General features: G+C 54.2%; 51 protein-coding genes (1 of these 51 running past the window's edge). 44 read left to right on the forward strand and 7 right to left on the reverse strand.

Features of this window, described 5'->3' with window-relative positions:
- Positions 1 to 383: 383 nt before the first annotated feature.
- From N6L25_RS16480 to N6L25_RS16655, 36 genes are all read left to right on the forward strand, one after another.
- Positions 384 to 1,334 carry a sulfotransferase family protein gene (locus N6L25_RS16480; RefSeq protein ID WP_271982525.1) on the forward strand — a complete coding sequence of 317 codons (951 nt, stop codon included), beginning with the start codon at positions 384 to 386 and terminating at the stop codon, positions 1,332 to 1,334.
- A 446-nt stretch (positions 1,335 to 1,780) separates the two neighbouring features.
- On the forward strand, positions 1,781 to 2,983 hold the full coding sequence (locus N6L25_RS16485; protein ID WP_271982528.1) for an O-antigen ligase family protein: 1,203 nt from the start codon (positions 1,781 to 1,783) through the stop codon (positions 2,981 to 2,983).
- Positions 2,983 to 3,906, forward strand: a complete 924-nt coding sequence (locus N6L25_RS16490; protein WP_271982531.1) for a glycosyltransferase family 2 protein — start codon at positions 2,983 to 2,985, stop codon at positions 3,904 to 3,906. Before N6L25_RS16485 ends, N6L25_RS16490 begins: the two co-directional genes overlap by 1 nt.
- A gap of 500 nt (positions 3,907 to 4,406) precedes the next feature.
- Positions 4,407 to 5,285 carry a sulfotransferase family protein gene (locus N6L25_RS16495; RefSeq protein WP_271982534.1) on the forward strand — a complete coding sequence of 293 codons (879 nt, stop codon included), beginning with the start codon at positions 4,407 to 4,409 and terminating at the stop codon, positions 5,283 to 5,285.
- Positions 5,282 to 6,415 carry a glycosyltransferase family 4 protein gene (locus tag N6L25_RS16500; RefSeq protein WP_271982537.1) on the forward strand — a complete coding sequence of 378 codons (1,134 nt, stop codon included), beginning with the start codon at positions 5,282 to 5,284 and terminating at the stop codon, positions 6,413 to 6,415. The genes N6L25_RS16495 and N6L25_RS16500 overlap by 4 nt, the downstream gene beginning before the upstream one ends.
- A gap of 275 nt (positions 6,416 to 6,690) precedes the next feature.
- Positions 6,691 to 7,806 carry a DUF1972 domain-containing protein gene (locus N6L25_RS16505; RefSeq protein ID WP_271982540.1) on the forward strand — a complete coding sequence of 372 codons (1,116 nt, stop codon included), beginning with the start codon at positions 6,691 to 6,693 and terminating at the stop codon, positions 7,804 to 7,806.
- Complete coding sequence (gene rfbB / locus N6L25_RS16510; protein ID WP_271982543.1) at positions 7,803 to 8,864, forward strand: dTDP-glucose 4,6-dehydratase; 1,062 nt, start codon at positions 7,803 to 7,805, stop codon at positions 8,862 to 8,864. The genes N6L25_RS16505 and rfbB overlap by 4 nt, the downstream gene beginning before the upstream one ends.
- Before the next feature lie 19 nt (positions 8,865 to 8,883).
- Entirely contained in the window at positions 8,884 to 9,765 is an 882-nt protein-coding gene (rfbA, locus tag N6L25_RS16515; protein ID WP_271982546.1) for a glucose-1-phosphate thymidylyltransferase RfbA, read from the forward strand.
- Positions 9,762 to 10,304 (forward strand): dTDP-4-dehydrorhamnose 3,5-epimerase, encoded by a 543-nt coding sequence (rfbC, locus tag N6L25_RS16520; RefSeq protein ID WP_271982549.1) that lies wholly within the window; start codon positions 9,762 to 9,764, stop codon positions 10,302 to 10,304. Before rfbA ends, rfbC begins: the two co-directional genes overlap by 4 nt.
- Positions 10,301 to 11,167: a dTDP-4-dehydrorhamnose reductase gene (rfbD, locus tag N6L25_RS16525; RefSeq protein WP_271982552.1), complete on the forward strand. Its 867-nt coding sequence runs from the start codon at positions 10,301 to 10,303 to the stop codon at positions 11,165 to 11,167. Before rfbC ends, rfbD begins: the two co-directional genes overlap by 4 nt.
- Positions 11,168 to 11,201: 34 nt before the next feature.
- Positions 11,202 to 12,497 carry an oligosaccharide flippase family protein gene (locus tag N6L25_RS16530; protein WP_271982555.1) on the forward strand — a complete coding sequence of 432 codons (1,296 nt, stop codon included), beginning with the start codon at positions 11,202 to 11,204 and terminating at the stop codon, positions 12,495 to 12,497.
- Between the two features lie 238 nt (positions 12,498 to 12,735).
- On the forward strand, positions 12,736 to 13,350 hold the full coding sequence (gene cysC, locus N6L25_RS16535) for an adenylyl-sulfate kinase (protein ID WP_271982558.1): 615 nt from the start codon (positions 12,736 to 12,738) through the stop codon (positions 13,348 to 13,350).
- Positions 13,351 to 13,354: 4 nt separating this feature from the next.
- Positions 13,355 to 15,121: an SLC13 family permease gene (locus tag N6L25_RS16540; RefSeq protein ID WP_271982560.1), complete on the forward strand. Its 1,767-nt coding sequence runs from the start codon at positions 13,355 to 13,357 to the stop codon at positions 15,119 to 15,121.
- Between the two features lie 87 nt (positions 15,122 to 15,208).
- Entirely contained in the window at positions 15,209 to 16,021 is an 813-nt protein-coding gene (locus tag N6L25_RS16545) for a hypothetical protein (RefSeq protein WP_271982563.1), read from the forward strand.
- Complete coding sequence (locus N6L25_RS16550) at positions 16,018 to 17,346, forward strand: hypothetical protein (RefSeq protein WP_271982566.1); 1,329 nt, start codon at positions 16,018 to 16,020, stop codon at positions 17,344 to 17,346. The genes N6L25_RS16545 and N6L25_RS16550 overlap by 4 nt, the downstream gene beginning before the upstream one ends.
- Entirely contained in the window at positions 17,339 to 18,319 is a 981-nt protein-coding gene (locus tag N6L25_RS16555) for a hypothetical protein (protein ID WP_271982569.1), read from the forward strand. The genes N6L25_RS16550 and N6L25_RS16555 overlap by 8 nt, the downstream gene beginning before the upstream one ends.
- Positions 18,312 to 19,778, forward strand: coding sequence for a hypothetical protein (locus N6L25_RS16560; RefSeq protein ID WP_271982571.1), 1,467 nt, complete (start codon positions 18,312 to 18,314; stop codon positions 19,776 to 19,778). The genes N6L25_RS16555 and N6L25_RS16560 overlap by 8 nt, the downstream gene beginning before the upstream one ends.
- The gene (locus N6L25_RS16565) at positions 19,759 to 20,874 is read left to right on the forward strand and encodes a glycosyltransferase family 4 protein (RefSeq protein WP_271982574.1); all 1,116 of its coding nucleotides are present in this window, start codon (positions 19,759 to 19,761) and stop codon (positions 20,872 to 20,874) included. Before N6L25_RS16560 ends, N6L25_RS16565 begins: the two co-directional genes overlap by 20 nt.
- Positions 20,871 to 22,094 carry a glycosyltransferase family 4 protein gene (locus N6L25_RS16570; RefSeq protein ID WP_271982576.1) on the forward strand — a complete coding sequence of 408 codons (1,224 nt, stop codon included), beginning with the start codon at positions 20,871 to 20,873 and terminating at the stop codon, positions 22,092 to 22,094. Before N6L25_RS16565 ends, N6L25_RS16570 begins: the two co-directional genes overlap by 4 nt.
- Complete coding sequence (locus N6L25_RS16575; RefSeq protein WP_271982578.1) at positions 22,087 to 22,683, forward strand: sugar transferase; 597 nt, start codon at positions 22,087 to 22,089, stop codon at positions 22,681 to 22,683. Before N6L25_RS16570 ends, N6L25_RS16575 begins: the two co-directional genes overlap by 8 nt.
- On the forward strand, positions 22,680 to 23,306 hold the full coding sequence (locus N6L25_RS16580; protein WP_271982581.1) for an acetyltransferase: 627 nt from the start codon (positions 22,680 to 22,682) through the stop codon (positions 23,304 to 23,306). The genes N6L25_RS16575 and N6L25_RS16580 overlap by 4 nt, the downstream gene beginning before the upstream one ends.
- 15 nt (positions 23,307 to 23,321) lie before the next feature.
- Positions 23,322 to 24,497 (forward strand): DegT/DnrJ/EryC1/StrS family aminotransferase, encoded by a 1,176-nt coding sequence (locus tag N6L25_RS16585; protein WP_271982584.1) that lies wholly within the window; start codon positions 23,322 to 23,324, stop codon positions 24,495 to 24,497.
- Between the two features lie 101 nt (positions 24,498 to 24,598).
- Entirely contained in the window at positions 24,599 to 26,497 is a 1,899-nt protein-coding gene (locus N6L25_RS16590) for a nucleoside-diphosphate sugar epimerase/dehydratase (RefSeq protein WP_271982588.1), read from the forward strand.
- A 77-nt stretch (positions 26,498 to 26,574) separates the two neighbouring features.
- Positions 26,575 to 27,837 carry a Vi polysaccharide biosynthesis UDP-N-acetylglucosamine C-6 dehydrogenase TviB gene (gene tviB, locus N6L25_RS16595; RefSeq protein ID WP_271982590.1) on the forward strand — a complete coding sequence of 421 codons (1,263 nt, stop codon included), beginning with the start codon at positions 26,575 to 26,577 and terminating at the stop codon, positions 27,835 to 27,837.
- Between the two features lie 179 nt (positions 27,838 to 28,016).
- Entirely contained in the window at positions 28,017 to 28,385 is a 369-nt protein-coding gene (locus N6L25_RS16600; RefSeq protein ID WP_271982592.1) for a histone-like nucleoid-structuring protein, MvaT/MvaU family, read from the forward strand.
- 302 nt (positions 28,386 to 28,687) lie between these two features.
- A complete protein-coding gene (locus N6L25_RS16605) occupies positions 28,688 to 30,892 on the forward strand; it encodes a type VI secretion system Vgr family protein (RefSeq protein ID WP_271982594.1) in 2,205 nt (734 codons plus the stop codon).
- Complete coding sequence (locus N6L25_RS16610; protein WP_271982597.1) at positions 30,889 to 31,491, forward strand: DUF4123 domain-containing protein; 603 nt, start codon at positions 30,889 to 30,891, stop codon at positions 31,489 to 31,491. The genes N6L25_RS16605 and N6L25_RS16610 overlap by 4 nt, the downstream gene beginning before the upstream one ends.
- Positions 31,488 to 35,216 (forward strand): hypothetical protein, encoded by a 3,729-nt coding sequence (locus N6L25_RS16615; protein WP_271982599.1) that lies wholly within the window; start codon positions 31,488 to 31,490, stop codon positions 35,214 to 35,216. Before N6L25_RS16610 ends, N6L25_RS16615 begins: the two co-directional genes overlap by 4 nt.
- A gap of 6 nt (positions 35,217 to 35,222) precedes the next feature.
- Positions 35,223 to 36,221, forward strand: coding sequence for a hypothetical protein (locus tag N6L25_RS16620; protein WP_271982602.1), 999 nt, complete (start codon positions 35,223 to 35,225; stop codon positions 36,219 to 36,221).
- A gap of 89 nt (positions 36,222 to 36,310) precedes the next feature.
- Positions 36,311 to 36,658 (forward strand): hypothetical protein, encoded by a 348-nt coding sequence (locus tag N6L25_RS16625; protein WP_271982605.1) that lies wholly within the window; start codon positions 36,311 to 36,313, stop codon positions 36,656 to 36,658.
- 6 nt (positions 36,659 to 36,664) lie between these two features.
- Positions 36,665 to 37,663: a hypothetical protein gene (locus N6L25_RS16630; RefSeq protein ID WP_271982608.1), complete on the forward strand. Its 999-nt coding sequence runs from the start codon at positions 36,665 to 36,667 to the stop codon at positions 37,661 to 37,663.
- A 163-nt stretch (positions 37,664 to 37,826) separates the two neighbouring features.
- Complete coding sequence (locus N6L25_RS16635) at positions 37,827 to 38,357, forward strand: REP-associated tyrosine transposase (RefSeq protein WP_271982611.1); 531 nt, start codon at positions 37,827 to 37,829, stop codon at positions 38,355 to 38,357.
- A 505-nt stretch (positions 38,358 to 38,862) separates the two neighbouring features.
- Complete coding sequence (gene gloA, locus N6L25_RS16640) at positions 38,863 to 39,303, forward strand: lactoylglutathione lyase (protein ID WP_271982614.1); 441 nt, start codon at positions 38,863 to 38,865, stop codon at positions 39,301 to 39,303.
- Positions 39,304 to 39,385: 82 nt separating this feature from the next.
- On the forward strand, positions 39,386 to 40,789 hold the full coding sequence (locus tag N6L25_RS16645) for a mannose-1-phosphate guanylyltransferase/mannose-6-phosphate isomerase (RefSeq protein WP_271982617.1): 1,404 nt from the start codon (positions 39,386 to 39,388) through the stop codon (positions 40,787 to 40,789).
- A gap of 35 nt (positions 40,790 to 40,824) precedes the next feature.
- Positions 40,825 to 42,219, forward strand: coding sequence for a hypothetical protein (locus N6L25_RS16650; RefSeq protein ID WP_271982620.1), 1,395 nt, complete (start codon positions 40,825 to 40,827; stop codon positions 42,217 to 42,219).
- Positions 42,220 to 42,296: 77 nt separating this feature from the next.
- Positions 42,297 to 42,674 carry a hypothetical protein gene (locus tag N6L25_RS16655; protein ID WP_271982623.1) on the forward strand — a complete coding sequence of 126 codons (378 nt, stop codon included), beginning with the start codon at positions 42,297 to 42,299 and terminating at the stop codon, positions 42,672 to 42,674.
- A 210-nt stretch (positions 42,675 to 42,884) separates the two neighbouring features.
- On the opposite strand, the gene N6L25_RS16660 is transcribed toward N6L25_RS16655, so the two are convergent.
- Positions 42,885 to 43,418 carry a cold-shock protein gene (locus tag N6L25_RS16660; protein WP_271982626.1) on the reverse strand — a complete coding sequence of 178 codons (534 nt, stop codon included), beginning with the start codon at positions 43,416 to 43,418 and terminating at the stop codon, positions 42,885 to 42,887.
- Between the two features lie 208 nt (positions 43,419 to 43,626).
- Between N6L25_RS16660 and N6L25_RS16665 the strand changes: the two genes are divergently transcribed.
- Entirely contained in the window at positions 43,627 to 43,845 is a 219-nt protein-coding gene (locus tag N6L25_RS16665; protein ID WP_271982631.1) for a SlyX family protein, read from the forward strand.
- Positions 43,846 to 43,864: 19 nt separating this feature from the next.
- Here N6L25_RS16665 and dapE read toward each other — a convergent pair whose 3' ends face one another.
- From dapE to map, 6 genes are all read right to left on the reverse strand, one after another.
- Positions 43,865 to 44,995 carry a succinyl-diaminopimelate desuccinylase gene (dapE, locus tag N6L25_RS16670; RefSeq protein ID WP_271982633.1) on the reverse strand — a complete coding sequence of 377 codons (1,131 nt, stop codon included), beginning with the start codon at positions 44,993 to 44,995 and terminating at the stop codon, positions 43,865 to 43,867.
- Positions 44,996 to 45,175: 180 nt separating this feature from the next.
- Positions 45,176 to 46,204: a 2,3,4,5-tetrahydropyridine-2,6-dicarboxylate N-succinyltransferase gene (dapD, locus tag N6L25_RS16675; RefSeq protein ID WP_271982635.1), complete on the reverse strand. Its 1,029-nt coding sequence runs from the start codon at positions 46,202 to 46,204 to the stop codon at positions 45,176 to 45,178.
- A 113-nt stretch (positions 46,205 to 46,317) separates the two neighbouring features.
- Entirely contained in the window at positions 46,318 to 46,662 is a 345-nt protein-coding gene (locus N6L25_RS16680) for an ArsC family reductase (RefSeq protein ID WP_271982686.1), read from the reverse strand.
- A 115-nt stretch (positions 46,663 to 46,777) separates the two neighbouring features.
- Entirely contained in the window at positions 46,778 to 47,977 is a 1,200-nt protein-coding gene (gene dapC, locus N6L25_RS16685; protein ID WP_271982638.1) for a succinyldiaminopimelate transaminase, read from the reverse strand.
- A gap of 136 nt (positions 47,978 to 48,113) precedes the next feature.
- Positions 48,114 to 50,759, reverse strand: a complete 2,646-nt coding sequence (locus N6L25_RS16690; protein ID WP_271982641.1) for a [protein-PII] uridylyltransferase — start codon at positions 50,757 to 50,759, stop codon at positions 48,114 to 48,116.
- On the reverse strand, positions 50,760 to 51,530 hold the full coding sequence (gene map, locus N6L25_RS16695; RefSeq protein WP_271982644.1) for a type I methionyl aminopeptidase: 771 nt from the start codon (positions 51,528 to 51,530) through the stop codon (positions 50,760 to 50,762).
- A gap of 313 nt (positions 51,531 to 51,843) precedes the next feature.
- On the opposite strand from map, the gene rpsB reads away from it, so the two are divergent.
- The 7 genes from rpsB to ispC all read left to right on the forward strand — a co-directional run.
- Entirely contained in the window at positions 51,844 to 52,593 is a 750-nt protein-coding gene (gene rpsB, locus N6L25_RS16700; RefSeq protein WP_271982647.1) for a 30S ribosomal protein S2, read from the forward strand.
- Positions 52,594 to 52,755: 162 nt separating this feature from the next.
- Complete coding sequence (gene tsf / locus N6L25_RS16705) at positions 52,756 to 53,625, forward strand: translation elongation factor Ts (RefSeq protein WP_271982649.1); 870 nt, start codon at positions 52,756 to 52,758, stop codon at positions 53,623 to 53,625.
- 250 nt (positions 53,626 to 53,875) lie between these two features.
- Positions 53,876 to 54,604 (forward strand): UMP kinase, encoded by a 729-nt coding sequence (gene pyrH / locus N6L25_RS16710; protein ID WP_271982651.1) that lies wholly within the window; start codon positions 53,876 to 53,878, stop codon positions 54,602 to 54,604.
- 113 nt (positions 54,605 to 54,717) lie between these two features.
- On the forward strand, positions 54,718 to 55,275 hold the full coding sequence (frr, locus tag N6L25_RS16715) for a ribosome recycling factor (protein ID WP_271982653.1): 558 nt from the start codon (positions 54,718 to 54,720) through the stop codon (positions 55,273 to 55,275).
- Between the two features lie 69 nt (positions 55,276 to 55,344).
- Positions 55,345 to 56,127, forward strand: a complete 783-nt coding sequence (gene uppS / locus N6L25_RS16720) for a polyprenyl diphosphate synthase (RefSeq protein WP_271982655.1) — start codon at positions 55,345 to 55,347, stop codon at positions 56,125 to 56,127.
- A 12-nt stretch (positions 56,128 to 56,139) separates the two neighbouring features.
- Positions 56,140 to 56,976, forward strand: a complete 837-nt coding sequence (locus tag N6L25_RS16725; protein ID WP_271982658.1) for a phosphatidate cytidylyltransferase — start codon at positions 56,140 to 56,142, stop codon at positions 56,974 to 56,976.
- On the forward strand, positions 56,976 to 57,671 hold the 5' portion of the coding sequence (gene ispC / locus N6L25_RS16730; protein ID WP_271982660.1) for a 1-deoxy-D-xylulose-5-phosphate reductoisomerase. Its footprint extends 483 nt past the window's final position; 696 of the gene's 1,179 nt are visible here — the first part of the coding sequence; the start codon lies at positions 56,976 to 56,978; its stop codon lies beyond the right edge, outside the window. The genes N6L25_RS16725 and ispC overlap by 1 nt, the downstream gene beginning before the upstream one ends.

The raw sequence follows: 57,671 nt of genomic DNA on the forward strand, positions 1-57,671 counted from the left end.
TCCGTCAAGATGGCGGGAGAGGGGCAAAAAAACACACAAATAACGGGAGAATAGCGTCTGAATCTTCGATTTTTGCCGGCTAAAACCAAGATCGGCAAAAATCAGCGGTTATTCAGAGCTTCCATAAGTTAAACGTGTTTTCCTTGATTGGTCGAAGTAGGGTAACTCGAAATGGGCATCACGCTAAAGTATGGAATATCCCTTTAGCTTTATTTCTTTTGTCCGGCTAAACACTACTAGTGGTGTTTAGCGAATGGCGAGAGACGACGGAAAAAATCTCGCTCATGTTTTTAAAGGGTGTTACTGAATGCCCATGGGTATATGTTGGATATAAGCTCAAGTTGGTTGAATTGAAATTATTAGCAAGATGATTGGTAATAAACATGGAAAAAAGCCTTTCTTTAGATTTTCTAGTACTTGGCTCCCAGAAGGCAGGGACGACTTCCCTACATGAATGGTTAGTGCAACATTCTGATGTTCTCCTCCCTAAAATTAAGGAAACACATTTTTTTAGTCATGACAATCGCTTCGAAAAGGGTGCCGATTGGTATTTGGCGCAGTTTCCGAAGACCCAAGAGGTAAAAAAGTTAAAAGGAGAGATTGATCCTGAATATTTGTACTCGTCATTAGCCCCTGCAAGAATAAAACAAAAAACCAATGTTAAAACGTTCGTGATCATACTGCGCAACCCACTTGAGCGTGCCTATTCTCAATATCTAATGACCGTCCGGAGAGGTTTCGAAGATCTCAGTTTCGACGAAGCGTTGCAAGCCGAAAGTGCACGACTCTCCAGTCATGACCAGTTCGCACATGACCATTTCTCTTACATACAGCGAAGTTTGTATTCTAACCAGATACAGCGTTATCTTGATTTGTTTCCCGATGCAAGGTTTCTATTTGTCAAGTTTGATGATCTTGTAGATCCTGACAATGGTAAGGAAACTTATAAATCAATATGTGATTTTATTGGTACGGAAGATGATGTAGAAAAAGTAAATACCTCGAACTCTAGCAACAAAGCATCAACTCCAAGGTGGGAATGGTTGCGCGATTTTATTTACCTGAGGGAAAATAAATCAATAACCCGAAAGGTTATTTCGGCTGTTATTAGTGATAATCTAAAGTTAAAAATATTTCTTTTTATTGATCGAATTAATCGGAAGAATATCCAAAAAAACAGTATTCCTCCTGTTACAAGCTTCGAAGTTGACAAAAAAATTATTTCAGAAATTGAGAATGATTTGGATCAAACTATGATGATTACAGGTCTTTCTTTGAATGATTGGAAGTGTAAAATGAGTGGTTATAATGTAGATAGTGACGCTGTTATTTGATTTCGCTTCTATAGTTGTACCCAATCTGCTTTCGCTCTTTTGACCCACTTTTCCTTTTTTAGATTGGCAACCATCTATTTGTGCAAGCATAGTTTTAATTGGAAATACTCCCTCTCTCAACTCTAGTGTGAACCTGAAAGAAAGATGAAGTCTACAAAAGGGTTCTCCTGAAGTGCGTTTTAAATTTTAGGCTACAATAGAACGGACAAAGATCTGTTGGTTATTAGGATCTTAAGTAGTATTGCAGCAGAAATAGGATGCTGAATGGTAGCGAATTTTAAGATTAATAGTTAAGGATATTAAATAGCATCTTGATTTTTGTTCTTGGTTAATAGAGTGGAATATTTGTGAGTTTTAGATTAATTAAGCCAGTTCGCTACTTTAAGTGCAGCATTTTTGCGATATTTGTAATATTGAGCTTTCGGACTTTACAATATGTGCCTGGCATGACAATGGTGACCGAGGCTTGGATAGGGGTTTTGTTATTATTCGCTTTTCTTGTATATATCCCATTTAAAGCTTCTAGTCATCGAATTACATATTATGAAGTTTATATTTTGGCAATATTATTATTTGTTCCTTTGCTAGGTAGCTTGACTGCTTGGGTTGAGTTTGGACAACCAATACTATATGGGTTATTGGCTCAGAGAAATACTTTTCTAAGTATTAGTTCGCTAATGTTGCTATTGATGGTTTATAGGGAATACATCACCTTAGATGTTGTTGAGCGAACGTTTGTGTTTCTATCGTGGTTGTTACTGGTGACATTCACTGCTCTTCAAATTTTTGTAGACCCAACGTTGTTTGTAGATGCAGGGAAAGGATTTGTTAGTGGAAGCGAGAATGCTGGTTACGAGTTTAGGTTAAAAGCCGATTTCATAATTTTTGGTCTTCTTTATTACGCGTTTGTTGGGTTCCGGAAGAGGAATGCTAGGGCTTGGTTCTTTGCCTCGTTATTCATGTTGTACTTGGTTATATTAGATGAGGGTCGAACTCTTATTGTTTCATCTATTCTAGCTTCGGCCTTTTTTATATTTAAGTGGAGTAAAGCGGAAAGGTTTTTAGCATTTTTCCCGAAGATTATAATTGCACTGTCTATTATACTAGCTAGCTTATACTATGTTAATGGTAATAATGTCTTAAATCTCGGTGATAGGTTTTCCAGTGCATTTACTGTGCTTTTTAGCCAGGAGATGACGAGTGACTTCTCCGCTAATGCACGAATTATTGAAACCCGGGTAGCTATCCCGTATATAGAGAAGAATCCTTTGTTCGGCAACGGTATTGTAAGCCATAAATGGAAAGGCGGTTATGAAGGTGTGATGGGGGAATACTTCTACCCCTCTGACATAGGTGTTATAGGAGTTGTTTTTATTTATGGCATTATTGGGCTATTTGCTTACTTGCTGCAGTTTTATTTTGCGTGGTATTTTTCTTCGAGAGTATCGGAACGGACTCATATGCCGTTTCTGGACGCAATTAAAGGCTATATTTTATTCTTTTTGATTCACTCCTTAATTACAGGTCATTTCGTTCATCATTTGGAGATTGGCTTATTCTTTGTAATGCTGCTAGCTCTAATCTATAAAGAAATAAAGCTGTTTCAGCCAAATTCAAAGGCTAATTCAATAACTATCGGGCGCTCATAATGAAACCTAGAACTTGTGTTATAACCGTTAATTTTAATAACGCAAGAGATACTTCGGATTGCTTAGAGTCTTTACGTGCCTCTAACACACCAGTCCAAGTCATTGTTGTGGACAATACCCCTGATGATCCTAACTTAGTTAAGCTCATGGGTTCATTTTCTGAAGTTCATATGATTAGAGCACCAAAGAATCTAGGTTTCGGGCGCGGTAATAATGTAGGGATTGAATGGGCTGTCAGGAATTTGGATTTTGAGTTTATCTTAATTCTGAATAATGATGCGAAAATCAGATCAGACACTATAGAAACGCTTGAATCGGCAATGGATGCGCATCCCGAAGCCGGTATTGCGACATCACGTATTTTGCTAGCCGAAGATGAGGCCAAACTTTGGTATGGAGGTGGCGAAGTCGATTGGCGGCGAGGAGCAGGTAGAGTGCCGGGTATGCTAGGCCCCGCTGATTCCCCTTTAGCAATGAAAGCACGGCATGTTTCGTTTGCCAGTGGTTGTGCGATGATGCTTAGAAAAAAGATCCTTTGCGATGTTAGAGGATTTGATGAGCGTTTCTTTATGTACGAAGAAGACCTTGAGCTTTCCCTAAGAGTTCAGGAAAAAGGTTGGAAAATTTGGTATGAGCCTGACGCTGTGATATCGCACATTGGACAGGGTAGCCAGAAAGGAAGAAATGAATTTGTTTCAAGATATGATTCAAATAATCCGAATTTAACATTTTTTGTTTACCATGGCTTTAAGAACTGCCTACTTAACATGAATATGCATGCCATTGGTTTGAATAGATTCAAATTTTTTATGTTCTTTCCGTTTTTTCTTGGGGTGAAATGCACTCAATGGATAGCTCGAGGTCGATTAGATGCGATCAAAAGTGCCTTTAATGCTGTTAGGGATTATAGGCAGGAGAGGTAATGGTTCGAAAGATAGGCCAAAATTATACCAAGGTACGGCCGAACGAATAATTATCGCTGTGGAAAAGATTTGCTTTGGCCAAAAGGTGACAATTAACTGTATTCTTACCATATATCAACTCCCAGATTTCGATCGCTTTGGTTTAATAAAGAACGGCTGACAGAAGTTAAGGTTATGAAATGGGAAATTTCACTTCTCGGGATAGCGAGCATCGAAAAAACATTCCACTCAAATGGTTAAAATTTCAACGTTTGGAAGTGGTTCTAGAATATTTGCCTTACCCGTCAGCGCACAAATAAGGCGTGTTTGTCTCAGCTAGGCCTTGGTATAGCTTGGGTTAGTAATAATAATTATCTTCGGTCATGGCTTTGCTCGCTTTATATTATTTAGGGTTCAAGGTGTATCTTTATTAATAAAATGATTTTAATGTGCTTGGTTAAAAGTAGTAACTTTGTCTTTCTTTTAAAAACTATTTGGTCATAATAAGAGGTTGCTGATTTGTGAAGAGTTTTTCTAAAGTTAACTTCTTTATAGTCGGTGCCCCTAAGTGCGCAACGACTTCGCTCCATCGTTATCTTGATAAGCATCCTGATATTTTTATGAGCTTTCCCAAGGAGACAAACTTTTTCTCTTCAGAGGAAATACTCTCACAAAATTTATTTTATGATGAGAAGATAATTAAAACTAAATCGGAATATGAAAAGGTTTTCGCAGGTGCGTATTCTAGTCAGTTACTCGGAGAGGCAAGTGTTTCTTATCTTTTTTATTCCGAAACAGCCCGAAGGATTAAGGCGCATAATCCAGATGCAAAAATAATAATAATGATTCGAGACCCTGCAGAAAGGGCGTTTTCGCACTTCCTGATGGATCAAAGACTCGGTTACTGTAATTATTCACTAGAATCTATCTTGGAAAATCGAGATGGGCTTGGCCTCTACTATCAACAATATGTGTTGGTTGGTTTGTATCATGACCAGATAAAACGCTACATTGACCTGTTTGGAAGTGAGAATGTGTTTGTCGCCCTGGACGAAGACTTAGCCGTTGATGGAGAGAAGCTTCTTAGCTCACTCTGTGATTTTCTTGGCTTAGAATTTTTGCCAGAGCTTCATAGTTACAAACAGCATAATTCGTACAAAGAACCGAGCTCCTTCATTGTTGCTCAACTCTATAAAATTGGAGTCTTGAGGCGGGCTTTCCAAAAATTAATGCCTAAGAGCGTATCTGACCTTATAAAGAAACGAATTTTCTCTAATGCTGATAAGCCCGAGATGTCGGATTTTCTTCAGGATGAACTTTACAGTATTTTTAATGACGATATATTAAAAACTGGTGAGCTTATTGGTAGGGATCTTTCGCATTGGAGAGCCGATACATGAAGGTCTTTATTATTGAGCCGGTTGGCGGTCATGGAGGTATGAATTACTATAATAATGGCCTTGCATATGGACTAAAGGCCTGTGGTGCTGAAATTACTTTGTTTACTTGCGATGAGACGAAAGACACCTCAGTGCCAGGGATTACGATTGTTAAACCCTTTAGGGAAATTTATGGACAGGAGCATAAACTAGTTCGCGCAGCTCGATACGTTAAGGGGTTGGTTAAGAGTGTAAGTCACATACGTCGTAATGGCGGACGACTTTGTCATTTGCATTTTTTTCAATATAGTCTCCTGGAGCTTTTTACTTGTTTAGTGATTCGAGCCTCAAAAATAAAAATTGTTTCTACTGTTCATGACGTAGAAGCATTTAGTTCGGAGGCTATGAGTATATGGCAGAGAACTATTTTTAAGCTTTGCTCGGAACTTATTGTCCATAATAATTACTCTAGGGCTGAGCTCGATAGGATATTTCGAAAAGAGAATATTGAAAAACGGATTACTAAAATTCCACATGGTAATTATCTCGACGTTGTGAACAGTAAGAATAGAGCGGAGTCCGCGAATAATCTTGGGCTATCTGAAGAATCCCAATTTATCCTTTTTTTTGGACAGATTAAAAAAGTAAAGGGTTTGGATATACTAATCCGTGCGATGGGTGCGGTGCTTGAGAAATATCCAAATGCGATTCTTTTAATTGCGGGAAAGGAATGGAAAGATTCGTTTAAAAGTTATCAAAAGTTGATAGTTGAAGAGGGAATCGACGCCTCAGTAGTTAAGCATATTAGGTATATACCCGACAACTTAGTTGATGACTATTATAACGTAGCGAGTTGTGTTGTCCTACCTTACCGGAAGATTTATCAAAGTGGTGTCTTATTGATGGCTATGTCTTATGGTTGTGTTCCTGTAGCGTCGGCATTAGAGCCCATGAAGGAAGTAATCAAGGACGGATTAAATGGGTATCTTTTTGAGCCCGGTTCACATAGCTCCCTTTCTGGAAAAATAATAGAAGCGTTAGAAAATGATAGAGAGTCGATATCTAGTTCGGCAGTTAGAACTATGGCGGTTGCGCACGACTGGAATGACATTGGTAAACAACATCTTAGCGTTTATAATCGGAATGGATAACTAATAGGGCTCAACTTTTGAATTCTGATGCATTTCTCTAAGGCCCAATATAATTCGTATAACCATTGTCCTGCACTAGTATTCCTATTTTTAATTATGGTTTCAATGATAATAGTATTTAATAAAAGGTTTAGGTAGCTTGCGTGTGTTACAAAGACGAGAACACTCCTTTTTATGTGGCGGTAGGTTTTATCCTCCGCATAAGCTCAGGCCGAGGCTTGGAGCGCGAACAGAGATCGAACCAAAATTTTCGCACTATATGAGTCAACAAAGCTATGTACTATAAGAGCTTGACTATCCTGGGTATAAGGGGCGTACCCGCTTCCCATGGCGGTTTTGAAACCTTCGCTGAGTACCTTTGCCGCTATCTCAAAGACAAGGGCTGGAATATTACCGTTTATTGTCAAGAAGATGGTATCGGTCCTATTTATGAGTCTCAATGGGAGGGGATAAATAGGGTACACATCCCCGTAAAGAACACTGGGCCATTAGGCACAATTATTTTCGACCTCAAAGCCACTTTACATTCTTTACGGAATCGTGGCGTTTTCCTGACGCTCGGGTATAACACCGCTATCTTCAATCTGCTGCACCGTTTGTGGGGTAAACGAAACGTCATCAACATGGATGGCATAGAGTGGAAGCGTCAAAAGTGGGGTGCCATCGCCAAGGCCTGGTTCTGGCTGAATGAACGTTTCGGTTGCTGGTTTGGAAACCACCTAGTGGCGGACCATCCTCGCATTGAGGATCATTTGGCCACGCGGGTCAACCGCGGAAAAATCACTATGATTCCATACGGCGGCTTAGAAGTTGGCGATGCCGATGTAAGTTATCTCGAAGAATATGATTTGCAGCCCGATGGCTATGCAGTTGTAATCGCCAGGCCGGAGCCGGAGAACTCCATACTTGAAATTGTCAGTGGGTTCTCAGAAAAACAACGGGGAAAAAAACTCGTGGTTTTAGGGAACTACGAAACCGGTAACCCTTACCACCAACAGATCAAAGACCTTGCCTCTGATGAAGTGGTATTTACGGGGGGCATTTACGATGTCGCCAAGGTGAGTGCCATTCGTTTTTTTGCCCGGTGCTATGTACACGGCCATCAGGTTGGTGGCACCAACCCTTCTTTGGTGGAGGCCATAGGCGCCGGCAATGCGATTCTGGCCCATGACAATCCGTTTAATCGTTGGGTAGCGAAAGATGGAGCACTTTACTTCTCAAGTGTTAACGATGTCAGCAAGGCATTTGATCATTTTTTTCAGGAAGATGAGCTTGTTGAAGACTTGAAAAATGCAACACAGGGCAATTTCAGTTCGAACTTTCAATGGGATGAAATCCTGGCTCAGTATGAGAATCTGCTGCTTGAGCACTATCCGAGGGAGGCAACATGAAGTTTTTAATAACCGGAGGCGCAGGCTTTATTGGCAGCGCGGTGGTTCGCCATATCATTGGCAATGAACTTGGCGAAGTGGTGAATGTTGACGCGTTAACTTACGCCGGAAATTTGGACTCGCTGTCGCCTGTTAGCAATGATTCAGGGTATGCCTTTGAACGGGTCGATATTTGCGATCCCAAGGCATTGGTAGCTGTTTTTTCAAAACACCAACCGGACGTTGTCATGCACCTTGCGGCGGAGAGCCATGTAGACCGTTCCATTGACGGTCCGGACGATTTCGTTAAAACCAATGTGCTCGGGACATTCAATCTGCTGCAGGCATCACTTTCCTATTGGAAGCAGTTGGAAGGGACGCGTCGGCACGATTTCCGCTTCCACCACGTTTCAACGGATGAGGTGTATGGTGATTTGCACGGCACCGACGACCTCTTTACCGAGGAAACGCCCTATGCGCCCAGTTCCCCGTACTCGGCAAGTAAGGCGGCGTCTGATCACTTTGTCAGGGCATGGGGACGGACCTATGGCCTGCCCGTTGTGGTCACCAACTGCTCCAACAACTATGGGCCCTATCATTTCCCAGAGAAGTTGATCCCGCACATGATTCTGAATGCACTGCACGGTAAACCTTTGCCAGTGTATGGTGACGGCAGTCAGATCCGGGATTGGCTGTATGTAGAAGACCATGCCAGAGCGCTGGTGGAGGTGGCCACCCGCGGCAAGCTGGGGGAAACCTACAACATCGGTGGCCACAACGAGAAAAAGAATCTGGAGGTAGTGGAAACGCTATGTCAGCTGCTCGAAGAGCTGGCACCGCAAAAACCAGAGGGCGTGGCCCGGTACCGGGACTTGATCACCTTTGTGGACGACCGCCCGGGTCACGATGTGCGCTATGCCATAGATGCCGCAAAGATCAAAGATGACCTGGATTGGGTTCCCGAGGAAACTTTCGAGTCAGGACTTCGCAAAACGGTGCAATGGTACCTGAGCAATGAAACCTGGTGGAGCCGGGTGCTCTCTGGTGATTATCAATTGAATCGGTTGGGCAAGCAGTAAACGAAAGGAAGCAAAGACTATGAGTAAGTACAAAGGAATCATTCTGGCTGGCGGCTCTGGAACGCGTTTGCATCCCATCACCATGGGGGTTTCCAAACAGTTACTCCCTATTTATGACAAGCCAATGATCTACTACCCCTTGTCGGTGTTGATGTTGTCCGGCATTCGCGACGTCTTGGTGATTTCCACGCCTGATGACATGCCCTCGTTCCAGCGCATGTTGGGGGATGGGGCGCAGTTTGGCATCAACATCGAATATGCGGTTCAGCCAAGCCCCGATGGGCTGGCTCAGGCTTTCATTATTGGTGCGGAATTCATTGGCAATGATAACGTGTGCTTGGTGCTTGGAGACAACATTTTCTACGGCCAACACTTTTCGGAAAAACTCTTGCAAGCGACCAGCCTTGATAAAGGCGCCACGGTGTTTGGTTACCATGTTACTGACCCGGAACGTTTTGGTGTGGTTGAGTTCAACGGGGAAGGGCAGGTTCTGAGTATCGAAGAGAAGCCTAAACAGCCGAAATCTAACTACGCGGTCACCGGCCTTTATTTTTACGATAACGATGTGATCGACATTGCACGTTCGGTTAAACCATCCGCCCGAGGTGAGCTCGAGATTACGGATGTGAATTTAGCGTATCTGGAACGGGGTGATTTGAACGTCTCACTTCTGGGGCGAGGGTTTGCCTGGCTGGATACCGGGACGCATGATTCCTTGATTGAGGCCGGCCACTTTGTTCAGACAGTAGAGCATCGACAAGGGCTGAAAGTTGCCTGTTTGGAGGAAATTGCGTTTAACAAGGGCTGGCTGAGTGTCGATGAGATGGCAGCGCGGGGCGATGCGTTGGCTAAAACGGGATACGGTCAGTACCTTTTACGGCTGGTTGGAGAGCTCGCATGAAGGTGATACCAACTGGCTTGAACGACTGCGTTATCATCGAGCCGAAGGTGTATGGGGATCATCGAGGCTTTTTTTTGGAAACCTTTCAAGCCGCCCGCTATGCAGAGTTGGCCGGTATAGAGTTTCCGTTTGTTCAGGATAATCACTCCCGCTCGGCCAAAGGGGTACTTCGGGGCTTGCATTTTCAGGTAACGAAACCCCAGGGCAAGCTGGTTAGGGTGGTGAGTGGTGAAGTTTTTGATGTTGCCTTGGACTTGCGTCGGGATTCTCCCACCTTTGGCCAGTGGGAAGGCGTATACCTGAGTGAAGAAAATAAACGTCAGTTCTGGGTGCCGCCCGGTTTCGCTCACGGTTTTGTGGTAGTTAGCGAAGTGGCGGACTTTGAATACAAGTGCACGGACTATTATGACCCAACCGATGAGGGCGCTATCCGCTGGAACGATCCTGAGCTGGCAATCGAATGGCCAGAGGGCTTGGATGTGAAGCTCTCTGAGAAAGATGCAAGCGCACCGTCGTTTCGGGAGTTTCTCGAATCATGAAGGTCGTGATCACTGGAGCCGAAGGGCAGCTGGGCCGTTGCTTAAAGGACCAATTGTTTTGCACCTCTCATTCTGTGTTCTCCCTGAGCCGAAATGATCTCGACATTACAGACTCTGAAACTGTAATGAAGCGAATCGTTAAGCTGCAGCCCGATGTGATTATTAATGCCGCTGCTTACACAGCAGTGGACAAAGCTGAAGCTGATGCTGACACAGCTTGGGCGGTCAACGCGCTTGCCGTGGAAAACCTGGCGAGTGCAGCGAACAAGGTGGAAGCCTTGCTGGTGCATGTGTCTACGGACTATGTTTTTGATGGCCTTTCAAATCGGCCCTATAGAGAGACCGATCCTGTGAACCCTTCGGGGGTTTATGGAGCCAGTAAGCTAGCAGGTGAGCGAGCAGCACAGTTGGCTGTACAACATGCGATTGTTCGTACGGCCTGGGTATTCAGCGAGTATGGCCATAACTTTCTTAAGACGATGATGAGGCTTGCCGGGGAGCGAGAGAGTCTTTCCATTGTGAATGACCAGACAGGGACGCCAACTTACGCTGGAGATCTTGCGGTCGCGCTGATCCAATTATCCGAGACATTTCCGGGAAATGGGGTTTACCATTTTTCAGGTGGCGAAGCGTGCACCTGGTTTGATTTCGCTTGTGCGATCTTTGAAACTTGCACGGAACTCTCCGATGAGTTTGCGGCACCGCAGCTCACTCCTATTCCATCTACAGAATTTCCTACCCCAGCGAGCCGGCCGGCCTATTCGGTACTTGATGGCCAACGACTTATGAGCAAAGCGTCGGTTTCTTCCGGGAATTGGCGTAATGCGCTCTTGCCTGTGTGCAGAAAGGTGCTGTCCCAGTGACTTTCTGTGAATTTGGTACTGGCAAGTGAAGCGCATGCATTTCAAGACTAACGGCGTACTGTTCCAAAGTTTATTGGCTTTCTCGGTGAAAGGGCTAGGCGCCGTTGCCGCTTTTGTCATGAGCCTGGTTCTAGCCCGAACTTTGGGGCCGGAGCAAAGCGGTTATTTTTTCTTGGGATTCACGGTAATTATATTTATCAGTGCGGTCACTCGTTGCGGTTTTGATAATGTGGTACTTCGTCACACGGCAGCCGCAAATTCCAATGGTGATCTGAGAGCGGTTCGATTTGTGTTTATGCGAGGGGCAGCAGTGACGCTTGGTGCCTCAGCGGGTGCTGCCGCTTGCTTGGGTTTCGGGGCTGAATTTCTGGCGACTGCGTTGTTCAACAAACCGGAATTCGGCCCTGTTCTTTTGGCAATCTCGCCGTCGGTAGTCTCCCTTGCCTTGCTTTGGCTGATTGCCCAAAGCTTGCAAGGATTCGGGCGGGTTTCTTCTGCCATCATTGCCATGAACGTGGCTGCCAACATTGCCTTGATTGTAGCGGTTTGGTTTTTCGGTTTCTCATTGGGATCTCAGGCTGCGTTGGCTTACACCATAGGTTCTTATTTTGTCTTGGGGGGCTTCCTAGTTTACTGGCATATCAGAACGAGGGGGCAGGCCGATCGTAGCAGTTATGACATTTCCTTGCGCTCGATGTTTGAATCCGCGTGGCCCCTGTGGATCGTGCTGGTCATGAGCCAGCTCATCCAATGGACAGGCCAGTTCGTCGGCGGCGCCTATCTCCCGCCCGACCAAATAGCTCAGTTAGCCGTTGCCCAGCGCACCGCCATGCTGGTCAGTTTTATCCTGATGGCAGTGAACATGGTGGTCGCTCCCCGTTTTGCGGCACTCCATGCGGGGGGGGATCTGGACGGGGTGCGCAACATGGCGTTAACGGCGGTGCGCTTGATGGTCTTGGGGGCAACCCCCGTATTGGCGGTGATGCTGATTTTTCCCGAGGTCCTGATGGGCCTGTTTGGGGAAGGCTTTGCCGGCGGTAGCCACTTGCTGCAGGTGTTGGCGGTGGGGCAGTTTGTAAATGTGGTGACCGGGTCTGTTGGTTACCTGCTCACCATGTCCGGCCACGAGAAAGACCTCCGAAACACGCTGTTGATCGTCGCGCCGGTGAGTGTGGCCATTACCTTTATCCTCGTGCCCCTCTATGGCGCGGTGGGAGCTGCGCTCTCAACCGCCCTGGCGGTTGGTGCACAGAATTTGTTAGCCGTGTATTGGGTTAAGCGGCGGCTTGGTTTTAATACTTTGGCGGTTTGGCGGTTCAAATCAGCATAATGGCGACGGCTACCAGTGGGTTCCTACCTTTAGCAGGCCGATTGGCATTAGTTCGGAATGGACGTTTTAGCGCGGGCAGGAGCTCTTTAGAGTCGCAGTCTAAATTCGCTAATGGCAGCTCTTAAAGGACGTTGTTGGGACTCTGAGAGATCAGAAGGGTTGATAATTCACACAATCCCGATTAAATGAATGGATAATTCAAGCAGGGTTTTAGGCTCAGCATTAAGGAAGAGGCATTTTGGATAAGAACGTAGTTTGGCATACCCACAAAGTAACCCGGGCTGAACGGGCGACATGTAAGAAGCAGAAGCCTTGCTTGCTGTGGTTCACTGGTTTGAGCGGCTCGGGCAAATCCACCATTGCCAACGCAGTGGATGTGGCGCTGTACGAGCGCGGTTACCACACCTTTTTGCTAGACGGTGATAACGTTCGCCATGGCTTGAACCAGGATCTTGGGTTCTCCGATGAGGATCGGGTCGAAAACATTCGACGGATCGGTGAGGTGAGCAAGCTGTTCACCGACGCGGGCCTGATTGTTGTAAGTGCCTTTATCTCACCGTTCAGCAGTGACCGCCGGATGGTTCGCAACCTGTTTCCGGCGGGTGAATTCATCGAAGTGTTTTTGGATACGCCCCTGGAGGCCTGTGAGGAACGGGATCCCAAAGGGCTCTATGCAAAGGCCCGGTCCGGTGAGATCAAGGAGTTTACTGGCCTCACGTCCCCCTATGAGAAGCCGGAGCGTCCTGAGATACGGTTAGATACGTCCTCAATGTCGGTGATGGACTGTGTGGAGATTATTGTCGGTTACCTGCAGGAGCGCGGCTTGATCTCCGAGCCCACCGGTCAGAGCTAGCGTTATGGCCTGGGAAGCTTTAGTAACGCTGTGTACGCTGTTTTTGGTTCTCGGCAGCCTGGTACTGACCAAGGTCTCTGCCGATTTGGTGCTCATGGCGGCGTTGGCCTTTCTACTGGTGATTGGTGTGCTCACGCCAGGGGAGGCGCTAGCGGGGTTCGCCAACCCCGGTGTCATCACGATTGCCACGTTGTACGTGGTCGCCGCTGGATTAAAAGAGACGGGAGCCGTGCAGTGGATCGCCCGTCTTCTGCTGGGCCACCCCAGATCTGAGAAGGGCGCCCAGCTACGCATGCTGGCACCCACCGGCATACTCAGCGGTTTTATGAATAACACCGCCGTGGTCGCCATGTTTATCCCCGCCATCCAGGACTGGGCTCAGCGCCTGGGTATTCCCTCCTCAAAACTGCTGCTTCCCCTGAGTTACGCGGCCATTCTTGGCGGCACCTGCACTTTGATCGGTACCAGCACTAATCTGGTGGTCGACGGCATGCTGCAGACCCGGCTTGGCATCAGCCTCGGGCTGTTCGAGCTGGCGTGGGTTGGCGTACCCCTGTTGATTGTGGGTGGTTGTTATCTGGTGATGTTTGCGTCCCGCCTGCTCCCGGACCGAGGCGGGGTGAATGAGGAGCTGAACCTTGTTCGCGAATACGGCGTGGAAGTGGAGGTGGTCAGCCCCGGCCCGCTGGTGGGGAAGACGGTGGCGCAAGCGGGCCTGCGGGCCTTGAATTACGGCTATCTCACCGAGATTGACCGCGGAGGGCGGCTGATCACCGCAGTGGAACCGGACCGGATGCTTCAACCCGGCGATAAGCTGTATTTTGTGGGCGCGCCGGAGTGCGCCACTGAGCTGCGCCGTATTCACGGGCTCAAGCCTGTGGATGCCAACGTCCACAAGCTGGACATCGCCAATCATCAGCGTTGTTTGGTGGAAGTGGTGTTGGGGCAGGAGTTTCCCGCTCTGGGCAAGTCCATACGGGACAGCCGGTTTCGTACGCGGTTCAATGCAGTGATCCTGTCCGTTTCCCGGGAAGGGAAGCGGGTGCCGGGTAAGCTGGGCGATATTTGCTTCAAAATGGGCGACACGCTTTTATTGGAGGCGAGCCATCAGTTTGTGGAGCAGTACCGGTTCCGGCGAGACTTCCTTCTGGTGAGCGCACTGAACGATTCCACGCCTCCGGATTTTAGTAAGGCACCCATTGCCTTGGGCGTACTGGGGTTGATGGTGGTGCTTAGTGCCTCCGGACTGTTGCAAATCATGGAGGCGGCCTTTGTGGCTGCCGGGTTGATGATCGCCACTGGGTGTATTACCGCCAGTCGTGCCCGACGCAGTGTCGATTTGCCGATATTGGTGGTGATTGCCGCGTCTTTTGCCCTTGGCAATGCGATGACGGTGACCGGGGCGGCAGAGTGGGTAGCAGGAGGCCTGCTGGCGAGTGGAGAGCTGTCGCCGTGGCTGGCTCTGGCGATCGTTTACCTGTTAACCGCCAGTTTTACCGAAGTGATCACCAACAATGCCGCTGCCGTACTGATGTTCCCCATTGCATTGGCACTCTCGGAGCAACTTGGGGTTAACTTCCTGCCTTTTGCCATCGCCGTCATGGTGGCCGCATCGGCCAGCTTTATCACGCCCCTTGGGTATCAAACCAACCTGATGGTTTATGGGCCGGGCCGGTACCGGTTTACGGATTATGTGAGGGTTGGGGTGCCGTTGAGTTTGTTGGTGGGGGGTGTCTCGCTTGTACTAATTCCCTTTATTTGGCCGTTTTGACGACTAATGTGCCCCGGTTGTCGCCTATCTTGCGGTACGGAACGGCGTTATAATCGCCCCCCTCGCCAAAGTAAGGAAATGGAATAAATGCGCGTAGGTACTGGGGTAGTAGGTACTTGGATAATCGGTGTGTTAATCGGGGCGCTCTTCGGTTTGATCGTGGGGCTCCTGCAGCATTTTCTGTTTTCCAACGAATCGTACATCGCTGAAACCAGGCTTATTGAACCGCTGGCTTTTGATGAGTTTTGGGACATTTCTCCGCCAGTATTGCAGCAGGCAGAGATGATTCGCCCTACTTTGAGTCAGCTGACAGGTCATGTAGACGTGCAGCCTTCGAGTGGTGCTGTAGTGACAAAGGATCTGGTGAACGCTTGGATGCGTTACCTGGATGAAGTTGTTTTCCGGTTTGTTCTTGATGAAGCCCTGCGGTCTGCGTCCATCAGTGGTGGCAATAAGCGCTTTGCCAGATTACACGCAGGTTTCCATGAAGGCTTGGGCCGTCGAGAAGTGATTCTGTCGGTTGCATCGGAATCTTCAGAGGACGCTCGTTCCTCACTGGAGGAATGGGTCGCTCAAGTTTATGAGAACAGCGAGGTGAACCTTCAACGGTCGATGGCATCGTGGTTTCACCGCAAAGGGCAGTCGCTAGAGGCTTTGAAAACCGGCGGCTTATGGATGGCGCCGGATGACATGAACATTGATCTGGACGAATTCATTACCCAGTTCGAAGTGGCGTCGAAACTCTCGGAGCAGTTTACCGGATCTTTTGTGGAACGCAGGGACACCCGTGTGTATTCAGTACCCGTTCGGGTCCGGGAGCGTTTGATTATGTGGGCTGCTATCGGCGCATTGTTTGCGATGTTTTCGTTGGTTGTGTACGGATCCAAGAGTCGTAAGTGAGTATCCGTAAACGGTTTGTCCACCTTCTGGTTGGGCCGATTGTCGTTTTGATCGTAGGCCTGGCCGCTGGGCCGGTGATTTCTGCCCTGTTTACCCCGGAAGTGTTTGGCCAGTATTCTGTGCTGCTGGCCATTGTTGGCATTTCCGTGGTTGGGGTGACTCTCCGCTTTGATCAACTCATTCCCTCCAGCACGGATCCCCATTCCAATATGTGGGTGGTGCTACTAAGCTCTACTGCCCTGTCTTTACTGATTGGGGCGCTTGTCTCATTTTTTTATCCTGCCTTCCATGCGCTATTCATCGCAGCTGCTACGGCCGGCGCCGCCCTTTTTAACGGATTCTATTACTTTCGCGTAAACGCCGATCAGGCACTGACTGCGTCTGCAGGACGTTCCGTACAGGCTGCTGGGGTTCTCGGTGGGCAGGCGTCTTTTGGCTACCTTGGTGTGGGAATGCCCGGGCTGCTGTGGGGCGAGCTTATTGGCAGAGGATTGGCGATATTGACGATCGCCAGGCCGTTCCAGCTTCGCTCTATTGAGCAGGTTGGCGCACATTTCAAGAGTCAGTGGCCACAGGCGAGGTGGTTGTTGCCTTCTGCGTTGTTGGGGGCTTTGGCTCTGCAACTGTTACCGCTCGGAATGTTGCTTTCGGTGGGAGCGAGTTCTGCGGGCATCTTCATGCTGGTTTATCGCATGGTGGTTGTACCCAATTCGCTGTTGTCAAAGGTCGCGAATGACACCCTGTTGGTTGAACTCGGGCGTCTTCGCAAAGAAGGCCAGGATTGTGGGCCGCTGATGGAGCAAGGCTTCGGGAAGCTGGTGATTGCAGCCACGGGCATATACGGTGTGCTTGGCGTTCATGGAACTTGGCTTTTCCCGCTGGTGTTGGATGGTGCCTGGTCGCAGTCTGGCGAACTTGTCGGTTGGCTGTCGGTACTGGTGGCTGGTTGGGCCGTAGCCTCACCAATGGCATCGGTATTTGTTGCGCTGGAAAAATCTCAGTGGTCCCTATGTCTGAGCCTGTTGGACTTGCTCAATCGAATGGTAGCGCTCGCTGTCGGCTTTGTTGCTCAAGATGTTGTGATGGCCTGCATATCACTGGCATGTGGCGGGGTTGTGGTGTACGGGGTCTCCGCGATAAGTTCGCTGAAGTTGGCCGGCGGCAATGTTGGCAGGGTTGTTTCGGGGTTTGGTAAATTCCTGCTGTTGCTATGGGCAATTTTGTTTTTGTCAGGGGTGCTGCTCAAGTCCGGCATTTTTTGGGGCGCATTAGTATTGGGTGCGCTCGTCACTGTGTTGGCACTAAGGAGGGTCGCTTTTGGCTAGTCGGTATGCATTGATGGGGGCGACCCTTTGGACAAAACGGCTGGCAAAGGTGCTCGCAGAGCATGGCGGAATCAAGTGTCAGCCGGTTTCGGAACTAACTCCACGGGATGCCTGGAAGCTGCTTGGCCTCGTCGGTTGTAAGTTAGCCATTCGGGTGGGATTCCGGCCGGGACAGTTGAGACCTCGTGGGCTACTGATCGATCTGGTCAGCATAATTTACGTGCTTTGCGGTGGGCGCCTGGTTTTCTATTGGACAGGGTCAGACGTGGAACGCACGGTTGCCCTCCACCTCAAGGGTTCAGGTGTCACTGGAACTTGGGGGCGCTACGTTTCGCGTTGGCTGTTAAGCCGTTCCAGACATTGCGTCGCAGCGCCCTGGTTGGCGGACGAGTTGAAACCCTTGGCCGTAGAGGCTGTTTGCCTGCCCTTTCCGTCACCCACCGTAGAGTTCGAGCAGTTGGCCTTGTCGCGGGATCCCCGGCCGGACCGATTCCGGATTCTGACTTACATTCCTGACCATAATCCGGCCAATTACTGCGGTGAGGAAATTGTTCATGCTGCGCGATTGTTGCCCGATGTCGATTTTCTAGTGATGGGGGGCAGTGGTAGCTGGTGCAAGCACCAGCCCGAGAATCTTGAGTTTTTGGGATGGACCAATGCCGCCGAGCAATACTGTCGGACATCGGTGGTTGTTCGGGCGGTCCGGCACGATGCACTTGGCGGAACGGTCCGTGAGGCCTTACTGTGCGGTTGCTATGTGATCTACACCTTTCCCCACCCAAACACGACCTTGCTTGAGTTGACTGGTCAGGTTGCCGCGGACGGTCGGCGTCTGGCAGACGCTGTTGCTACGTTTAACAACTGCTTCACAGCCAATGACCTGCCTCTGAACCTCGACGCTCGACAGTGGGTTCTTGAGAACCTGGGCGAAGCGCAACTTGCGCGTAATCTGGTGGGCTTTTTGAATGCCTGAGAAAGTAGTTTTCCGATTGAGGCTTTTGCTTTTGCTGGCCGCCCTCACAGGTGGTGCCGCAGTGATTGGGTTTTGTCACGGTTTGGTATTTTATGATCTGATTGTCTCGGCTTATTTATTGTTTTTGATCATTTTATTACCCATTTTTTTGTTTAAGGTCCAGTGGTATGAGCCGATTGTGGCGGTTAACGTCATGCTGTTTATATTTGTGCTGGATTTGATTTATCTGTCAATGACCGGATTCTCCCATGCTGAGCATCTATTGCATGGCTATGGCGAGGTGCTGGCAATCTCTGGCCCAGTAGTACTGTTTTCTGGGGCTTGGCTGTTGTTCTTTACGCTGGGCTATTTTCTCCTGAGGCGGGCGCCCAATGCGATTAATAAGCAAGATCCTATTGTCCCAGTGACGTTAATCTCGCCAAGACCGCTTCAGATGGCAGCAGCGCTGGGATGCCTGGCAATCGCGGCCGCAAATCTTTTTTACAATATCTGGCTTTTTAGTCCCGGAAACCCGCTGGCTTTCTTTATGGAATTTGGCGTGGCCCGCCATCGGGTGCAGGTGAACGCTGGTTGGTTCACCACTTTGGGATACAACTTTTTTATTGTCGCCCTGGTTCTGTATCGGACCGCAGTAGGCCGATGGCGCACTGTGAATTTCGTGTTTTATATGGCCATGCTTTTGTTGTCGTTGTTAGCGATTGTCTCTCGTGGCCAGATTTTCTTTACTTTCTCGGTGGTAATTTTCCTGCTGGTCTTTGAGTGCATGATATCCACTCGCCGCCGCTTGATGTTGTCCTTGTGTGTAATTTTCCTGCCGGCATTGATTATGGTCGTGCTGTTTGCTTATGCGATGCGTTTAGTGAGCGTTGAGCTTTTTCTGGCGGCTGAGACCGGACAAGCACTGGATGTGCGGGCAGTTGTCCTGGATAAATTGGCCAATATCGCTCATTTGATATTTGGCAAGGGGAACGTACCTAATCTACCCGCAATGTTGGTGTATTGGGAACATTACAATCAGGTTGAAGGCTGGCTAAATGGGCGCTCGATGTTTAGTTGGTTACATGGTTTTGTCCCCGGGTACGCAGGGACGTTTATTGGCTACCACATAAGTGATATTTGGTATCCCAATAATGTTGGCGGAATTCCTCCTGGAATTGTTATGGAATTCTATTCCAACTTTGGGGTTGTGGGGGCGCTGTTGGCCGCGACGTTACTGGGGCTGCTATCCGCCATGATATTTAATGCGTTTATGGAAAAGCGAACGATTGTATGGTGCGTGATTTATTGTGCATTATTGACTAGGTTCTGGTTTATCGCGCCGAAAGTTGAGATGGCGACGCTTAATAATGCGATTTGGTTATTCGCACCCACGGTAGTGGCAATTCTAATATTGTCAAAGCTCTCGGTTCCCGTTAGTAAAATGATTTCGTTGCGCTCCAATGATTCATCTATCAAATAATTTTATCAGCAGCAAGGTGCATTGCGAGATCGCATGCCACCTTGCCCGAATTGAAGGTAAGCAGCATGTTATTGTTCCGGTTCGACGTGATGAGGACGTTGGCAAGCATGATCCCAATGACAGGTTAGTTCAGGTTCACTACGTAAAGTTTTCCAACAGAATTCTCAGGTTCTTCCCATTGCTGAAGATTTTTGTTGTATTGCTGAAAGTTATCCCTGCGTTTGTATCCATTGCGGACGGCGCAAAACGGGGCGCGCAGGCTAATGTTTTGGCACACAATTTTTGGTCGGATGGGATGGTGGCGTTTTTTCTATCCTTTTTGAGACCCATTCGTTATGCGTTGGTTGTCCGGAATACGGATATTAATATCTTTATTTCGCATCTTTGGCACTATCGCTGGCTCATGCGACTGGCGATCAAAAGATCAAGTGGGTTGGTGTTCGTCAGCCAATCCCATCGTCGGCGGTTTGTGGCAAGGTGGCCAGAACTGGCGCAGGTAGCAAAGAAAATTGAGGTGATTCCCAATGGAGTGGGTGACTTTTGGCACGCTGAACATGTAACCCAGCCTTTGGAACGGGAGAGACTGTGCTGTTTCGTTGGCCGTTTCGACGCAAACAAAAATCTCGGCCGGATTGTGCAAGCCGCTAGCCGTCTCTATCAGGATTTTCCGGATTTCAGATTGGCGCTGGTGGGAGGAACACACAAGGAGTTGCAGAGCTTGCTGGGTGTCAGCCAGCTGCCGCCATTCCTGGACGTGCGAGGCGTGATCAAAGACCCGGTGGAACTTAAGGCCGTCTATCGCGAAGCCAGGGTGTTTGTTATGCCCTCTCTGACCGAGACCTTCGGGCTGGTGTTTATTGAAGCGCTCTCGCAGGGGTGTGCATTGGTCTGTACGAAGCATGAGGGTATTGATGGCTTCTTTGATTCCCCAAGCATTGTCGCCGTTGACCCGCGCTCGGTGGATCAGATTTATCAGGCGATGCGGGCTCTCCTCATGGAACATTGCAATGGCGTTGAGCCAGGTTGGGTTGACGAGTCGTTAGCCCAGTTTCAGTGGAGCGGGGTCGCTCAGAAATACAGAGAAGTTTTTGCATGAAAATTATTTATCTGCACCAGTACTTTAATACGCCGGATATGGTCGGCGGCACCCGCTCATACGAAATGGCCAAACGTATGGTCATGGCGGGTCACCAGGTAGAAATGGTGACGACCAGAACCGACGGTGCCATTAACGGGAGTGACTGGGTTGTTGAAGAAGTAGACGGAATTCGCGTTCATTGGCTACCGGTGAATTACAGCAATGCCATGGGCATTGCTCGGCGTCTGCTCGCGTTCACGGAGTTTGCTCGAAGGGCCTCTGCATACGCATCCAGATTGCAGGGAGATGTCGTTTTTGCCTCCAGCACACCACTGACTATTGCCATTCCTGGTGTTAAGGCCAGCAAAAATCTGAAGGTCCCACTTGTTTTTGAGGTTAGGGATTTATGGCCAGAAATCCCCATCGCCATGGGGGCCCTCAATTTTCCCTTCAGCGCGTATCTGGCCAAAAAGCTTGAACGCTGGGCTTACAGACATTCGGATGCGGTGGTTACTCTCTCTCCTGGCATGACACAGGGGGTCATCAAAACGGGAGTTTCTGAGCGGCATGTAACCTGCGTTCCCAACAGCGCTGATATAGATCTGTTTGACGGCGCGGAGGAGCGAGGCCGCCAGTTCCGATCGGAGCGCCCATGGTTGGGGCAGAGGCCGTTGGTGTTATATGCCGGCACCTTTGGGCGGGTGAACGGTGTGAATTATATGGTCGAGCTCGCTAACCATATGCAAGCCATTGATCCGGAAGTAAGGTTTTTGGCAGTAGGGGCGGGGGCGGAACGAGAAACTGTTGAGAGCCTGGCTCAGGAAATGGGTGTACTGAATGAGAACTTTTTCATCGAAGACCCAGTTTCCAAAAAAGAAGTCCCCACATTGTTCTCCGCTGCCACGGTCTGTACATCGTGGGTTATTAATTTGCGAGAGCTTTGGAACAACAGTGCCAACAAAGTCTTTGACGCACTTGCCGCTGGTCGACCTGTAGCTATCAATCATGGTGGGTGGCAAAAAGATCTCATCGAGGAGCACGACATTGGGGTTGCCTTACCTGCCTTGGATACCAAGGCAGCCGCTCGTGAGCTTGCGGAATTTCTGGGCAACGATGAGCAAGTTCTGAAAGCCGGGGAGGGGGCCAGGACATTGGCGAACAGTCGTTTCTCCCGTGACCAGCTCGCTGGGAAATTGATAGCTGTACTCGAGAATGCCGTGGCCAAGCGTGATGAATAAGAGACTTTTTGATATAGCCGTTTCGTTGTTTCTACTCATAGTCTTGTCTCCTGTTCTGGCTTTGCTTGCGGTGTGTGTTGGTCTCAAACTCGGGCGGCCGGTACTGTTCAAACAGGTTCGACCAGGCTTGCAGGCTCAACCCTTCCCGATGGTTAAATTCCGGACAATGACGGATCAGCGGGACGCTAATGGCGAGTTATTACCTGACTCGGAGCGGTTAACCCGATTTGGGCGATTCCTGCGTGCGACAAGCCTGGATGAGCTCCCAGAGCTGTGGAACGTATTGAAGGGCGATATGAGCCTGGTCGGCCCCAGGCCTTTGCTGATGGAGTATGTCCCTCTTTATAATAGCGAGCAGCTAAGGCGTCATGCTGTTCGTCCAGGGGTCACCGGATGGGCGCAGGTAAATGGTCGGAATGCGATAAGCTGGAGTGATAAGTTTGCCTTGGACGTCTGGTATGTGGATAACAGATCTTTCTTGCTGGATGTAAAAATCCTTTGTTTAACCGCAAAAAAGGTATTTATGCGTGAGGACATTTCCGCAGAGGGACATGTAACCATCGATAAATTCAAAGGAAATGACCAATGAGGCGATTGGCCATTGTTGGGGCCAGCGGTCATGGCAAGGTGGTGGCAGACGCGGCGGAAGCATTGGGTTGGGACCTTATCGAGTTTTATGATGATGCTTGGCCAGAACTGACGATTCTGAGGCATTGGCCTGTGAAAGGTGATTTCAGTGCCTTGCTGGAAAATCTCGAAAACTACGAGGGTGTGATTGTAGCCATCGGCGACAATCACACCCGATTATCGCTGCAGCAAGAGCTGGAAGATCGTGGAAGTGAGCTGGTGACTCTGGTGCATCCCGGGGCTTGCGTCAGTCCTTACGCGAGCTTGGGCACGGGCTCGGTGATACTAGCCGGTGCTGCAATCAATATTGATGCGACGTTGGGAAAGGCGTGCATTATAAATACGAATGCGTCGGTTGATCATGATTGCTCACTCGACGATGGCGTTCATGTGAGTCCGGGCGCAGCGCTTGCTGGCGGAGTATCGGTTGGGCAATGCAGCTGGGTCGGAATTGGCGCGAGTGTTCGCCAACTCATAGCCATCGGTGCGGATGTTGTCGTTGGGGCCGGTTCCTGTGTTGTTGCGCCTTTGGCGGATGGTCAGACCTATGTTGGTATGCCGGCCCGTCCATTTCAAAGAAATTAATCAGGTTCTTTTTCTATGCTGAACGGTCCTTTCTCCCCTTGGCCATGCTTCACTCACGAAGAGGCCGAGGCGGTTTCCCAAGTACTGCTTTCCAATCGAGTCAATTACTGGACCGGCCAGGAATGTCGGGAGTTTGAAAGAGAGTTTGCGGAATTTGCTGGCGTAGAGTACGCCGTTGCGGTCGCAAATGGCACTGTTGCTCTCGATCTTGCCCTCAAAGGGCTGGGGGTTGGTCCAGGTGACGAAGTGATTGTTACCTCACGTACGTTCCTTGCTTCGGCGTCGTCCATTGTCACCACTGGTGCCACGCCAGTGTTTGCCGATGTGGATGAATCGTCCCAGAACGTGTCGGCGCAAACGGTTGCGCCGCTGATTACGACCAAGACCAAAGCCATTATCGCTGTGCATCTGGCTGGGTGGCCTTGTGATATGGATTCACTCAAGGCCTTGGCAGAAGGTAGAAAAATCTCAGTCATCGAAGATTGTGCTCAGGCCCATGGCGCCACCTACAAGGGCCGGCCGGTTGGTTCATTGGGGCACGCAGCCGCCTGGTCGTTTTGCCAGGATAAAATCATGACCACCGGTGGCGAAGGTGGGATGGTTACGACAAACGATCCGGAGCTCTGGTCTCGCATGTGGTCTTATAAAGATCATGGTAAGAGCTGGAGTGCCGTGTATGAGCGAGAGCACCCACCTGGATTTCGCTGGTTGCATAACGACTTCGGGACAAATTGGCGGATGACCGAAATGCAGGCAGTCTTGGGGCGGATTCAGCTAGGGCGGATGACTGAATGGACTAAACAGCGCCAGGAAAACTGCAATGCGATCTGGGACTGCGCTAGCGAGTTTGAAGCGCTACGTGTCCCTGCCATTCCCGACAATATTCGACATGCTGGATACAAATGTTACGTATTTGTCAGGCCGGATCGGCTGAAAGAAGGTTGGGATAGGGATACCATTATGCAGGCAATTAACGGTGCGGGGGTGCCTTGTTTTTCCGGCTCTTGTTCAGAGGTGTATCTGGAAAAATGCTTTGTTGATGCTGGCCTGACTCCCGAAGACCGGTTACCAGTTGCAAAAAAACTGGGGGAAGAAAGTCTGATGTTTCTCGTGCATCCATCGCTTACACAAAAAGAGATCAGAAAAACAACCGATGTTATTGCTGACGTTATGAAGCAATGCTCTTGCTGACGGTTGACTAAGTTTGCGGGTGGGTGCACCTGTTACCAGTTTGAGGATGGATTTTGCAGCTAATTGATCGGTTTTTACACTTATCTCGTCCCCAGAAACGAATGATCTCGGTTATTGCTGATCTGCTTATGCTGTCTGCTGCAATTTGGGGAGCATTCGCCCTTCGGTTTGAGAACGTATTTTGGGTGCCAGATCAAAAGCAATTCTGGGCTTCGGTACTCACCGTATTTTTTACAATTGCCGCATTTATCAAATTGGGTCTCTACCGGGCTGTCATCCGCTATTTGAGTGAGCATGCCCTGCTTGCAATTATCGCAGGCATAATGTTGTCCAGTGTTGCTCTCATTGTTTTTGGCTTTATAACTCACACCTTTGTTCCCCGTTCTGTCCCGGTTATTTACGGTGCAATTGCTTTTCTGCTCGTAGCTGGTACACGGTTTTCCGCAAGGTTTTTAATTAACCGTCCGCGGCATAGGCACAAGGAAGCGGTATTAATAGTTGGTGCCGGAGAAAAGGGGATGCAATTGGCCTCTGCACTTAAGCAGGGGGTTGAGTATAGACCTGTGGGCTTTTTGTCAATGGAGCGGAGCAAGCATCGTTCCTTGATAGATGGCTTGCCGGTTTTTTCTTTCCAACACGTTGAGAAAGCGGTGAGGAGGTTGAACCCTGAACGGCTTTTATTGGCGTTAGATGATGCTGACAACGCCGATCGCAGATCCTTGATCCAAAAGCTGGAACAATTGTCTGTAACAGTGCAGACGGTGCCATCAATGACTGAGCTTGTATCCGGTCGTGCCCGTATCAACGACATCCGGGACCTGGACATTGAAGATTTACTGGGTCGAGATCCGGTATCTCCCAACAACAGTCTGCTTGCAAAAGACCTCGAAAATAAAGTTGTCATGGTCACTGGCGCTGGTGGATCGATAGGATCAGAGCTATGTCGCCAGATTGTTCGCCATCGTCCCAAGTTGCTGGTTGTGTTTGAGCAATCGGAATTTGCTCTTTACTCCATCGAGCGCGAATTGACTTCCATCAATATGGTGAACGGCTTTAATGTTGAAATTCAGGCGATTCTAGGCTCGGTTTGCCATTCTCGCAGATGTGAAAAGGTGATGAAGGCGTTCGGTGTTCAGACGGTTTATCATGCGGCAGCGTATAAACACGTTCCCCTCGTCGAGCACAACATTATCGAAGGGATTCAAAACAATGTGTTTGGTACATTGCACACCTCTGAAGCTGCGATTGCTGCAGGTGTAGAAAACTTCGTTCTTATATCAACGGATAAAGCGGTTAGGCCTACCAATGTCATGGGGGCAAGTAAGCGTGTTGCGGAACTTGTGCTTCAGGGGCTCGCGCAACGTCAACAACAGACTCGTTTTTCCATGGTTCGATTTGGTAATGTGTTGGGCTCCTCAGGCTCCGTCGTGCCTTTATTTCGAGATCAAATCAGGGATGGAGGGCCTGTTACGGTGACCCACCCAGATATTATCCGGTATTTTATGACTATCCCCGAAGCAAGCCAGCTTGTATTGCAGGCTGGCTCCATGGGGGGGGGGGGTGAAGTTTTTGTGCTGGATATGGGGGAGCCGGTGAAAATAGCGGACCTGGCCCGAAAAATGATTCACTTAATGGGACTCACTGAGAAAACACCCAACTGCCCGCATGGGGACATCGAAGTGACTTATTCCGGCCTGAGGCCTGGTGAAAAGTTGTATGAGGAGTTATTGATTGGCGATAACCCTCAGGGTACGGAACACGCCAGGATCATGATGGCTAGAGAGATTTCAATGTCTTGGTCGGAAGTTGAGTTGTTACTGGCCAATCTAATGCAGGCTAGTCAGGATTTTAATTGTGAGCGGATTATTCAGCTCCTTAAAGAAGCTCCTACCGGGTATTCTCCAAATGGTGTGATGGAGGACTTAGTCTGGAAAAATCAGCAGGCGATACAGCAGGAAAATAGATTCTCTGTTGATAATGTGAAAAGTTTTCCGGTCTAGCAGGGACACTGGGGTTATTCGGTAAGGCAAAAGTCTATGTTCAAAGTTATCGAGTCGTTTTTTGGGAAATCTGTAATATGAAAAAAATTGCCGTAATTGGTTTAGGCTATGTCGGGCTGCCCCTAGCCGCTGCATTCGGTACGAAGCGCGAAATCGTAGGGTTTGATATTAACACAAAGCGTATCAACGAGTTAAGTGCGGGAGAAGACCTGACTCGCGAAGTTAGTGCGGCTGAACTTGCTGAAGCTCAAGGGCTCTCGTTCACTGATTCCCTTGAAGGTATTAAAGACTGCACAATCTTCATTGTTACTGTTCCGACGCCAATCGACGAATTCAATGCCCCTGATTTAAGGCCTCTTAAGAAGGCGAGTGAAACGGTCGGGCACGCTTTGAAAAAGGGCGACATCGTCATATTCGAATCCACGGTTTACCCTGGGGCCACTGAAGAAGTCTGTGTACCGGTATTGGAAGCGGTTTCCGGACTTAAGTTCAATACTGACTTCTATGCTGGCTATAGCCCTGAGCGTATTAATCCGGGTGATAAAGAACACCGGATAACCACAATTAAAAAGGTGACTTCCGGATCTACGCCGGAAATTGCGGAAGAAGTGGATGCCCTTTATCGTGACATCATTATTGCGGGCACTCACAAGGCCAGCTCTATCAAGGTAGCCGAAGCCGCCAAGGTCATCGAAAATACCCAGCGTGATCTCAATATCGCTTTGATGAATGAGCTCTCGATGATCTTTGCCCGTTTGGGTATTGATACTCACGAGGTTCTGGCGGCTGCGGGTACAAAATGGAACTTCTTGCCCTTTAAGCCAGGCCTGGTTGGCGGGCACTGTATTGGCGTTGATCCTTACTACCTAACCCATAAAGCCCAGGCGGTTGGTTATCACCCGGATGTGATTTTGGCCGGGCGTAGGGTTAATGACAATATGGGGCCGTACGCCGCGGCCGAACTGATCAAAAGCATGATTAAAGCGGGCCAGACCATATCTGGGGCCAGGGTATTAATCATGGGCTTAACCTTCAAGGAAAACTGCCCAGACCTGCGTAACACCCGCATTGTCGACGTAGTTAAGGAGCTGCAGGAGTTCGGTTGCCGGGTGGATGTGAGCGACTGCTGGGCCAGCAACGAGGAAGCTGAGACCGAATATGGTATTACTCTGAAAGAACGACCTGAATCAGGTTATTACGACGCACTCATCCTGGCGGTTCCGCATGATCAATATGTAGCCAAAAATGTTGCTGAATTGCGCTCGTTGATGGTGGATAACGGTATATTGTTTGATTTAAAGGGCGTGTTACCGTTGGGCGCTTCGGATTTGCGGCTCTAAAGAGCTAACTGGGAAACCGCTAAAAGCCAGCAATTTATGCTGGCTTTTTTGTTTTAAAGCGAGGGGTAGTGAATGGTCAGTTGATCAATTTCTACTTTATTTTTTCAACGTTAAATATATAATCAGCGTGTGAGTGATTTTATATTCCGTTCCAGTTAATGAAATAAGGTTTTCTATAAATGGCTAAGATCAACGATTACTATCAGAAAAAACAGCTTATGGAAAAGCTCACCGAAGAACTGCGTCAGCTGGAGCAGGATCAGGCTCTGAAGAGTGAACTTGAATTTGAAGACAAGGTTCGCGCACTCATGAAGGAATATGACAAATCACCTAAGGACGTTCTTCAGGTTCTGAGTGCTATTGATCCTTCGGTTGCCGGCGCCAAGGTTGAGGCGGCGACTGGTTCTCGCGCCAAGCGGCCGTTGAAGACCTATAAGAATCCACACACCGGGGAAGTTGTAAAAACTCGCGGTGGCAATCACAAGACTCTGAATGAGTGGCGTGAGCAATACGGTAAAGAAGCCGTTCAAAGCTGGCAGCAAGACTAAATCATGCCAGTCAGTAGCCGATAAGGGCTTTCTGGCAAAGCTTGCCAAAAGACAAAAGGGTGCCTCTATTATGTGGAGTCACCCTTTTTGGTTTTAAAATGAGAAGGCCCCGTTCATGGAGCGATGGGCGATTAGTTATAGCTTGATCCAGTTCCCGTTGTGCGGGTTTCATTCGATTTGGCAGGCGTTATAATTGCTTTCTGCTCAGGATGAGCAAATCAGTCCCAACCCAGGGAGGATCCCGAATCCGTCCCTGGGACGCTGAGTGACAAAATGGACGACGTACTTCAAGGATTGAAGACATGCCCGAGGCCAATCTCCCGACTGCGAAGGGCCTGCAGTTTACCGCCCGTGTAGGCAGCCTCCCCGCCGACCTGTTTGTCGTGGTCGGCTTCGAATTCACCGAAGCCCTGTCCGAGCTGTTCCATGGCACCCTGGAGCTGGCCAGCACCGATCCGGGCATCGGCATGGTCTCCGGGGGACAGACTTTAAGTCTGTCCCCCTCCTTGAGTGAGTCCCCCTCCCTGGATCAAGTCCTTGAACAACCCGTGGAACTGGCGGTCTGGCAGGATGGCCAGCTGCTGCGCCGCTTCACCGGCGTGGTCTCCGAATTCGCCCGCGGCGACAGCGGCCACCGCCGCACCCGCTACCAGCTGGTGGTGGAGCCGGCGCTGTGGCGGCTGGGGCTGATGCACAACAGCCGCATTTTCCAGGCCCAGACCCCGGACAGCATCCTCAAGACGCTGCTGGACGAGCGCGGCATCGCCGACACGGTGTTCGGCCTCAAGCGCGCCCCGCAGGAACGGGAGTACTGCGTTCAGCACCGGGAGAGCGACCTCGACTTCCTGCAGCGGTTGGCGGCGGAAGAAGGCTGGCACTTTCGCTTCGATGGAACACAGGACAACCAACCGCTGGTGATCGCCGATCACCACGGCGACACCGTCACCTTGCCGGAGGCTAGCTACAACGCCAGCGCCGGTGGCAGCAGCCGTCAGCCGGCGGTGTTCAAGTTCAGCTACCGCGAACGGGTTTGCGTCGCCTCGGTGGCGATGAAGGACTACACCTTCCGCAACCCGGCCTACGCCCTGATGCATGAGCAGGCCGCCTCCGGCATCGACCACCAGCGCGACGATTATCAATATTACGACCACCCCGGCCGCTTCAAGACCGACGCCAGCGGCAGTGCCTTCAGCCAGGCCAGATTGGACGCCCTGCGCAACGACGCCAGCATCGCCCGCGGCAGCAGCAACCGCCCGGACTTCGCCGCCGGTGCCAAGCTGCCCCTTAGTGGCCACAGCCAGGACACGCTCAACCGGGACTGGCTGCTGACCGCCATCGTCCACACCGGCAAGCAGCCCCAGGCCCTAGAAGAGGAGGGTGGTAGCGATCCCACCACCTACCACAACACCTTCGAGGCCGTCCCCGCCGACCGCACTTGGCGCCCGCAGGTTCAACACCGCCCATTGATGGACGGCCCCCAGATCGCCATCGTCACCGGCCCGGCGGGCGAGGAGATCCACTGCGACGAACTCGGCCGGGTGAAAGTGCGTTTCCCCTGGGATCGGCGCCTGCGGCCAGGCGAGGTGGAGAGTTCGGAAAATGACGAACACTCCAGCGCCTGGCTCCGGGTCAGCCAGGGCTGGGCCGGCGGCCAGTACGGCTTCATGGCGCTGCCCCGCATTGGCCACGAGGTCATCGTCAGCTTTCTCGACGGCGACCCGGACCAGCCCATCATCACCGGTCGTACCTACCACGCCACCAACCCACCGCCTTACGCCTTGCCGGAACACAAGACCCGCACCGTGCTGAAGACTCAGAGCCACAAGGGCGAGGGCAGCAACGAATTGCGCTTCGAAGACGAAGCCGGCCAGGAGCAGATCTACCTCCACGCCCAGAAGGACCTGGACCTGCTCACCGAAAACGACCGCACCGAGGTCATCAAACACGACAGCCACCTCACCGTGGAGAACGACCGCATCGGCCATATCCAGGCCAACGACCACCTGACCGTGGACGGCGAGCGGCGGGAATCCATCGGCGGCGATGCCAGCCAGAGCATCGGTGGCACCTTCCACCAGAAATCCGCCCAGGCCACCCTCAGCGAAGCCGGCACCGAAATGCACCACAAGGCGGGCGCGAAGGTAATCTTGGACGCCGGCACGGAACTGACCATCGCCGCCGGCGGCAGCTTCCTCAAACTCGACCCCAGCGGTGTCACCCTGTCCGGCCCGACGTTGAAGATCAATTCCGGCGGTGCGCCGGGGAGTGGGTGCGGGCAAAGTGTGAAGGTGCCGGGGATGCCGGGACAGGTAGGTAGAAGCGGTGGCGCTGTAGCGCCGGTGTTAGCGTCAGGGGGACGGGTACGGCCTATTGGAAAGCCGGATGAAACCATCGAGTTACTGGAACTCGCGGCTGTGGAGGATCTGGCGCTGGTCAACAAATGTATGGAGCAGTCCGATGGCACTTGCCTGCTCGAGCACTGCCCTTGTGCGGGGGCTGCGAAATGATCAAATGTCATGTTAAGAATATTGAGTTTGAGCGCACACTAAATTGGTTTGTCATTCTTGAAGGGGCACACCCTGCCTATAACACCCGTGACCTTATATATCGCTACGTATCAGATCCGCAGTGGGTTCCAGTCTATCAAGGCACTGAGTATGAGGTTCTGGCCCAAGTCAGCCCAATCTTGTTGAAGTTGAACAAGCCTCAAGACTGGCATATAGCGTGGTCGACGAGTTTTCCTGGCCTGGCGGGTTCCTACCTGGCATCAGATCAGGGGCAGGACGGCATCGCAAGACATCTCCAAACGTTGGTATCCGTTAACGTGGAGGGGGGCGCAGAATCCATCTTCCGCTTTCACGATTCATGGATCATGAGCGCGCTGTATTCCTCGCTGACTGATTCCGAAAAGGACAGAGTTCATGGCCCAATCAACAAATGGTTGTGGCTCCTGGGAAACAGTATTGTAGAAAGCGAGTACAGGAAACGGACCCCTGCGATTGAATACCCTCTAGAACCTGGGTGGTTGAACCTCGACAGGGCAAAGCAGGAGGCAATCTTCAACGGTCTCCTTGCCAAACGGAATTGGAAGGAGGTTCAAGCATGACGGGAATTGCAGAGATTACTGCGGCGTCTCCCTGCCAGGAACCGGATAAACTTTACGTCGAAGTGGCTGGCTCTGACGTTCATCCCGGTCACGGTCTCGTGTTGGAGAAAAACGGTGAAGTCGTTAACGCGCTCACCATGGCGCAAAAGCAATGGCACCAGCGCTATGAATGCGACTACGCGGTGAATCGAGCCGAGCGATTTGATCATACCCTGACAGTGACCATCGAAACGGAGCAGGGAGCGCGACTGCGGCTGCCCTTGCTCGACGATGTGCAACCGACCCGGCTCGCCGCCCGAACCCAACCCAACCTGTTGTTCCCTGTCTACCCACTGGCGAGCCTGCCTTGGGTGGATGGAGAGCGGGGCCATGCACTGCTACGCCCTGGTTACCTGTATGTGTTCTGGAGGGGGATCCTCTGGCGGGAACTCCAAACCGACGAAAATGGCAAGCTCAGGGATATCGACCTGGCCCATTGGCGAGAGCGGGCCAAACTGGCCACCGTGCCCGAAGACCGGGGCAGTCTGGATGATCGACCTGCCGTGAGCGTCGCCCTGGACACTCTCTGGGTGCCGGCCCGCTTCCAGGGAGTTGCCCGGGCCGAATGGACCATCGGCGACGTCGAACTGGCCTGGTCGGAACGGCAGTGGAGCTGGGACTACATTGAGTCACTGGAATCTGGCCAGGACATCATTCACCTGCCCGCCAGCTACCGGGAACTGACGGGCATCCCCGCATACGGTAAGGAGGGAGCCCGCTCCATTGATGACCGTCGCCAGGCCCGCTGTGAGAACTTGAGGGGGCTGGACGGCTACGAGCACCGTCGCCGGTTTGGGCACGAGGCCCATGCCGGTCCCGGTTGGATGCCGCTAGGTCAGGCCGCCCCCTGTCGCCGACGCGATCCGGGACGGGAAAAGGATGCTTCCAACCCGTTCCGGGTGACCCAGTCCCTGGACGGCGACGGTCTGAACCGGGATAACACGGTGCTCCACCACATTCAGGACGAGCTGGAGCGGCAGGAAGGCTATGTCTGCAAGGCGGCGGAAGTTGTTGACGTCGCCAGTGGTCTTAACCGCTGTATGGACGATTTGGTTGGGGAGGACTGGCGAGCCCAGTCTGATGGTCAGGCCGGCGTCGGCGGGGAGCAGCAGGCAGACAGCGCCGAGGCCGCCCGCAGGGACCTGTTGGATGAAGTCCGCAAGCGCCTGACACCCGCCACTGGAGAGGAGGACCAGCTTGCGCCCTTGAGGGACAGTCACATCCCTGCTGTCCCATTGCCGGATGTACTGTTTGAACTGGAATGGCTCACCAGCCAGACCGGTTTGCACCTGACTCACCTAAAAGCGGTCGCAGAGGCTACCCAGACTCACCCGCATTTTAAGAGCGCCATGTTGGTGTACTCTACCATCTTTGATAGTAAGGCTTATGAGCGCGGTCCCTTTGATGAATACCGCTATGCCGTGGATACCGAGAAGCTGGATGGGGCGCTCCGTAAGGACGAACGCGAGTCCTGTCGGGCCGCTTGCTATGAATTGATCCAGCGACGAATCGAGCTGCTGGAAAACAACGCCATTCCCGTATTCAATGATCTGTTTGCGCTCAATGGCCTATGCTACCCCATTGCCTTACAGACCCTGAATCCTCTGTTCGCCCATCTGGAGACGTCAGTATTCCAGTTTGATCCACTGGCGGGCAAGGTTGCGAGAGAGCGGGAGGCTTACCGAGACCAGGCGGGTATCGCCTTTATCGAGAAACTGGCGCGGGGGCAAACCGGGTTGTCCGCCTTCGTGTCCGTTGACGCGGACAAGGCGCCCCTAGATAAAGCGTTGGCAGACGACATCGGTGAGTACCAGGTGGAGCCGAACGATGGCTCCGGCAAGCCTCGGCCGGGATTATTGCAATGGCTTCAGGCCCAAAGGCCGGAGGTCGGCGACTTGCCGGAAGCTTTGCGGGAGCAGTACGAATTGAGTCAACAGGAACGCCAGGCCGTCGTCGATAACATGGCCCGGATAGCGGATCCGGTCCTGCTGCGCTGGGCTCAGGTATCCTATACCACCCTGGGCCAGTTGATGGCTGACCTCAGTAGTGAATTCTACCTCACCGTCCAGCGGGCGTTGCTGCGCAAGATCGGTGATGGGCCGATCTACCAGGTCGCCGACACCCTGCAAATCCCGATGCGCTACATGAAACTGGGCAACCCGTTCCTGCGGGGGCTTGTGCTGGGCCATGCCAACCCCCTGTTGCACAACCTCAACCCGGAGATGGTGCCCCTGGGCATCCGTTTCGGCAACCAGGAAGCCGGCCTTGCCCGCTTCTCGACCGAGGCCATCAACGACGCCTTGCGTCAGACCAGCGGCAGTCAGATTGTTCGCCCTAAAGGAGGCTTGGTCAACCGGGTCGGGCCCGGAATGGAGGGGAACTACGCCGTTATACGAAATGGCAATGGCAAGCTCATCGCCAATGCCGCCTCGGTGGCAGGCATCCAGGGCAGTACCTCGACTGTGGCCGTGCAGGCGGAGATGTTCCTGGCCCATGAAGACAGCATCGCTGCCAGGATGTCACGGGGGTTGACGAGTCGGACCAGCAACGCTTTGATGCGCTGGGCACCGCCGGGGATGTTGGGGGTGTTTGGGTTCAATGTCGTCAATAGCGCTCAATCATTTCTTTCTTCAGACTTTGATAAGGGGGTTCCAGCAAAAGAAGCAACCGCATTTGCTTATGGGGTATTTAACTTCATGTATTGGCTTGGGCATATCGTCGAAGCCGAGAACCTGGCTAGGGAAACCCGCCTGTCCTGGCTCACCAAAGTAAGGGTGGATGTCGAGAAGATCGGTGATCGCACCCTCAAATCGGTAACCAGGGTGCTGTTTACGGACCGGCTGCTGTCGATCGCCAAGTTCGCCGGTGTTGCGGGCGCGGCTCTGGAGGTAGTCCTGGCCTTATGGGAAGGTATTCAGCGGGTACAGGCGAATGACCACGATGCCGCAGCGGGGTACTTTGTGGCGGCGGCTGGCTTCGGCGTGTTCATGTTGTCCCACTGGGCGGGGACTGGCCTGGTGCCCCTCCTGGGCATCACCTTCGCGGCAGCTTTGGCTGCTGTCGCAATATTTGTAGCCTTGGCGGCGCTAGTCTGGGCCATCGTCCGCACCGACGACGCCCTGGAAACCTGGCTCAAAAACGGACCTTTTGGCAGAGAAGAGCCTGCGAGCCAGTTTCAGCACCTCCATAGCCTGCCGGAGGATGCCTTCCAGTTCCTGGTGGGTGCCATGTTTCCGCTCACGGGCAGTAGTGGCAGTCTGGCCGAGTTTAATGACAGGGGGCTGTTGTCCGATGAGGAAAAGGAGTGGCTGCTCGACAACCAGCGGACGGAAGGGCTGGTGATCGCGGTCTGCTCCGCCGCCTTCCTGCTAGTGGACAGGCCAGATGCGCAGTTCAAGGCCCATTTCTGGATGACCTGGAACCTCGGCGGTAAGGTGAAACCCCTTACCCCGGAATTCGTGTACTACGATGCCGAGCGCCAGATGTTGCGCTTCCATGTACCCAAGCCCCAGTGGCGCGGCATGGGCCGTTTCCGCTCCCTGGAAAAGCTGAAGGCCAAAGTCCAGGTGGCATTGGGCGACGGTGGCTTGCTGCCAGTCAGTGATATGGATCAGCCGCTGGTGTCTGCGGTGGATAAACCGGAGCTTACCGGGGATAACCCCCGCTGGCTTACGATTACGAGTTGACCCGTTATGAACGACGTATACCACGAAACCGCGTACCGCTCCGATGCCATCCCGAACCTGCCACCTGGGGGGCACCCGGACATGGACCGATCGTTCCAGCGTCTGGCTTGGGGGTGCTGCCAGAATCCGGTGGTGCCCAGCACCGTGGAGGCGCAGTTGGCTTACGCCCGCTTGTTTGAGAGCGAAAGCGATGCGGAGGACGGTTTTCCCTGGGGGGGGGCGGTATTCTCGGTCAGCAAGGGCTTCCTGAGTGGGCTACAGGGCTTCTTGTATATGTTGTATATGTGTTCTTGGCTTGCCTTTTTCGTTTTTTTAATTCCGTTAGGCCTTTTAATTCTTAAGGTCTTGTTTACAGAGCCATCCATTAAGGGTGTGCTGTGGATATATGATACCTTTAAGATCATTTACTTACTCATAGCTCTAGGCTACTTCGGCGGCAAATACAGCCGCCTGCTGCTGGCTTACCTCACCGACAAGCGTCAGCGATCCAATCCCACCGGCCTGTACCGTCGAGAAGGGCTGGTTCGGATCAAGGAAGGCAAAACCGTCTTCGAGGCCCCCTTCATCGAGTTCGACGCCTACCTGGTACACACCCCCTCCGGCCGTGGCGGCCGCTATTTCAACCTGGTGCTGCAGCACCGCTACAGCAAATACCAGTTGTGGATGAAAGGCCTGCTCACCGACGCCATGAACCAGAAGGAGGTGTATGCCTATTGGGACATGATCCAACAGTTCATGGACGTCAGCGGCCCGCTGCCGGACGTCCCCATCTTCGAGCCCTTCCGTGCCCGGGACCCGGTGACCGCCGCTCACGATGAACGCACGGGACGGGACCCGTTCAAGTGGCGCAAGGTCACCCGGGAGTCCTGGCGAAAGAACCACGAACAACGCTGGCAAAACCGCCTGCGGGAGACAAACTTTCATCACCCCTGCATTCTGGATGCCCACATCCAGGGAAGGGGGCTTCCGTTGCCGGAGGAGACACAAAGCGCGCTGCTGGCGTGACATGACTCCCTTGACGGGGCAGGGTTCGGCCCGTGGCTCTGTGGCCTTGATGCGGTTCGCGTTGCTCACCGGCATCCTGCGAGGGGAATGTGATTGCCGTCAGCTCCGCCGCCTTCCTGCTAGTGGACAGGCCAGATGAGCAGTTCAAGGCCCATTTCTGGATGACCCGGAACCTCGGCGGCAAGGTGAAATCCGTTACCCCGGATTTTGTGTACTACGATGCCGAGCGCCAGATGTTGCGCTTCCATGTACCCAAACCTCAATGGAGGGGCATGGGCCGTTTCCGCTCCCTGGAAAAGCTGAAGGCCAAGGTCCAGGTTGCATTGGGCGACGGCGGCTTGCTGCCAGTCAGCGATATGGATCAGCCGCTGGTGCCTGCGGTGGACAAACCGGAGCTTACCGGGGATAACCCCCGCTGGCTCACGATAACGAGTTGACTCCTTATGAACGACGTATACAAGGACACCGCCTACCGCTCCGACGCCATCCCGGCCTTGCCGCCGGGAGGTCACCCGGACATGGATCGGGTCTTCCAGCGCCTGCCCTGGGGGTACCACCAGAATCCAGTGGTGCCCAACACCATGGAAGTGCAACTGGCCTACGCGGGCTTGTTTGAGGGTGAAAGCGATGTGGAGGACGGTTATCCCTGGGGGGAGGCAGTGTTCTCTGTCAGCAAGGGCTTTCTGAGCGGGTTGCAGGGCGTCTTGTACGTGGTTTACATGTGTGCTGCACTCGTGTTTTACATATCCTTAATTGGAGTATTTTTCCTTATACTTAGTGTGGCGATTAATAAGCCAGGTACTGAAAATTTCATTAAATTATTTAATGACATTAAGTACTTTTATCTAATAGTTCTGGTTTTGTATTTTGGCGGTAAATATTGTCGCCTACTCTTGGCCTACCTCACCGACAAACGCCAGCGAGCCAATCCCACTGGCCTGTACCGACGAGAGGGGCTGGTTCGGATCAAGGAAGGCAAAACCGTCTTCGAGGCCCCCTTCATCGAGTTCGATGCCTATCTGGTACACACCCCTTCCGGCCGTGGCGGCCGCTATTTCAACCTGGTGCTGCAGCACCGCTACAGCAAGTACCAGTTGTGGATGAAAGGCCTGCTCACCAACGCCATGAACCAGAAGGAGGTGTATGCCTATTGGGACATGGTCCAACAGTTTATGGACGTCAGCGGCCCGCTGCCGGACGTCCCCATCTTCGAGCCCTTCCGTGCCCGGGACCCGGTGACCGCCGCTCACGATGAACGCATCGGACGGGACCCGTTCAAGTGGCGCAAGGTCACCCGGGAGTCCTGGCGAAAGAACCACGAACAACGCTGGCAAAACCGCCTGCGGGAGACAAACTTACATCGCCCCTGCATTCTGGATGCCCACATCCAGGGAAGGGGGCTTCCGTTGCCGGAGGAGACACAAGGCGCGCTGCTGGCGTGAGATGGCTCCCTTGCTGAGGCCGGGTTCGGCCCGTGGCTCTGTGGCCTTGATGCGGTTCGCGTTGCTCACCGGCATCCTACGAAAGAGATGCGATTGGGAGGCTCATGTAGGATGCTGGTGAGGCCTGCCGAACCGCATCACACCTGTTGGATTGGAGGGTAGGATGACCGAGTACCGAAGGGATTTAACCAAGGGCGGAACTTACTTTTTCACCGTCTGCTGCGCTGAGCGACAGGCAAATACACTGCTAACAGAGAATGTGGAAATACTGAGGTCAAGTTTCAGAAGGGTGAAACGGCGGCACCCATTCTCTATCGATGCGATTGTTGTGTTGCCCGACCACTTGCATTGCATCTGGACTTTGCCGGAGGGTGATGCGGATTACGGTGTAAGATGGTCCTTAATCAAAGCAGCCTTTTCCCGGGGTCTCCCCAAGACCGAATGCCTCACAGCCAGCCGACAATTACGAGGGGAGCGGGGCCTTTGGCAACGAAGGTTTTGGGAACACCGCTTACGAGATCAGCCGGATTTTAATCGCCATGCGGACTATATTCATTGGAATCCGGTGAAGCATGGTCTAGTAGACAGCGCCAAGGCATGGCCTTATTCGAGTTTTCATCGATATGTAGAGCGAGGCGTCTATTCCGAGAATTGGGGTGGTGGCCTGGCGAGCACAGTCAATGGTGGCGAATAGTGATGTGAGGTGATGCGGTTCGGCAGGCCTCACCAGCATCCTACGAAGGGGATGTTGCCGGGCGGCCCATGTCGGATGCTGGTGAGGCCTGCCGAACCGCATCAAAATCGAGCACTCACCCGAGGCCCTGATGGCATTGTCCTGAATACATGATCAACCCCGGTTCATGAGGTTGGTCGTTCGAGGGTTTCGTGTGAATGGGGGGATGCGGCCGGGCGGCTCATGTAGGATGCCGGTGAGGCTTGGCGAACCGCATCAAGATCGAGAACTCACCCGACGCCCTGATTGTACTGTCCTGGCTACATGATCAACCCCGGTTCATGAGGTTGATCGTTAGAGGGTTTCGTGTGAATGGGGGGGGGTGCGGCCGGGTGGCTTATGTAGGATGCCGGTGAGGCTTGCCGAACCGCATCAAACCAATACCCGAGGAAACTACCGAATCGCATTGCCCCAGGCCGTTAAGCTATCGTTAGACACCAAGATTCACTGCTCAGGAGCAATCACCATGCACTACCTCCACACCATGGTCCGGGTCCACGATCTGGAAAAATCCCTGCATTTCTACTGCGACTTGCTGGGCCTGAAGGAAATCAGCCGCAAGGATCATGAGAAGGGGCGCTTTACGCTGGTGTTTCTGGCGGCGCCGGGCGATGAGGCGCGGGCCAGGGAGGCGCAGGCGCCGATGATTGAGTTGACCTACAACTGGGACACCGAGGAATATGCCGGTGGTCGGAATTTCGGCCATTTGGCGTACCGGGTGGATGATATCTATGCCCTCTGCGCGCACCTGCGGGACCAGGGTGTGACCATTAATCGACCACCCCGGGATGGTTATATGGCGTTTGTGCGCTCGCCCGATGGCATTTCCATTGAGCTGCTGCAACGGGGCAGCCCACTGCCGCCACAGGAGCCCTGGTCATCGATGGAAAACACCGGCAGCTGGTGACCGGCGAATTTGCCCGCTATCGGCAGGTAAAAGGCCAGCATTTGCGGTAGAATTTGCCGCAAAATTTACCCAAGGACGAACTATGCTTGCAGTCATTCTCTCCGGCGGGTCCGGCACCCGTCTTTGGCCCCTGTCCCGGGAGGCCTTTCCGAAACAGTTCCTGCCGGTGGTGACCGAGGATTCCCTATTGTCGGAAACCATCCATCGTGGGCTGGATCTGGATGGTGAGGCCCGGGTGTTGGCAATCACCAACGAAGACCATCGATTTGTGGTGGCGGCACAGCTTCAGGCACAGGCTCGCGAGCGAACCGCTGGCATTATCCTGGAGCCGGTGGGCCGCAATACCGCGCCGGCGATTGCGCTGGCCGCGCTGTCGGCCGAGCAGGATCCGCAGGAGCTGCTGCTGGTGATGCCATCGGACCATGTGCTGAAAAATATTGATGCTTTCCGGGAGGCCGTCAACAAAGGGGCTCAGGCCGCGCGCTCCGGAAAACTGGTGACCTTTGGCATTGTGCCCTCGGCCCCCCATACCGGCTATGGCTACATCAAGGCCGGCACCCCGCAGGATGGCTGTGCGGAGGTGACTGCGTTCGTTGAGAAGCCGGATGAGGCGACGGCGGAACGGTATCTGGTGGAAGGTGGCTACCTCTGGAACAGCGGGATGTTCCTGTTCCGGGCCGACCGCTATCTGGAAGAGCTGGCCAAGCACCGGCCTGAGATGCTGGAGGCCTGCAAAGCCGCCTGGTCCGAGAAGCAGGCGGACTTGGACTTCACCCGTGTTGGCAAAGCGGCCTTTGAAGCCTGCCCGGACGATTCCATTGACTATGCGGTGATGGAAAGTACCCAGGATGCCGTCGTGGTGCCACTGGATGCCGGATGGTCGGACGTGGGTTCCTGGTCTGCGTTGTGGGAAATCCAGCCGCAGGATGCGGATGGTAATGTCTGCCGTGGCGACGTGATCACCGAGGACGTGTCCGGCAGTTACCTGCATTCGGAAGGCCGGCTGATCGCCGCCCTGGGTGTCAGCGACCATGTGATTGTCGAAACCGACGATGTGGTGCTGGTGGCGGATCGCGCCCGTGTCCAGGATGTCAAAAAACTGGTGGCCAAAGTGAAGGCGCAGGGACGTCTCGAGCACCGCTTCCACAAGAAGGTCCACCGCCCTTGGGGCACCTACGAGGGCGTCGCCATGGGGGAACGCTTCCAGGTCAAGCGCATTATGGTCAATCCGGGCGCGTCCTTGTCGCTGCAGAAGCACCACCACCGAGCCGAGCACTGGGTCGTGGTCAAGGGCACCGCCAGCGTTAACCGGGGTGAGGAGACGCTGTTGCTCACCGAGGATCAGTCCACTTATATTCCGTTAGGCGTGACCCACCGCCTGACCAACCCTGGCGTTATCCCCCTGGAGCTGATCGAAGTCCAAACTGGCAGCTATCTGGGCGAAGACGACATCGTCCGGTTTGAGGACACCTACAACCGGGTGTAAAACAAGTTTGTACCCAATTGCACAAGGAAGATGCGATGGAAGACTGGCAAGGATGCCTGAGTCCCAACGGTCAAACTGCCCTGCGCCACGCTCGCCAAAGCGTGGAGGCCCGCGGTGGTTATGCGATCACCCTTGAAGATTTTCTGCTTTCGCTATTGGACTGCGAGCCGGATTTGGTGCCTTTCCTGAAACGGCACGGTGTCGACCAGGACGAGTTGGTGCGCACCATTCAGTGTGAGCAGCCGGTCGTGACCGCAGTCAGCGGCGAGGACGTGTTGTCCTCCCAGTTACAGTACCTCCTATCAACGGCCCGCGAGCAACTCCCGGAGCCCTGGCTCCACTGGCCGCACCTTCTGCGGGCCATGACAGAATGTTGTGAGCGCCTGCAAGGGAAGGCGTACGTGGCCGTGCTTGAGCAGATCGGGGTATGGCCAGAGGTCGCTTCCGAATCCACTGTGGGTTCCCACTTCGCCACGGGAAATGAGCCTCCCGCCGTGATTACCGATTCGAACTGGTTGTCGTTGGCGGAGAATATTGCTGTCGCCCTGGCGGCCGATCCAAGGGCTCTGGTCTGGCTGAATGGCGCGTCGGGGGCGGGTAAAACCCGTTGGCTCGAGGCCTTGCTCCCGCTTCTGCCGGGGACCGTTCAGCTGGATCTAAGGACTGCACCGGAGGCGGGGGCCCTGTCAGCACTGGCAAGGCCCGACGCAGGCTCTTCTCAAGGGGCGCCTCCACCCCTGGTGCTTGATCAGGTCTCTCCTGCGGATCTGTTTGAACTTATGAATTTGTATGGCCACCTGGCCGGCCGGCTTTTGCCGGGGTATGGCGGTCCGATACTGTTGGTGGGTTCAGCTGGGGTGGAGGACCGAGCTGCTAGTGTCCACTTGCAGCGACTGCTGGGGCGGTCGTTGGTGCAATATTCCTTTCCAGCACCTGCCACATCCCAGGTGCTGGCGGTGCTCACCGCCCATCAGCCCCGGATTGAGAAGCGCTGGGGTGTGGAGGTGGGCGATGATGTCCTGGCCGTGATGGCAAAGTCCTTGGCGGGAACCTCTGCCGCGCCGGGACAGGCTCTGGCCTGGCTGGAGCGTGCGGCGGCCCGCGTCGCCATCCGGGCCGAGCAGGGGCCCTGGGAAGCCCGTCGACTGGCCGGAGAGCTGGCCGCATTGCGGCGACAGCAGTTGGTGGCCTTGGCCCGAAACTTACCGTCACTCGAACTGGAAGAGACCGTGCAGCGGTTGAGTCTGGAGCGCGCCGCCTGCGAGGTGGCGTGGGAGGAACGGCGAGCGTCTGGCCAACTTAGGCGGGTCAGCGTGGCGGACGTGTTGGCGGAGCAGGAGCACGACGCTGCCAATGAGCGAATTCTTCAGCGCCATCCGTACCGTGAGCGTCGGGTTGCTGAGCGTCGCCAGGATTGCGTTGTAACTTGATGTTATTGCGATACTTGCAGTCAGAGGCGGTGCCGGTCACTATGGAGGCTTTAACGTGATCGAGCAGGAGTGATGGGGTGCAAGACCTCGAAATTTATATCCGTGATCTGGGGCCCAGTCAGTTGTCTGCCTGGCTACGGCAGCAGGTCGATGCCTTGCAGTTGGATGACTCGGAGTTGGCGGAAGCTGTGTTGAAAGGGCAGGGGGAGTATCTCGGGCAACCGATTCGGGTCAGTGTTTACCCTCAGGCCATGGGAAAGCGCTATGCCTGTGTTGTGCTGGAAGGCGAGAAGCTGCCCTGGAGTCAGGATCTGGAGTTCGCCCGCAATGCCTGGCGCGCCTTGGACACTGAGGTGCGCTGCAGTCCTGGGCAATGGCAGGAAGGGGATCCGGTGGAGGATGACAAATGGTGGCGGATTGATCAGCGAGGCGAACAGCTGGTGGCCTGGAATTAGGCCGCAGTCGTCTGCGGATCCCCATCATCACAATCTTGACGGTTGATGCGGTTCGCTTCGCTTACCAGCATCCTACGATTGCCTGAATGCCAAATTTCCGTTTGCGAAGGGAGTCCAAGGAATTCTGAAGCGGCTCATTAGGGTAGGGAAAGTGGTGGGCGAAAAACGAACGGTCCGGGACGGACCGTTCGTTGGTAGAGCGCGCGGCTGTTAGTCGCTCAGGATGGACACGTTGTCCGCCTGCAGGCCCTTGTCGGCGTCCACCACGTTGAACCGTACCAGTTGTCCCTGGCGCAGAACCCGTCGACCGCGACCGCGAATGGCCCGGAAGTGAACAAACACCTCGTCGCCATTTTCCCGTACGATAAAGCCAAATCCTTTTTTCACGTTAAACCACTTAACGGTTCCTTCTTCATCCCCTTCGGGACCTTCCAGATCGTCCTGATCATCGTCCTCATAGTCCATGCTAGCGGCTCGAGGCGCCTTGCGACCGGGTTGGCGTTGGGCCAGGGCAACGGTGAGGAACCCTGCGAGCCCAAACAGCGCAAACGTAATGATGTACGCGGCAATTCCCTGTGCGCTTCCGAGAACAAACGGCGCACTTGTGGCCAGCTCACTGGATCCGGACTGGGAAAGAATCTGAAACACTTCCGGGGTGAAGGTGAGCAGGGCAAATGCCAGAATGAAAGGGGTAGGGATGGCGATCAGAACAGCTACAAGGATCGCTTTGGCTGGATTACGCATTGACGAATCTTTCTCCGTTAATCAGACACTAACCATAAAAACCGGCTGCCGAGTAAAATTGGACTGCCGGTCAGTGAAAACCCGCCGACAATGACCGATCGAAACAACAAACTATTCGATCCTGTGCACACGCTGGCGGTTAAAAGCGGCATAATACCAGATAACGGGGAGTGCTGACCAAGTGGCAATCGCAATGGAGGGATACGCTATGAACGAAAACGACCTTATGGCCCGATTGGACGAACTGGAAACCCGCCTGGCGTTCCAAGACGATGTCATCAGCACGCTGAACGAACAAGTGGCGAAGCAGGAGCTGGAAATCCGCGAGCTGTGGGACGCCAAGCGCCATTTGCACTCGCAGCTTAAAGCCTTGTCGCCGTCTGACATCAGGCGGGAAGAGGAAGAAGTTCCTCCTCCCCATTATTAAGCGGTTGCTCCGGAGCCGATCACGCCAGCAGTTCCATCAGGATCTGCTCGTAGATCTCCGAGAGTGCCTCCAGGTCGGCCACGCTCACGCATTCATTGACCTTGTGAATGGTGGCGTTAAGCGGGCCCAGTTCCACGACCTGTGCGCCAGTTGGCGCGATGAAGCGGCCATCTGAAGTGCCGCCAGAGGTGGACAGCTCTGTCTCACGCCCGGTGACTTGACGGATGGCGTTCTGAGTTGCGGTAACCAGGGCGCCACGGTCGGTGAGGAAGGGGCGGCCACTGAGGTTCCATTCCAGGTCGTAGCGCAGATTGTGCTGATCAAGAATCTGCGAGACTCGTTCGGCCAGTGATTCCGCCGTATTCTCGGTGCAGTATCGGAAGTTGAAGTGCACCAACAGTTCTCCCGGAATCATGTTGCTGCCAGTACCCGATTCAATTTTCGTGATCTGGAAGGTGGTGGGCGGAAAGAACTCGTTGCCACTGTCCCAGTGCTCATTGGCCAGGGCCGTCAGTGCGGGTGACGCCGTATGCACCGGATTTTCCGCCAGGTGTGGATAGGCGACGTGACCCTGTACGCCATGAACGGTGAGGTAGCCGTGGAGTGAGCCGCGACGGCCGTTCTTGATGATGTCACCCAGCTGTTCGGTGCTGGACGGCTCGCCAATCAGGCACCAGTCAATCTTCTCGTTGCGAGCTTCCAGTGTTTCCACCACCTTCACCGTGCCATCTTTGGCCGGCCCTTCCTCGTCGCTGGTGATCAGAAGTGCGATGGAGCCACGATGCTTGGGGTGGCGGTCTACAAAACGCTCACAGGCGGTGACGAAGGCCGCCAGGCTGCCCTTCATGTCAGCTGCACCCCGGCCATGGAGGTAGCCGTCTTTCACTACGCCGTCGAAGGGCGCGATCGTCCAGTTCTTCTCCGGGCCGGTGGGGACCACGTCGGTGTGGCCAGCAAACGCCAGCACCGGGCCATCGCTGCCTTTACGGGCCCAGAGGTTATCCGTATCGCCAAAGCGCAGGGACTCGCCGTTGAAGCCCAGTGGAGCCAGCCGGGACATCATCAACTCCTGGCAGCCGGCGTCATCTGGGGTGACGGACGGGCGCTGGATCAGGTCGATGGCAAGTTCAATGGTGGGTGAGTGGGACATGGGCGTTCCTGAATGGGTTGGTGGTGGTAGGATGCGGTTCGCTTCGCTCACCGGCATCCTGCCGGGTTACTGAGCTTAGCCGTCGTAGGATGAGGTGAGGCGCAGCCGAACCGCATCAACCGTGGTGTTGGTCTTGATGCGGTTCGCTTCGTTCACCGGCACCCCATCGGGCTACTGAGCTTAGTTGTTGGCGTGCAGTTCTTCGTTCAGCTCGATGGCTGACTTGTTGGTCTTGCACTCCACGGCGCCGGTCTGGCTGTTGCGGCGGAACAGCAGATCGGGCTTGCCGGCCAGGTCTCGGGCTTTGACCGTGTCCACCAGCTGGTTGCTGTCATCCAGCAGGGCGACTTTGGAGCCAGCGGTAATGTACAGGCCGGCCTCAACGGTGCAGCGATCACCCAGGGGGATACCGATACCGGCATTGGCGCCCAGCAGGCAGTTCTCGCCAACCGAAATAATGATGTTACCGCCACCGGACAGGGTGCCCATGGTGGAGCAGCCGCCACCCAGGTCGGAGCCCTTGCCGATCATGACGCCGGCGGAAATCCGGCCTTCGATCATGCTGGTGCCTTCGGTGCCGGCATTGAAGTTGATGAAGCCTTCGTGCATGACGGTGGTGCCCTCACCAACGTAGGCGCCGAGGCGAACCCGGGCGGTGTCGGCAATCCGTACACCGGCAGGCACCACGTAGTCGGTCATCTGCGGGAACTTGTCAACGGATTTCACTTCCAGGCTGCGGCCTTCCAGGCGCGCCTGCAGTTGCCGGTCGGCCAGCTCGCTCAGGTCGATGGCGCCTTCGTTGGTCCACGCCAGATTGGGCAGCAGGCCAAAGATGCCGTCCAGCTTGAGGCCGTGAGGCTTGGCCAGGCGATGGGAAATGAGATGCAGTTTGAGGTAGACCTCTGGCGTGCTGCTGGCGGTCTCGTCGCTTTCCAGCAGCGTGACCACGACCGGACGGGTGCTCTTGGCGGCGAGTTCAGCCAGCTTGGCCTGATCCTTGTGGTCGGTGGCCCGCAGGGCTTCGGCCAGCGCATTCAGGTCAGCCTGATTCGCCGCACAGGCCTGGTTACCGCCTTTGTAGCCGAGGGTTTCCCGGGCGCACTGGACCAGTGCTGCGTCGGGCTTCAGTACGGGCTGCTGGTAAAAGACTTCCAGCCATTCACCTTGACTGTTCTGGGTACCGATCCCAATTCCGAATGCGAAGCTCATCAGGTTGCTCCTTGATGTGTAAGGTTGTCAGTCGAGCGCCGACTAAACCGGCGCCCGTACGGGTTTAAACTGGTGGTTGTCGGCGCAAATTTCCGCGGACTGCCGGGAACGGCTCAGCGGCCGAACGCCTGGTCCCAGTCGTCGGCTTTAAAGCCGACCCGGACCTCGCCATCATGCTCCACGACCGGTCTTTTGATGATCGACGGGTTGTCCAGCATGACCTGGTGGGCGGATTGGGCGTCAATGGTATCACGAACCTCATCCGGCAGTTTGCGCCAGGTGGTGCCGCGACGGTTGAGCAGGATCTCCCAGCCCAGGGAGTGTTCCCACTTGAGCAACTGATCGCTGGGCAGGCCGTCTTTTTTGAAATCGTGGAAGTCGTAGGCGATGCCCGCCTCATCCAGCCACTTACGGGCCTTCTTGACGGTGTCGCAATTCTTGATGCCGTAGAGTTTCATGGTCATGGGTCAGGTTGTTTTAGTGTTTGTTCGGTGAACCGAGTGTGTTTCAGTGGGCCGGTCAGCGGCTATCGTAACCTTCGCTACGTCCGTAACCTTCGCTAGGTCCGTTACCTTACCGGGTGCGCAGGTAGTTGACGATCCGTTCCGCCGCTTCGATGCACTCTTCCAGAGGCGCCACCAGCGCCATGCGGACCCGGTTCTCGCCCGGGTTGTGGCCATCCACGGTACGGGACAGGTATCGTCCGGGGAGCACATGCACGTTCTGGCGTGCGGACAGCTCCAGTGCGAAGGTCTCGTCATCCACCGGAGTCTTCGGCCATAGATAGAAGCCGGCATCCGGGTAGGCTACGTCCATCGCCTGACTGAGGATGGGCACCACGGCTTCGAACTTGGCGCGGTAGGCAGCGCGGTTGGCCTGCACATGGGTTTCGTCCTGCCAGGCGGCGATGCTGGCCAGCTGGTGCTGGATCGGCATGGCGCAACCATGGTAGGTGCGATAGCGAAGATAGTCCTTGAGGATACGGGCGTCACCGGCCACGAAGCCCGAACGCAAGCCCGGCAGGTTGCTGCGCTTGGACAGGCTGTGGAACACCACGCAGCGGGCGTAATCGTCCCGGCCGATGGCGGCGCAAGTCTGCAACAGGCCTTCTGGCGGGTTGGTCTCGTCGGGGTAGAGTTCCGAGTAGCATTCATCCGACGCGATCAGGAAGTCGTGCCGGTCCGCCAGGGTAATCACCTTGGCGAGCGTCTCCCGGGGAATGACCGCGCCGCTGGGGTTGCCCGGTGAGCAGAGGAACAGAATCTGGCAGTCGTCCCACACCTGAGCCGGCACCTGGTCAAAGTCGGGGATAAAGCGGTTACTCTCATCGCAAGGCAGATAGTGAGGTTGCGCCCCGGCCAGCAGCGCCGCGCCTTCGTAAATCTGGTAGAACGGATTGGGGCTGACAACGCGGGCGCCCGGTTTGCTCGGATCCACCACCGCTTGCACCAGAGAAAAGATGCCTTCGCGGGTGCCGTTGACGGGTACGACATGGAGCTCTGCACTCAGACTGCCCGGTGTCAGGCTAAACCGTCGGGTGGCCCATTCGGCGATGACTTGGCGCAGCTCATCCAGCCCTTTGGTGGTGGGGTAGTTGGCCAGACGCTCCAGATTGTCGGCAATGACCCGCTGAACGAACTCCGGTGCCGGGTGCTTGGGCTCGCCAATGCCCAGCGAGATGGGCGGCAGGTCCGTCAGCGTCGTGATGTTGGCCTTGAGCTTGGCCAGCTTCTCGAACGGGTAGGGGTGCAGTAGGTCCAGGTTCGGGTTCATTGGGTATTATTCAGCCTTTTCGGGTATCGTCCAATTTTATTGGGTGTTGTCCAGCGTTATTGGGTGTTGTCCAGCGTTATTGGGCGTCGTCCAAGGTTATTGAGTGACGTCCAACGTTATCGAGTGGCGTCCAACGTTATTGAGTGTTGTCTAACATCGTACAGAGATCGTCCTGCAGCTGTTGGCAGACCCCGGGATCGCGAATGGGCTCGCCGTTTTCATCGGTGACGAAGAACACGTCCTCGACCCGCTCACCAAGCGTGGCGATCTTGGCGTTGGTCAGGCGTACCCGATGTTCCAGCAGCATCTGGCCAATGCGGGCCAGCAGCCCGGGGCGATCCGGTGTGATGACTTCCATGACCGTGCGTTGATTCACGGTGTCGTTGGAGAAGGTCACCTCGGTCGGGAAGGCAAAGTGCTTGAGCTGGCGGGGGGTGCGCCGATGGATGATCTCCGGGTAGTCCTCTGGGTCGTCCAGTTCCTCGATCAAGCGTTTACGCACCCGATCCTTGCGGGCGGGATCGACGCCCAGCGGTTGTCCCTTGTCGTTCAGCACCACGTAGGAACTGATGGAGTAGGGGCCATTGCCGCAGCTGATCCGGGCGTCGGCGATGTTGAGGTTCAATTGCTCAAGAACGGCGGTGGTGGCGGCAAACAGCGCCATCCGGTCCTTCATGTAAATGGTGATCTGCGAGTAGCCCTCGCTGGGCCCGCCGCGGGTATCGCGAATCATCACCAGCGGATCGGGATTGTCGCCGTGGCGGATGATGGCAGCGGTCTGCCTGGCGATGTCCACCGTCGAGTCCTGCAGAAAATACTCCTCGTCGAGGGTGGACCAGATGCCATCAATTTGCTCATCGGAGAAGTTCTGCGCCTGCAGCATTTCCCGGGCTTCGGTCTGTGTTGCCCGTACCCATTCGCGACGATCCACCGGATTTTCCGTGCCCCGGCTCAGGGCGCGTTTGGCCTCGAGGTAAAGCTGGCGCAGCAGTGAGGCGCGCCAGGTATTCCAGAGGTTGGGGTTGGTGGCGCTGATATCACATACCGTGAGCACGAACAGGTAATCCAGGTGCACCTCGCTGGGCACCGCCCGGGCGAACGCGTGGATGATGTCCGGATCGGAAATGTCCTTGCGCTGGGCCGTCATCGACATCAGCAGGTGGTTCTCCACCAGCCAGGAAATCAGCTGGCTGTCCCGTTCGCTGAGGTGATGGCGTTGGCAAAACGCTTCCGCATCCACCGCGCCCAGTTCGGAATGGTCGCCCCCCCGGCCTTTGGCAACGTCGTGATACAGGCCGGCAATGTACAGGACTTCCATTTTCGGCAGCCGGTGAATCAACCGCGACGCCAGCGGGAACTCGGAGCGAGTCTCGGGGCCGTTGAGCCGGGCCATGTTGCGGATTACCCGCAAGGTGTGGGCGTCCACGGTATAGATGTGGAACAGGTCGTGCTGCATCTGCCCTATGATCTTGCCGAACTCGGGAAGGTAGCGTCCCAGCACATTGTATTTCTTCATCGCCGACAGGGTCCGGTCCAGCCGATGCGGGGTGCGCAGCAACTCCATGAACAGGCTGGTCACCGCAAGGTCGTTGCGGAAGGCGTCGTCAATCAGATGTCGGTGCGCCCGTAGCGAACGAATGGTGGTGGCGCGGATGCCGGCAATCTCCGGGTGCTGCGCCATTAACACGAAGATCTCCATAATGGCGTAGGGCGCGTAGGCAAACACCTGGTTGTTGGTGGCCTCAATATAGCGGTTGCGAATCTGAAAACGGCGGTTGAGCGGCTGGATCGCCTCCTGCCCTTCGCTGTCCAGAATTGCCTCATCGTAGTATTGCAAAATGACGTCGGTCAGCTCCGCCAGCGCCAGCACGGTACGGTAATAGGCCTGCATCATGAGCTCGACACCCAGCCGCTTGCCTTCGTCCTGGTAACCCAGCATCTGGGCCAGGGCTCTTTGGTGATCGAACAGCAAACGGTTTTCGTTGCGGTCGGCAATCAGCTGCAGGCCGTAACGCAGCCGCCACAGCAAGGTTTCGCCCTGCTGGAGAATCTGGTGCTCTTCTTGGGTCAGGATGCTGTAACGGGTCAGGTCGGCGATGCAATCGAGACCAAAGTGGCGTTTGGTGATCCAGCCAATGGTCTGGATGTCTCGCAGCGCGCCGGGCGAGCCCTTGACGTTGGGTTCCAGGTTGTATTCGGTGTCGCCATACTTGGCGTGGCGTTGTTTTTGCTCGTTGCGCTTGGCGAGGAAATAATCCCGGTCGGTACTGATGTCATCGGAGAAAATGGCTTCGCCAAGGCTGCTGCGGAGTTCGTCGGGCCCCGCTATGGTTCTGGTTTCCAGCAGGTTGGTGAGAATGGTGACGTCGTCCCGGGCGGCGTCTTTGCATTCGTCCAGACTGCGGACGCTGTGTCCGATGTCGAGGCGCAGATCCCATAGCAGCGTAATGAAGGCGCCCAGGTCTTCCTGCCAGTCCTCCTGGACTCCGCTGCGGCTCAGAATGAGCAGGTCGATGTCGGAGTGGGGGTGCAGTTCGCCGCGACCGTAGCCGCCTACGGCCACCAGGGCAATGTCGCTGGACTGGGCAAACGGGTAACGGGACCAGATCAGCTGGAGCACCCGGTCCACAGTGTGGGCGCGGGCATGTACGAGCTCGCGCACGCCGGCGCCCTGCCGGAAGGCCTCGGCATCGGCATCGTAGCGGGTTCGCAGCAGCTCACGGGCCGCCAGGACCGGAGACGGTTCCTCGCAAATTCGTGTTTCCAGCTCGGTGATGTCCACCTAGAACGACTCTTCCGTACGTTTGGTCAGTACTTCGCAGCCGTCTGCGGTCACCAGTAGCGTGTGCTCCCATTGGGCCGACAGTTTGTGGTCCTTGGTGACAACGGTCCAGCCGTCCGGGAGCAGCTTGGTGTGGTACTTGCCTTGATTAATCATCGGTTCGATGGTGAAGGTCATGCCCTCGCGCAGCTCCATGCCGGTGTCGGGCTTGCCGTAATGCATGACCTGGGGTTCCTCATGGAAGACCTTGCCGATGCCGTGGCCGCAATAGTCGCGCACCACCGAATAGCGGTGCTTCTCGGCGTGCTTTTGAATCACGTGGCCGATATCGCCCAGGCGGGCGCCGGGTTTGACCAGTTCGATGCCTTTATAGAGGCATTCCTGGGTGATCTGGATCAGCCGCTCGGTGCCCGGCTTGGGTTTGCCGACCACGAACATTTTGCTGGTGTCACCGTGGTACTGGTCCTTGATGACGGTGACGTCGATGTTGATGATGTCGCCATCCTTGAGAACTTTTTTCTCGGACGGAATGCCATGGCAGATCACGTGATTGACCGAGGTGCAGATGGATTTCGGGAAGCCCTTGTAATTCAGTGGCGCCGGAATCGCCTGCTGCACGTTGACAATATAGTCGTGACAAACCCGATCAAGCTCCTCGGTGGATACCCCCGGCTTGACGTACTCTCCAATCATCTCAAGGACCTCTGCCGCCAGTTTGCCTGCGACGCGCATCTTCTCGATTTCTTCCGGAGTCTTGATCGATACCTGCATTGGGATTCCCGTTGATTTGAGCCAAACGGCTATTTTAGGGGTGCTGGGTCAAAGGGACAAGGCTGGGGGCGGGCGGATGTCCGACGAATGGCCAGCAGGGAAGAGCGTTGGCGAGGGGGAGGTGGGTGCGGTTGGTGGCGAAATAAATGGCGTCGCCGAGTCATTTTGTGGTATAAACGCGCCCGCTGGAACAAATTCCGGCAAATTCACACACGCGTCGGCACGTTGTCCCAGGGTGCCTGCTTCCTTAAATGGAGCGGGTTGGGGCAATCGGACGTGTGGAGGACTAACCCGAAGCTAAAAGGTAAATATCATGGCTCAGGTAAATATGCGTGACCTGCTGAAGGCAGGTGCTCACTTCGGTCACCAGACCCGTTACTGGAACCCGAAAATGGGCAAATACATTTTCGGTGCCCGCAACAAGATTCATATCATCAACCTGGAACAGACTGTTCCTGCCATGAACGACGCCCTGAAGTTCGTTCAGCAGCTGGCAGAGAGCAAGAACAAGGTTCTGTTCGTAGGTACCAAGCGTGCCGCAGCAAAAATCATCAAGGAAGAGGCGGAGCGCGCCGGTCAGCCGTTCGTCAACCATCGCTGGTTGGGCGGTATGTTGACCAACTACAAGACCATCCGTCAGTCCATTCGTCGTTATCGCGAGCTGGAAACCCAGAGCAAAGACGGTACCTTCGACAAGCTGACCAAGAAGGAAGCGCTTGAGCGTACCCGCGAGATGGATAAGCTGGAGCGCAGCATCGGCGGTATCAAGGACATGGGTGGCCTGCCGGATGCCCTGTTCGTCATCGACGTGGACCACGAGCGGATCGCCATCAAAGAAGCCAACAAGCTGGGCATCCCTGTTATCGGTGTGGTGGACACCAACAGTGACCCGGACGGCGTTGACTACGTGATTCCTGGTAACGACGATGCCATTCGCGCCATCCAGATCTACGTGAAGGCCATGGCCGACACCTGCCTTGAAGGTGCTCAGGCTGGCCCGGGTGCTGACGAATTCGTTGAAGTCAGCGAAGATGCCGAAGGCGCCGCACCGGCTGCCGAGTAAGGTTTCGGGCGTCTTTTGCTGATTGTGTTTCAGCGATCGAATGTGGGGGCTGAGGGGTTATTCTCCGGTCCCCCTTTCTTTAAATAGAAACAACCCCATTACATTTGTACCGACCCCCCTTGGGGGCGGGACTCCAGATTCCTGAAAGTGAGAGGATTGAACATGGCTGCTATTACCGCTGCAATGGTCAAGGAGCTGCGTGAGCGCACCGGTCTTGGCATGATGGAGTGCAAGAAGGCACTGGTAGAAGCTGATGGCAGTGTTGACGCTGCAATCGAAGAACTGCGTAAGTCTTCTGGCCTGAAGGCTGCCAAGAAAGCCGGTCGTACTGCCGCTGAAGGCGTTTCCCTGATCAAGGTGTCTGACGACAACACCAGCGCTTTCATTCTGGAAGTTAACTGCGAAACTGACTTCGTTGCTCGTGATGACAACTTCCTGGTGTTTGCCAACGAGGTTCTCGCGCTGGCCGTAGCTAACGGTGAAACCGACGTTGCCAAGCTGATGGAAGGCGATCTGGAAGCCAAGCGTGAAGCGCTGGTCCAGAAAATTGGCGAGAACATCACTGTACGTCGCATCGTTAAGGTCGCTGGCCCGGTTGTGGGTGGCTATGTCCACAGCAACAACAAGATTGCCTGTGTGGTTGCCATCACCGCCGGTGATTCCGAAGTGGCTCGCGATGTTGCCATGCACGCCGCTGCGGTTAATCCGCGGGTAGGCAAGCCGGAAGAGATGCCGGCGGAAGAGCTGGAAAAAGAGAAAGAAATCATCAAGGCCCAGCCGGACATGGCAGGCAAGCCTGCTGAAATCATCGAGAAGATGATGGGCGGCCGGATCAAGAAGTTCCTCAAGGAAAACAGCCTGGTTGACCAGCCGTTCGTCAAGAACCCGGACCAGACCGTGGGTGAGCTGATCAAGTCCGCTGGTGGCGAGCTGGTCAGCTTTGTTCGCCTGGAAGTGGGTGAAGGCATCGAAAAAGAAGAAGTGGACTTTGCCGCCGAAGTTGCAGCCGCAGCTGGCACTGGCAAGGCCTGATCCTTCTTTGCGCCCGGCACTGTAATTGGTGTCAGGAGCTCCCAAGTCTGCCACGTTGGTTGGGGTAACCCGGCCCTCGTGGCGGGCTTGTATCTGAGATACCCCTTTTGGTCAGGATGTGCGTCTTGATCAAGCACTGAGTCGCAAGAGGTATGTCAGATGCAAGCCCGGTTCAGAGGTCGCGTCGTTTACCTGGCGCGGTACTCCCGTAGCGTCACTTTCCTGCCAGACATCGATATAGGGGATCAGCATGCCAAAGTCGTCGAACACTCAACCGAGATACAAGCGCGTTCTGCTCAAGCTCAGCGGCGAAGCCCTGATGGGCGAGCTCGACTTTGGTATTGACCCCAAGGTGCTGGATCGCATGGCGCTGGAAATCGGCGCACTGATCGGTATAGGTGTTCAGGTTGGCTTGGTGATTGGCGGCGGCAACCTGTTTCGCGGCGCGGCGCTGAATGCCGCCGGCATGGACCGGGTCACCGGCGATCACATGGGGATGCTGGCGACGGTGATGAACGGTCTGGCGATGCGGGACGCGCTGGAGCGCTCCAATATCCGCACCCGAGTAATGTCCGCCATCCCCATGAGTGGTATTGTGGAGCATTATGACCGTCGGCGAGCGGTGCGGGATCTCAAGGACGGCGATGTGGTGATCTTCTGTGCCGGCACCGGTAATCCGTTCTTCACAACGGATTCGGCGGCTTGCTTGCGGGGCATCGAAATTGAGGCCGATGCGGTACTCAAGGCCACCAAGGTGGATGGCGTGTACTCTGCAGATCCGGTGCTCGACCCAACCGCAGAGAAATACGACGCCCTGGCCTATGATGATGTATTGGACAAGAAGCTCGGGGTCATGGACCTGACGGCGATTTGTCTGGCCCGAGACCACGGTATGCCCCTGCGAATTTTTGATATGAACCAACCCGGCGTGCTGACCCGCATTGTGACCGGCGAGCCGGAAGGCACATTGATTGAGTGATATCGGGTTGAGTGATGTCGGGATTGAACAATACCGGGATTGAGTAATGCCGGATCGAACGTTACCCCGGATTCCCAACGGATTGTGTAAGTCAACGAATTGAGGATGCTGCAGTGATTAACGAAATCAAATCCGATGCCGAGCAACGCATGAAAAAGAGCCTGGAAGCTCTGGCCTCCGCGTTTAACAAAATCCGCACCGGTCGTGCCCATCCGGCCATTCTCGATAGCGTGATGGTGAATTACTATGGCCAGGAAACTCCGCTCAAGCAGGTGGCCAGCGTCAACGTCGAAGATAACCGGACGCTGCTGGTGGCGCCGTGGGAAAAGAATCTGGTGCCGAATATTGAAAAGGCCATCATGATGTCCGACCTGGGGTTGAACCCTTCCACCAGCGGCGACGCCATCCGGGTGCCAATGCCCATGCTGACCGAAGAGACCCGCCGCGAAATGGTCAAGCAGGCGAAAGCCGATGCCGAGCATGGTCGGGTTTCCATCCGCAACGCCCGGCGTGATGCCAACTCTGTCGTCAAAGACCTGCTCAAGGAAAAGGAGATCAGCGAGGACGATCAGCGTCGTGCCGAGGATGAGATCCAGAAGCTCACGGATCGCTACATTGCGGAAGTGGAAAAGATGCTCAAAGCCAAGGAAGAGGACTTGATGGAGGTGTAAGCCTCCATTCACTTTTACCAATGAATTACCAGGCAGACCCGGCGGGGCTCTTCCTGGGCAGGGGATAGCATGACGGACAGTGTATCCGCAGAAATTCCGGTCACGGCCGATGCCCGACCCCGGCATGTGGCCATTATCATGGATGGCAATAACCGCTGGGCCAAGGCTCATCGGCTGAACGGGGTGGCGGGGCACAAAGCCGGCGTCAAGGCAGTCAAGGCCGTGGTAGAGACTTGCGCCAGGGAAGGGGTCGAGGTGCTCACCCTGTTTGCGTTCTCCAGCGAAAACTGGCGTCGTCCGGAAGAGGAAGTCTCCGCCCTGATGCGATTGTTTCTGTTCGCATTGGAGCGAGAAGTCAAAAAACTCCACCGCAACAACATCCGGCTTCGCATTATCGGCGATCGCAGCGCTTTCAGCCCCAAGCTGCAGGAGCATATGGCCCGGGCGGAGGCGTTAACCCGGGACAACACGCTGATGACTCTGGTGATCGCCGCTAACTACGGTGGTCATTGGGACATCACCCAGGCGACCCGCAAAGTGGCCGAGGAAGTGCGCGCTGGTCGTCTCGCCCTGTCCGATGTCAACGACACGGTGATCCAACAACACCTGTCCATTGGCGATCTGCCGATGCCTGACCTGATGATCCGAACCGCCGGTGAACAACGGGTCAGTAATTTCCTGCTGTGGCACCTGGCGTACACGGAGTTCTATTTCTCCGACGTTTACTGGCCGGACTTCCTTGAAGACGAAATGCGTAAAGCGCTGTCGGCCTATTCGCAGCGTCAGCGCCGGTTCGGCCAAACAGACGACCAGCTTGCCGCTGCCCACCCGCTTGAAAATAATGACCTATAAGCGAATAAGACTGTGCTCAAAACCCGCATCATCACCGCTCTGATCCTGGCCCCCATTGCTATTGGCGGCATCTTTTTTCTGCCGCCGCTGGGTTTTGCCCTGTTTACCGGCGCCATCATCACGCTCGGCGCCTGGGAGTGGGCGAATATGGCGGGCTTGACCCGTCAGTTCGCGCGCGTGGCCTATGCCGCTGCCGTAGCCCTGGTGCTGTGGTTGGTGTACCAGCCCCATTCGGCGGTGCTGTGGCTAGCAGTCGCGTGGTGGTTTGTCTGTTTGTTACTGGTCCGCAGCTACCCGTCGGGCAGTGCGACTTGGTCCCCGGTTGCGGTTCGCCTTTTGATGGGGCTGGCAGTGTTGGTGCCGGCCTGGGTCGGGCTCAATGTGTTGCGCACAGGTAGCTTCCAATTCGGTGCGGTAGACAATAACCTGCTGATTATCCTTTACGTTTTCTGCATTGTCTGGGTCGCCGACATTGGTGCCTATTTCGCCGGACGAGCGTTCGGCAAGGCCAAGCTGGCACCGCGAGTCAGTCCGGGTAAGTCCTGGGCGGGGGTGTGGGGCGGTTTGGCCGCTGTCACCGTGTTCGCCCTGATTGTCAGCTGGCTAGCCAACGCCGGCGTCGAGGACTCCATCCTGTTGGTGTTGGCGAGTCTGGTGACCGGTGCGGTATCGGTCCTTGGCGACTTGCTGGAAAGCATGCTCAAGCGATTTCGTGGCATCAAGGACAGCAGTCATCTGTTGCCAGGCCACGGCGGTATCATGGATCGAATTGACAGTCTGACCGCGGCCATCCCGGTGTTTGCGCTACTGATTTCCCAGCTGGGCTGGCTGACTGCGGGCGCTTGGTAATGCGTAGCGTAACCGTCCTCGGCGCCAGCGGGTCCATTGGGCAAAGTACCCTGGATGTGATACGGCGCCACCCTGAGCGCTTTTCAGTGTATGCGCTCACCGCCAACCGTCGCGTTGATGACATGGTTCGCCTGTGTCTGGAGTTTCGTCCCCGCTTTGCCGTCATGGCGGATCCCAAGGCGGCAGAGCAGCTTGCGGTCCGGCTACCGGATGACGGTGTGACCGATGTTCTGGCGGGGGAGGCCGGCTTGTGCCAGGTCGCAGCCGCGCCAGAGGTTGATACGGTGATGGCGGCCATCGTGGGGGCTGCGGGGTTGCCGCCAACCCTGGCGGCGGCGAACGCCGGAAAACGCGTGTTGCTGGCCAACAAGGAAGCCCTGGTGATGTCCGGGCAGATGTTCATGGATGCGGTCGCCCGTTCCGGCGCAGAACTGCTGCCGATCGACAGTGAGCACAACGCCATCTTTCAATGCCTGCCCAGTGACCGAATGCGTGATCTCAAGGGCGCGGGGGTTCGTCGCATCCTGCTGACCGCGTCTGGCGGACCTTTCCGCACCTTCAGTCGGGAGGCCTTGCGGGACGTCACGCCTGCCCAGGCCTGTGCCCATCCCAACTGGTCCATGGGGCAGAAAATCTCGGTGGATTCGGCCAGTCTGATGAACAAAGGGCTGGAGCTGATCGAGGCCTGCTGGCTG

Source organism: Marinobacter sp. SS21, assembly GCF_028369065.1.
GTDB lineage: Bacteria > Pseudomonadota > Gammaproteobacteria > Pseudomonadales > Oleiphilaceae > Marinobacter.

Coding starts and splice junctions, on each gene's coding strand:
- N6L25_RS16645 (WP_271982617.1), top strand. CDS start 39,386: ATGCTTGCAGTCATTCTCTCCGGCGGGTCCGGCACCCGTCTTTGGCCC.
- N6L25_RS16545 (WP_271982563.1), top strand. CDS start 15,209: ATGCGCGTAGGTACTGGGGTAGTAGGTACTTGGATAATCGGTGTGTTA.
- N6L25_RS16570 (WP_271982576.1), top strand. CDS start 20,871: ATGAAAATTATTTATCTGCACCAGTACTTTAATACGCCGGATATGGTC.
- N6L25_RS16600 (WP_271982592.1), top strand. CDS start 28,017: ATGGCTAAGATCAACGATTACTATCAGAAAAAACAGCTTATGGAAAAG.
- pyrH (WP_271982651.1), top strand. CDS start 53,876: ATGCCAAAGTCGTCGAACACTCAACCGAGATACAAGCGCGTTCTGCTC.
- N6L25_RS16680 (WP_271982686.1), bottom strand. CDS start 46,662: ATGAAACTCTACGGCATCAAGAATTGCGACACCGTCAAGAAGGCCCGT.
- dapE (WP_271982633.1), bottom strand. CDS start 44,995: ATGTCCCACTCACCCACCATTGAACTTGCCATCGACCTGATCCAGCGC.
- N6L25_RS16610 (WP_271982597.1), top strand. CDS start 30,889: ATGATCAAATGTCATGTTAAGAATATTGAGTTTGAGCGCACACTAAAT.
- N6L25_RS16585 (WP_271982584.1), top strand. CDS start 23,322: ATGCTGAACGGTCCTTTCTCCCCTTGGCCATGCTTCACTCACGAAGAG.
- N6L25_RS16565 (WP_271982574.1), top strand. CDS start 19,759: ATGATTCATCTATCAAATAATTTTATCAGCAGCAAGGTGCATTGCGAG.
- N6L25_RS16485 (WP_271982528.1), top strand. CDS start 1,781: ATGACAATGGTGACCGAGGCTTGGATAGGGGTTTTGTTATTATTCGCT.
- N6L25_RS16505 (WP_271982540.1), top strand. CDS start 6,691: ATGTACTATAAGAGCTTGACTATCCTGGGTATAAGGGGCGTACCCGCT.
- N6L25_RS16635 (WP_271982611.1), top strand. CDS start 37,827: ATGACCGAGTACCGAAGGGATTTAACCAAGGGCGGAACTTACTTTTTC.
- N6L25_RS16660 (WP_271982626.1), bottom strand. CDS start 43,418: ATGCGTAATCCAGCCAAAGCGATCCTTGTAGCTGTTCTGATCGCCATC.
- rfbA (WP_271982546.1), top strand. CDS start 8,884: ATGAGTAAGTACAAAGGAATCATTCTGGCTGGCGGCTCTGGAACGCGT.
- uppS (WP_271982655.1), top strand. CDS start 55,345: ATGACGGACAGTGTATCCGCAGAAATTCCGGTCACGGCCGATGCCCGA.
- N6L25_RS16590 (WP_271982588.1), top strand. CDS start 24,599: ATGATCTCGGTTATTGCTGATCTGCTTATGCTGTCTGCTGCAATTTGG.
- N6L25_RS16480 (WP_271982525.1), top strand. CDS start 384: ATGGAAAAAAGCCTTTCTTTAGATTTTCTAGTACTTGGCTCCCAGAAG.
- tsf (WP_271982649.1), top strand. CDS start 52,756: ATGGCTGCTATTACCGCTGCAATGGTCAAGGAGCTGCGTGAGCGCACC.
- rpsB (WP_271982647.1), top strand. CDS start 51,844: ATGGCTCAGGTAAATATGCGTGACCTGCTGAAGGCAGGTGCTCACTTC.
- N6L25_RS16500 (WP_271982537.1), top strand. CDS start 5,282: ATGAAGGTCTTTATTATTGAGCCGGTTGGCGGTCATGGAGGTATGAAT.
- N6L25_RS16575 (WP_271982578.1), top strand. CDS start 22,087: ATGAATAAGAGACTTTTTGATATAGCCGTTTCGTTGTTTCTACTCATA.
- N6L25_RS16560 (WP_271982571.1), top strand. CDS start 18,312: ATGCCTGAGAAAGTAGTTTTCCGATTGAGGCTTTTGCTTTTGCTGGCC.
- gloA (WP_271982614.1), top strand. CDS start 38,863: ATGCACTACCTCCACACCATGGTCCGGGTCCACGATCTGGAAAAATCC.
- rfbD (WP_271982552.1), top strand. CDS start 10,301: ATGAAGGTCGTGATCACTGGAGCCGAAGGGCAGCTGGGCCGTTGCTTA.
- N6L25_RS16665 (WP_271982631.1), top strand. CDS start 43,627: ATGAACGAAAACGACCTTATGGCCCGATTGGACGAACTGGAAACCCGC.
- N6L25_RS16490 (WP_271982531.1), top strand. CDS start 2,983: ATGAAACCTAGAACTTGTGTTATAACCGTTAATTTTAATAACGCAAGA.
- N6L25_RS16530 (WP_271982555.1), top strand. CDS start 11,202: ATGCATTTCAAGACTAACGGCGTACTGTTCCAAAGTTTATTGGCTTTC.
- dapC (WP_271982638.1), bottom strand. CDS start 47,977: ATGAACCCGAACCTGGACCTACTGCACCCCTACCCGTTCGAGAAGCTG.
- N6L25_RS16605 (WP_271982594.1), top strand. CDS start 28,688: ATGCCCGAGGCCAATCTCCCGACTGCGAAGGGCCTGCAGTTTACCGCC.
- N6L25_RS16650 (WP_271982620.1), top strand. CDS start 40,825: ATGGAAGACTGGCAAGGATGCCTGAGTCCCAACGGTCAAACTGCCCTG.
- rfbC (WP_271982549.1), top strand. CDS start 9,762: ATGAAGGTGATACCAACTGGCTTGAACGACTGCGTTATCATCGAGCCG.
- map (WP_271982644.1), bottom strand. CDS start 51,530: ATGCAGGTATCGATCAAGACTCCGGAAGAAATCGAGAAGATGCGCGTC.
- N6L25_RS16540 (WP_271982560.1), top strand. CDS start 13,355: ATGGCCTGGGAAGCTTTAGTAACGCTGTGTACGCTGTTTTTGGTTCTC.
- N6L25_RS16580 (WP_271982581.1), top strand. CDS start 22,680: ATGAGGCGATTGGCCATTGTTGGGGCCAGCGGTCATGGCAAGGTGGTG.
- dapD (WP_271982635.1), bottom strand. CDS start 46,204: ATGAGCTTCGCATTCGGAATTGGGATCGGTACCCAGAACAGTCAAGGT.
- N6L25_RS16615 (WP_271982599.1), top strand. CDS start 31,488: ATGACGGGAATTGCAGAGATTACTGCGGCGTCTCCCTGCCAGGAACCG.
- N6L25_RS16620 (WP_271982602.1), top strand. CDS start 35,223: ATGAACGACGTATACCACGAAACCGCGTACCGCTCCGATGCCATCCCG.
- N6L25_RS16630 (WP_271982608.1), top strand. CDS start 36,665: ATGAACGACGTATACAAGGACACCGCCTACCGCTCCGACGCCATCCCG.
- tviB (WP_271982590.1), top strand. CDS start 26,575: ATGAAAAAAATTGCCGTAATTGGTTTAGGCTATGTCGGGCTGCCCCTA.
- rfbB (WP_271982543.1), top strand. CDS start 7,803: ATGAAGTTTTTAATAACCGGAGGCGCAGGCTTTATTGGCAGCGCGGTG.